We start from the raw sequence: 55,972 nt of genomic DNA, 5'->3' as shown, positions 1-55,972 counted from the left end.
AGGCAGCGACTGCGTGGCGGAATGGCGAGGCAGACGCTGCTGGAGGGCGCGGTGTGTAAAGAAGGCGCTGGGTTTGCTTTCCTGAAGGATGCACCACGTACCAGGGTAGCCTCGCCGAGGCTCGGCAACCCTTCGCTATGATACGGAAGGCCCTTGGCCTTCAAGGCTGAGGTGTCAGTCTATTGCGCAAGTCTCAATAATCGGGGGCCACATCAGTCTATTGTGCAAAGCTCAATAATCGGGGGCCACATCAGTCTATTGTGCAAAGCTCAATAATCGGGTGCCACGTCAGTCTATGGTGCAAAGCTCAATCATTGAATCAAAGCGCGTGCGCTCATTCAGCAACGTGCTGGTAATGGGCAGCAAGGCTTTTGTGGAGTGTGTGATGGACGGCCCGCGTCCACCAGCGCTTTGGCCCCGCCCTGGGCGAAGCGCACCAACCACTTGTGCCCGCATTTGCGGCTGACGCAGAACTGCTCGTACAGCTTGCTGATGGTGAACCTGCCGCTGTTGGCGAGAGTGGCAAACTTCAGTCACTGTTCAGGTGTGGGGGTGGTATTCCATGGCCTAAGCTACCCGAAAGTGTAACCCATGTCCCCGGTCAATCTGTTACCGATGTACCCGGTTCATACCAGCATCTGGCTGAGAGGCCCGTCAGGTAGAGCGTCTTGAGCGTGGGCATCAGTTTCGGATGAGCGGTTCCGCCGATACATTTTGGCGGTTCAGTCCGTAGTTTGAAGCCTCGCCGCCACAATGAGTCCTCGCATCCGCCATCATCTCCTAACGCTGCTTTGCCTCGCGGCGAGCCTGGGAGCCAGGGGCGAAGAATTGCACGAGCGAATTGACGCACTGCTCGCCAAGGACTGGGCAGCCGCAAAGGTGACGCCAGCGGCGATGAGCAGCGATCCGGAGTTTGTTCGGCGGCTGCACCTGGACTTGAACGGAGTCATTCCCACGGCGACTGAGACGCGTGCGTTCCTGGAGGATACCCATCCTGACAAACGCGTGAGGCTGATCGACCAGCTGCTCGCACGGCCTGAGTATTCGCTGCACATGGCGCGGGTGTTTGATGTGATGCTGATCGAACGACGGCTGCCGGCGGTGAAGTCCTATGATATCTCTGCGGCGGCGTGGAGGACCTATCTGGCGGAGGCGTTCGCAGCGAACAAACCCTGGAATGCGCTGGTGCGCGAGGTGCTGGCGAGCGATGGCAGCGATGAACTGCAACCGGCGGCGGTGAAGTTCTACGTGGCGCGTGATGCGGATCCGCATCAACTCACGCGCGATGTGGGGCGGGTGTTTCTCGGAGCGGATCTTCAGTGCGCGCAGTGCCATGATGATCCGCGCTTCCCGGACTACAAACAGGCGGATTACTTCGGCATTTACGCCTTTCTAAGCCGTATGTCGTTTCATCGCGACGCCAAGCTGAACCGTTCCTTCATCAGCGAGAAGGCGGTGGGCGACGTGAGCTTCACCTCCGTGTTCACCACCGAGCAAGGCAAGACGAACCCGCGTCTGCCCGGTGGCGAGATGATCGCAGATCCCATGCTGGAGAAGGGCAAGGAGTATGTCAGCGCGCCGACCTCCACAGCGCGCGGTGTTCCGGTTTACAGCCGGCGCAAGCAACTGGCAGAGCAGATGCCCCGCACGGAAACGCCGGGGTTTGCGCGCAATCTGGGCAACCGGTTATGGGCGATGATGCTGGGCCGTGGGCTGGTGCATCCTTTGGATCTGCATCATGCGAAGAATCCGCCATCGCATCCGGCCGTGCTCTCAGCGCTTGAGAAGTGGCTGGTGGAGCATCGCTACGACATCAAAGGCTGCTTGCGCGAGATTGCGCTGAGCCGGTGCTATCAGTTGTCGAGTGAGCTGCCCGCTGGCTCTGAACCCATGGCGGATGCCTTTGCTGTTGCGCCGTTGAGAGGACTGACGCCGGAACAGATGCGCTGGTCCATGCTGCGTGCCTGTGGCAGGCTCGATGCGAGTTTCATGCGTGCGGAGGAGCAGTTGAAGAAGACCAAGCCCGCCGAGGTCGAAGCGAAGCTCAAGGACTGGCACTGGGTCAAAGAGAACTACGAAGCGCTGGAGAAGACAACGAGCACGCTGATCGCCGCTTTTACTCCACTGCCAGGCACCGATGACAGCAAGATCGATCCCGTGGTCGATCATGCGCTGTTCTTGCTGAACAACCCGAAGCTCGTGGATCTCATCAAAGCCGCGCCAGGCACGGCCTTTGATCGCTGGGCGGCCTTCACCGATCCCGCTGCGATGGCGGAGGATGTTTACCTCAGCATCTTCAACCGGCGACCAATTGCTGATGAAGCAGCCGAGGTGGCACGACTTGTGTCTGCTGCCAGGACAGCGAAGGACCGCGCTGAAGTCTTGCAGCCGCTGGTCTGGGGCTTGCTTTTGTCTGCAGAGTTTCGCTTCAACCACTGATCCCATGCAACCCAGCCTCACTCGCCGCCAAGCCATCGCTCGACTCGCAGGAGCTGCAGGAGCTGCAGCCTTCGCTCCATCAGCCATCGCGACCTCGGCGCATCGCAAGCAGTTGCTCGTGCTGTTTCTCTCCGGCGGTGCAAGTCAGCTGGAGACCTGGGACCCCAAACCCGGAACAAAATTTGGCGGACCGTTCCGAGCGATCAATACCTCCCTCGACGGCGTCCGTATCGGCGAACTGCTGCCGCGCACCGCGAAAATCATGCATCGGCTCGCGGTGGTGCGCAGCGTGAACTCGAATCTGCCGGATCATGAGAAGGGGCACTATGCGATCCAAGCCGGACGTCTTGCGCCTGGCTATCCCGTGCTCGGTTCGGCAGTGGCGAAACTGCTGGAGCAGCCCGGTGATGTCCTGCCCGGTTACATCACGCTGCGGCGCGCCGGACCCAAGGCCTACACGGACACAGGCGACGCGGGTTTCCTCGGAGCCAAGTATGAAGGCGTGCGCGTGATCGATGGCTTGCCGCCGGAGAATCTCATTGTGCCTGGAGGCATCAACGCAGCGGCGCTGGAATCACGTGACGCCGTGCGCCGCGCCGCCGATCAGCGCTTCCTGCGCAGTCACGCCAAAGCTCCAATCAACGGCTACAGCACGACCTTTGACCAAGCCCGGGCCCTCATGCAGAGACGTGAGATCTTTGACCTCAAAGCCGAGGCGCCCAAAGACATTGAGCGCTATGGCCGCCACGACTTCGGCAGGAACTGCATGCTCGCGCGCCGCCTGCTGGAGGCGGGTGTGCCTTGTGTGCGCGTGGTGCACTTCGACTGGGATGCGCACCAGGACAACTTCTACTGGCACCAGATGCGATGCGCGGAGTTTGACCGCACATTCGTCACCTTGCTCGATGACTTGGAACAGCGCGGCATGCTGGAGCACACGCTCGTGGTGGTCACTGGCGAGATGGGCCGCACGCCGCAGATCAACAACTTCGGTGGTCGAGATCACTGGGGCCGCGCCTGGTCCGTGGCGATGGCCGGCTGCGGCATCAAGCAAGGCATCGTGCATGGCGCGACGAACGATCTTGGCACTGAAGTGAAGGAACACGAGGTCGGCATCGGCGATCTGTTTCACACCTACCTCACTGCGCTCGGCATCGACTCCAGCGCGGACTACGATTTGAACGGCCAGACCAATCCCATCGCCGATCCCGCAGCCAAGCCGATCAAGGCTGTGCTAGCATAACCGCTCCCGCCAGTGCCCACCAATCCCGCCAAGACCAAGCTGATCATCGAGCATAAGCATGAGGTGCCGCTGATGAGCTGCGTCTTCTCACCCAATGGCAGGCATCTTCTGGCTGGCGGACGCGATGCCAGCATCGCCTGCATCGACGTTGCCAACGGAAAGAAAACAGCGCTCGCCGGACACGAAAGCTGGGTCGGCGACATGGCGCGCGCGGGCAATGATCTTGTGCTCACCAGCGACTACGTGGGCCACGTCATCGCCTGGGATTGCAGCGGTGATTTACCAAAGCTGCGTTGGAACATTGAAGCGCATCCCTGCACCATCCGCGCGCTCGCAGTGAGTGCTGATGGCAGGAGTTTCGCCACCGGGGACCGGGATGGTGCCCTGCGCCTCTGGCACTGCGCCGATGGCCAACTCCTGCGCGAACTGCCACGCAGCGAGCATCCCATCTATGGCATCGCCTTGCACCCTGACGGAAAGCGCATCGTCACCGCAGATCGGCAGCCGAAGAAGCCCACGATCAAAGTCTGCGACCTCGCCAGCGGCAGCGAACTCCTCAAGATCGAAGTGCCCGAACTGTCCGGCTACCGCAACGTCGAGGACATCGAGTGGGGCGGCATCCGCGGCCTCACGCTCACGCCTGAGGGGGCGCTCATCATCGCCTGTGGACGCGGCGGCTACGACGGCCCCGCCAGCCTGCTGCTTTATGACACCAACAGCGGCAAGCTCCACCGCAAGCTCGCCTCCACGATGAAGGGCTTCAGCTACACCGCCCGCTGCCACCGCGATGGCTTCATCATGGCCGCCAGCGGAGAGATTGCCAAAGGCGAGTTCCGCGCGTGGCATCGCGACGAGGACAAATCCCTCGCCGACACCGCCACCAGCGGCCCCTGCACCTGCCTCGACATTCACCCTGACCACAAGCGATTCGCCATCACGCAAGCCATTGGCAAAAGCTCGTATCCCGAGACAGGAGTGGTCGCCTTCTATGAGTGGGAGGGATGAATGAATGGCGAATTCAAATGCTTTGCATTCTCTGGCCCAGAATAACACCCTTTTCATGAATCGATCTCTTGCCCTCCTGGCCGGGCAAAGTCCCGGCGGGCAGCTCCTGCGGAGAGCTGGTTTGTTTTGCCGACATGCTGGGGACCGTGGCCTCGCTGCTGGGGGAAAAACTTCCGGACGATGCAGGTGAGGACAGCTTCGACATCTTGCCACTGCTCCTCGGCGAGAAGCCCGCGTTGCCCATTCGCAACGGCCTGGTGCATGTGAACTACGGCTCCTACACGGTCGCGATCCGCGTGGGCGATTGGAAACTCATCCTGCCCCAGCGGGTTTACCGAGTAAGCGATGGAACACTCGTGCCGGATCACCTCGTCGAGACTCAAGGCAAAGGACCGACCGAGAAGTTTCAGCTTTACGATCTCAGTGCCGATCCTGGTGAAACGACGAACCTCTTCACGCAAGAGAAAGCCAAGGCCAGGGAACTTTTCGACGCGCTTAAAGCCGACGTCGCACGTGGGAGGAGCCGACTGTGAAACGATGCGCTTTGTCTGCCGTTTTTTCGCACCGTGATTGCGGCCCCGGCTGCCTCCCCCCTCGCTATTTCGAAGTGATGCTTGGTGAAGCCCGTTTTGAAAGGCCCCACCCATTTCTCCCATTAAAAGGCGGCACTTTGCCCTTGATGCGGTTTTCAAAAGAAGGGTGCAAATTTTTGGCAAATGATGCGGACGTCATGTTTGCCACGGGCCGGGAGGTGGTTAGTAAGCGCCGGGGGACTGGATGCGGATGCGGGTGCTGCGGGGCATGGTTGACAAATAGACGGGAGCAGGCAGCCTTGTTAATTCTTTGCTCCCTGCCCCCGGTTTTTAGCGTTGTTATCCCAAATGAAAATTTAAGTATATGAACATGCAATCGGAGGCAACTTGCGAACCACAAGTCCAATGGCGATTTACGGTATACTATGAGCCTGATTCATCTCGCCCATTAGAAGAAGGGAAAGCTTGTATCCGAGATTTTGAACTTTTTTCCTCAATTGCGCGCCTTCTTGGCGATCATTCCCCGCATCATATTCCGTCACAGCCATGCAGCGCTGCGTGCCGCGAATATGCCGACAGCACCCGACTATCGCAAACTTTGAATTTATTGGCAGGAATAGGACTTCATCCGGTTTTTTCCACACGCAGATCAAATGAGCGAAGCCCTAGAGAATTTAAAGTCCAACGAGTCTTTCCTCCTGCTACAACGGAAGAATTGGATGCCGCCCCATTTCTCTGCAAAGACCTTTGCATGGAAGGGGGGTGGGGGACCCATTTGGATGGAGATACGCTCCACGCGCGATGGGAAGAGGAAATCGGGCATCCTGAAGCCCCCATTGTAGATGTTCGTGGCAAGGTTCGAGACTACCCTACTGCGTGGACCTTGGAAGCACAAAGGTGGCTATGGGAGACAGACATGAGAGGAGGCAACTTTGCCCCCATCATCTGGGACTGCGATGATCCAAGGGTAAGGGCTCATTCGCATTACCTAAGATCTTCGGTGAACTTTCCGCATTCGCTCACGCCGCGTTGTGTTGGATCCGTTCTTGTTGACGATGCCTATCTAGCCACATTTGGAGAGCCTGATTCATTTGAATGGGATGATGATGGGCGCTCATTGGGTGATGTGCGCATGTTTTACCACCGGAGTGACATCGAACGAATGCGTGGAACTGACATTGCAAGGACGTTCGAAAGCTTTCCGACTGGCGGCGAATTCGGACGTCGAATGCCCGCTAAGATGATCTTCAGCCAGCGCTTCAGACGCTGGACAGATGACAGGGGCTTGGGCTTCAGATGGCAGCCGATTGTCGTTGTAGACTAAAATGAACCCATGCGCAAAGCAGTAACGAAGAACCTGCCAGATTCGGACCGGGTAGCGGACGTTGTAGCGGCGGGTGAGGGTGTTTTGGAGCCAGGCCATGCCTGCGACGAGGTTGGGCTCGGGGGTTTCGATGAAGAGGTGATAGTGGTCGCCCATGAGCGCCCATGCATGGACGTGCCAGCCGGTCATCTCGCAGGCCTAGGCGAGGGTGTGGAGGAAGAAGCGGCGGTCGTCGTCGTCAAAGAAGATGGCCTCCCAGCGGTTGCCACGGGCCATGACGTGGTAGTAGGCGCCGGGGGACTGGATGCGGATGCTGCGGGGCATGGTTGACAAATGGATTGGAGAAGAGCCATGTGGCACTGACCCCGGTCTTCTGTGTGTCGAGATGAGGTGAATTTTGAGGCAGCAGGGTGAGGCGGCATAGGCTCGGAACCAGGCGGCTGGCGGAGTGCTGCGGAATCAATTCCGCGTTCCCCAGTTTCCTTTTTGCCTTCGCAGGCTGATGAATGTACTCTGCGATGCGTGACGACTGCACCTTATCGAAGTGCTGGAGATTTTGTGGCGCTGGAGATTGGAGGAGCGCTGTGGTTTGATTGATGGTATTCGTATCAGGTTGTGGTTTCCCCTGCCCTGCTCCGGGGTATCGATTGGAGTTGTTGTCACATTTGCCAGTCACGAACGGTTTTTCTTATGAAAGCATTTTTTGTCCTGATGATTCTTGGCCTGGGGTGCGCGGCTTCGGCGGAGAAGCCTGATGCTGCCGCTGCTGCTGCCGCTGCGGCTGCTGCTGAGAGGGCGAGGAAGGAGGTGATTACGAATGAACCGGAGGAGGGCATTGTGATCGAAGAGCGGGAGCTGGGGATGTTTGAGAGGATTGACCCGGAAAAGACGCTTTTCACTCCGACCCGGGCGGTGCCGCTGGTGGAGAATCTGGGCTATGGGTGGCGGCTGAAAGTGGATACGGACCGCCCGAGCGTGGTGGTGAGGCATGAGGTGCACATGCCGGAAGCGCCTGAATCGTGGGTCGCGCTCTCGCCGGGATCGATTGTTTCCGAGGACCGGAAGTCGGTGTCTTCAACTGAAGAACTGAAGGTGAAACAGGGCAATCTGTTTCAATACTGGTATTTTACCAAGGGTGATCCCGAAGGGGTGTATGTGATGCGGGCGTTCATCAATGACCGGCTGGTGGGGGAGTTTATGTTCAAGGTGGAGCGGCCGTTCCCGGAGCGGGTGCAGGATTTTCTTGCGTCGGAATGGACGGAGCTTTCCATCTGCGCGGTGGTGGGGTCGGTTGATCATCGTGTGACCGGCACCTGTGTGAAACTGGAACGCGAGAGCGCGAAGGGGCCGGTGTCCTATTCGCTGCCGCTGGGCGAGGCTGCGCCGGCGAATGCCACGGTGAAGGAGGAGGACCTGGAAGAGCTGTACTCAGAGGCACGGGCTGCGGCGAAGGCGGCCTATGAACACCGGCACCCGCTGGAGGTGCTGCAGGACGTGCCGCTCGGGAGAGCCTGGGAGATGCTGAAGAGCGGAGCGATCAAGTTTGAGCGCACGGATGTGGAGGTGCTGATGATTCGCGGGAAGAACGCCAAGGGTGCGGTGGAGTTGATGGACTGCGGGCCGTTCGCGCGGCTGGACACGACGATCCAGAGACTGTTTCAAACGAAGGCGGTGGAGATGAACCGCGAGCAGCAGCAGAAGGTGCTGGGGGTGGATCTGCAAGCCTGGAAGCGGAGCTGACAGCCGACGGAAAACAGGGAACAAACGGAAACTCAGACAGAGCCCCAAACCTTGATGGTTTACGTTTAAAGTGGCTGGCGGTGAAACGCCGGAAAATGAGACCGGCAGGCAATGCGTAGCGCGACGAATGGGAGGTGTGGAATGAATGGCACCGGGACAAGGGGAGGCTTGGAGGGGTGCGGGACGTGGTGCGCAGGCGTGTGGCGGAGCGGTTTGCAGACGCTGCTGGTGAGCGGTGGATGCGACGGAGCGATGGGTTTGCTTCCCGCTTTGCTTGCGGTAAACCCAGGGTTGCCTCGCTGAGGCTCGGCTAACCCTGGGCTGTATGACGCAGCCCCTTCAGGGCTGAGACGAGTTTGAAGACGATGCTGGCAGAGGGAGGCTTTGTGGTTCTACGCGCAACACACCTAACGCATGACTGGGGCGCTGGGCAGAAAGGGAGCTTGGTGTTTCGAAGGGGGCGCTGCCGGAGCGGCATCGGAGTGCCGCGCACCCAGGGGGGAAATGTCTTTCCACATGGAAGAGTCCATTGGGGGCTGTTTGCGCGGAGGGGGGATTTATTCTTTTCGGGGTCGGGTGCGACTGGGGCGCTGGGAGGAGTGGGAGCTTGGTGTTTTTGGAGGGGGCGCTGCCGGAACGGCATCGGAGTGCCGCGCTCCCAGGGAGGAGCTGTCTTTCCACATGGAAGAGCCCATTGGGGGCTGTTTGCGCGAAGGGGGGATCTATTCTTTTCGGGGTCGGGTGAGACTGGGGCGCTGGGTGGGGTGGGAGCTTGGTGTTTTGGAGGGGGCGCTGCCGGAGCGGCATCGGAGTGCCCCATTCTTCGCTGAAGCTTCGAAGGGCAAGCTGCGCTCCCAGGGGCTCAGCAGGCGGCGAGGGCGAGGGCGCGGGTGAGGAGGTCGGTGTCGCAGAGGTAGATGCCGGCGGAGCCGAGGTCGTTGAGCTCGATGATCTTCCAGGTGCCGTGGTGAAGGCCGAGGTCCATGACGAAGCCTTTGTGCCAAGCGGGAGGGATGCCGCCGGAGAGGAGTTCCTCCGCGCGGATCCAGGCGGGGTGCGGCGGGGTGACGGCTTTGTAGGCGGGGAGGCCTTTCACTTTATACTGGGAGGCGGTGATGGCTTTTCCATGCAGGACGAAGAACCGGATTTCTTCGATGATCTGTTTGAAGGCGGACAGGCTGATCCGCTCTTCATCGGGGTTGGCGACGAAGGAGGTGGAGAGCTGGAGTTTCTCGATGTCTGCGGCGGATTCGAGGACGGTGCCGGTGAAGAGCTTTTCGGTATCGACGGGCTTGATGAAGACGGGGTAGCTGAGGGCTGCGGCGCGTGCTTTGAGTTCGCGGAGTTTGAGGATGCTGACGGTGGAGTTGAGCCAGTCTTCGGCATGGAAGCAGGGCGTCCCGGAGTCGGTGGAGCTGGAGGGGACCTGGGGGAAGACGGGCATGCCTTTCTCCCGGCAGACGGTGACGAAGCGCGTGGAGCCGAAGACGTAGTCTGGCTGGAAGCCGTCGAGGCCCACGATCTCGGTGGTGAAAGGGACGAGGGAGACTTCGGCGACTTGAGCGCCGGCATTTTTCAGTGACTTGAGAAACCGGTCGTAACCGTGCTCACCCCAGATGTTTTTCTGTGCCAGTACTTTCATGTATTCTCCTCCAACTCCGCGCTTCGGCCTTCTCGATTTAATTCTGCATGGTTGACCGTGGGTCAAGCTGTCCAACAAACTCCTTGTTGAGCCGTGCACGCGTCTGGCAAGGCGGTGACGCTTCCCAGTTCCACAGGAACTGCGCTACTTTGGGCTGCCGCCCTGGCGAAGCAAAGCAGATTTGTTCCTGCGGAACAAAGAACGCTCCGCTTCCCTCTGAATGTCCCAAATGTAGAACAGGTGTGTGTGTGAAAGTCTCCCAAGCAACTGGCCCGAGATTGTGGGAAGATGTTTTGACGGGGGAGGCGCGGGAAGGTGCGGAACGTTGTGCGGATGCGGAGTACTGCGGCATCGGAGTGCCGCGCTCCCAGGGGGGAGATGTCTTTCCACATGGAAGAACCCATTGGGGGCTGTTTGAGCGGCGAGGGGGCCTGCGGATTCCGGCTGAAGGTGGGGCTGCAATACTGGTGCTAGTGCGGGTGGACGGAGGGGCTGGAAAAAAGAGGAAAAAATGGGAGGTGACAGGTGATTGTTTGCTGCTTCGATGGGAGACTTGCTTATGACGGTACAAGATGCCCTGCTGATTCTCGATCTCTCCGCACCCATCACCCGGGAGATGCTGAGCAGTGCGTACGAGGAGGGGGTGGAGGTGTGGAATCCGAAAAATTTTGAGGGGCGGGTGTCGCTGCTGGCGAAGGCGGCGGCGAAGACGGAGCAGCTTTTCCTGGCGCATGATCTGCTCTCCCGGCAGCCGGATGATGCCTTCCCATTTCAAGGGAGCGTGAAGGCCCGGACAGGAGCGGCGGGATTGACGAGGCCCGGCGCTGCACCGACGGCGGTGGGTGATGTGACATCTCCGCCGCCTCCGCAGGCATTGCAGTCTCCGCAGTCTTTGCCGCCGCCGCATTCGCTGCCACCAGCGCAGTCTTTGCCACCGCCGCAGGCTTTGCCGCCGCCGCAGTCTTTGCCGCCGCAGTCTTTGCCGCCGCAGTCTTTGCCACCGGCGCCTTCTGTGGCGATGGAGCAGCCTGCGATGGCGCCGCCGCCGATGGGGATGGTGATGGAGCAGCCGGTGGAGAGTGCGCCGGAGGCGAGGCCGATGCCGCGTGCGATGAAGCCACGCCCGCGCCAGATGTCTGAAATGCCGCCGCAGGAGATGCCGCCGGTGACGGAGATGTCCATGCACGAAAGGGGGCGCGCGGATGTTGTGCCAGCTCCTGCGGCTGCGGAGATGGATGCTGCGGCTGCGGCTGGGACGATGAGTGGCGAGGTGCCGGCTGAGGCGTGGGCGAGTGCGACGCCGCCTTCGTCTTTGCCGATGCAGGCACCGATTTCTTCGGCAGCGGCTGGGGCATCGCCATCAGCAAGAGCGCAGGCGCTGCCTCCCCTGCCCGCGCCGCCGCCGCCGCGAACGCCACAGCCGGCGCAGCCTGAGGCGATGTTTTCCGCGCCTCAGCCTGAGGCTCCCGTTTTTGCGCCGATTCCTGGACATGCGCCGATGGAGACGCGGGAGGCGCTGGCTCCGCTGCCGCTGGAGGCGGTGCAGGGAAACCAGGCGCTGAAGAATGCGAACGCGAAGCCGCTGCCACCGCTCCCTCTGAATGGGACGCCGGGAAAAACTGCGGTGGAGCAGGTTGCGCAGACGCCGGGGCTGCCGGGCGGGAGGCCTGCGCCGTTTTTGTATCGCGCGGGGGCGTGGTTGTTTGATGTGATCATCTTCGCCCTGTTTGCGACGGTCATCGGGACGGGCAATGTGGCGGAGAATGGCGGGCCTGGAGGAGGGGTGAGTCTGGCGGGGGTTTTGAAGCTGCTGGCGCTGCTGGTTTTCTCGCTGCTGTACTATGTGCTGCTGGAGAGCTCCGCGACGCAGGGGACGCTGGGAAAGAAGGCCTGCGGGCTGGTGGTGACGGACATGCAGGGCCGAAGGATCAGCCTGGGACGCGCGACGGGGCGGTTCTTTGCGCGGCTGCTGTGCTGGCCGCTGACGCTGGGCATCGGGTATGTGATCGCGGCCTTCACAAAGCAGCGGCAGGGGCTGCATGACATGGTGGCGGGATGCCTGGTGCGGCGCGGGGCGCCGGAGTCGGCAGGGCTGCCCACTGGAGAGATGAAGAAGGAGCGCACGCCTGCGATCCTGATCATTCTGGGACTGGGCGTGACGGCGGCGGCGTGCATGGTGGGTTACACGTATTTTATCAGCCACTCGGAGGTCAGTCTGCCGGCCTCTGAGCCGAGCGTGACGGCGGCTCCGGCTTCTGCGCCGGGCGCGACGCCGGCACCGGTCGCGGCACCGCCGGCGGGCACAAACTCTGCTGCAATTCCAAACACGGGTACTGGTACTGGCGCTGGCATGCCGATGCCGCCTGCGACGGGGGCGACGGTGTGGAAGAAGGGGCTGCCAATGGCGGATGTGCAGGCGCTGGCGGCGCGCGGGGATGTGCAGGCGCAGATGGAGCTGGCGTTTGCGTGCGCGGCAGGCCGGGGTGTGCCGAAGAGCCTGACCACGGCGGCGGAGTGGATGCGCAAGGCGGCGGACACGGGCGATGGCTTTGCGCAGTATCACATGGGCTATGCGTATCGCATGGGAGAGGGTGTGCCGAAGGATGATGCGGAGGCGGCGCGCTGGTACCGCAAAGCAGCGGAGCAGGGAGTGGCGCTGGCGCAGGTGGATCTGGCGTGCGCGTATTTCGCGGGCGAGGGCGTGGCGAAGGATGATGCGGCGTCTGTGATGTGGATGCGCAAGGCGGCGGAGCAGAACAACAGGGAGGCGCTGGACAGCCTGGGGTCCGCTTATCAATACGGCGTGGGGGTGACGAAGGATCTGGAGGAGGCGGTGAAGTGGTACCGGAAGGCGGCGGCGCTGAACTACCCGCTGGGGCTTTTCCACCTGGGCGCGTGCTATGAGGACGGCCAGGGCGTGACGCGGGATCTGGCGGAGGCGCTGAAGTGGTACATCCTGACGGATGCGAACGGGGATCAGGGAATCATCGACGCGAGAAATGAGCTGGAAGGCCGGATGTCTCTGGAGGATCGGGCAGAGGCGGTGCGCAGGGCGAAGGAGGAGGCGGAGAGGCTGGAGAAGAAGTGAGGGCGGGGATGATTCATTCCTCACCTGCCTTAACAACCTGCCTCCCCTTCCCCATGCCATCTTTGTTTGAGGCTCCGACGGAACCGGTCAGACCATGGGATGCCATTTTCTGGTGGGAGAAGCGCCGCATTCCGTACAATCTCATCGTGGGCGGTGTGGGCGTGGTGTCGTTTATCCTTTTCATAACCTGCATTCATGCGGCGGATGGCATCGAGCCGGGCGAGGACGCGGTGGAACCGCTGGCGCTGGTGCTTGCGCCTTTTCTGATGAACCTCGCCTACACGGCGGGTTGGGTTGTCGACTTTCCTTTGCGCCTTGTCTTTCAGTCGCTCAGTCCGCGTATCACGGTGAACTTGTTTCGGCTGGGGCTGGGGATTTCGCTGCTTGTGGTCTGCTTTCCGTCCGTTTTCTGGGGCGGCTACTTGCTGCTGAAGATGGCGGGGGTGGTGGGGTGATGGAGGCGGGAGGGAATGATGGTCGGAGATGGCTGCTAAAAGATTCGCGCAGCCCGACTTTGAGGACGTTTGTGTGACGTGGGTGTTTCGGGGGCGCTCGCAGACGGACGGGCTGTCGCCACGGCCGTCCTACGGTCAGAGGTGCGGCGTTTTGTCGAGGTGGACAAGGGCAGGATGCAGCTTAGGATTATTCTTCTTTCGGGCCGAGCACTGAGGTCTGTGTCTGGTATCCAACCTTGAAATGATGACTCTATGAAACTGCGATTTTACTCCGTGGCTTTGATGATGGGGGTGGTGGCTGGTGTGGCGGTGGGGGCGGATGAGAAGGTGGTGGAGAAGCCTGTCGTCGTGAGCGGAGAGATTGTGAGGACGAAGGGAACGCCGATTGCGCAGCTGCCGGAAGGGATTCCGAGCACGGAGGGAAAGGTGACGCTGTTTGCCGACTATGCGCGGGCGAAGAAGGGGGAGCCGATTGATGTGTATCTGATCAATCGGAGCGAGAAGGACATCTCGCTGAACGCACAGGACGGAGATGTGTACCTGAAGCTGGAGAAGGAGAATGCGGATGGGACGTGGACGCGGGTGCAGCCGCATGTTTTCAGCTGGTGCGGAAACAGCTATGGTTGGATGGCCCTAGAGAAAAGCTGCTTCTACAGATTCAAGGGACACCAGCCGAAGGTGGGCAATGCGGCGAAGATCCGCTTTCGTTTGTACACGCAGCAATGGCTGAATCTGGCCACTGATGCAGGAGACGGGATGGTCTCTGACGAGGAGGCTCAGCTGGCGGCCTATGATGAACTGGCGGTCAGAACAGGGCCGTTTGAGGTGGTGCGGGACGTAGCCACTGGCACCAAGACGGTGGGCATGAACGAGTATTCCAAGGGAAGGATCCGGAGAGCTGCGATCCGATCATTGGGATCGGGCCGCTTTGACCCGGTGTATGTGCTGCCGGTGCTGGATGAGATCGAGCAGAAGTTTCCTGATGAAAAGTCTAGTGTGGATGGTGTCAGGCAAGTGCTCAGGGAGATGCAGGGTAACTGAGACGGAAGGCGGAGGCTTCACTTCTGAGATTCTATGTCCTCTCATGCGCCTTGAAATCTACGACCAGACACGCTGAAATGATGACTCTATGAAACTGCGATTTTATTCCGTGGCTTTGATGATGCTGATGAGTGTGCTGGCTGGCGGGGCGGCAGAGGCTGACGAGACGGCGGAGGCGAGGCCTGTGATCGTGAACGGTGAGCTTTGGATGCCGAAGGGGACGCCGATGGCGAAGCTGCCGGAGGGGATTGCGAGCACGGAGGGAAAGGTGACGCTGTTTGCCGACTATGCGCGGGCGAAGAAAGGAGAGCCGATTGATGTGTATCTGATCAACCGGAGCGAGAAGGATCTCGCGCTGACTGCGGAGGACGGAGATGTGTACCTGAAGCTGGAGGCGCGGGGTGCGGATGGAACGTGGAAGCGGGTGCAGCCGCATCTTTTCAGCCGGTGCGGAAACAGCTATCACATGAAGCCGGTGGTGCAGAAAGGGTGCTTTTATCTCATCAAAGGGCACCAGCCGAAGGCGGGCGATGCGGGGAGGATTCGCTTTCATTTGTACCTGCAGGAGGGGCTGGATCTGAGCACGGATACGGGGGACGGACTGGTCTCGGCGGAGGAGGCCCAAAAGGCGGCGCATGATGAACTGGTGATCCGCACGGCTTCCTTTGAGAAGGTGCGGGATCTGGCCACCGGTGCGCAGGTGGCGGAGGGGAGCGCGGACGAACAACGAGTCGCGCGGCTGCTTGCGATCCAGGAGCTTGGGCTGGGACGTTTCAAGGAGGAGCAGGTGCTGCCGCTGCTGGAGGAGATCGAGAAGAAGCATCCAGAGCAGAAGCCTGTGGTGGAGGCGGCGCGGGCTTTGCTGAAGGAGACGAAGGGGCGCTGAGCGAGTTGTGAGGCGGATGCGGTGCTGAGGAACTGGGACAACCTTGATCGACAGAACTTCTTTTGGCCTTTTTGGGTACCCACGCCATGCTCCCTGAACCCCTACTCTCCAAGCCATGATCCAAGAAGCCATGAAAGCAGTCGCTGAAGACCTGAATGCGATGCTGCGACGCAAACGAGGAGATTCGCGTGACCGGGTGATTCTCGGCGGACTGCCAAAACCGGGCGGCACAGGAGAGGATGAGGCGGGTGACTGCATCTGCCTCACGCTCACGCAGATCACGGAGGAGAAGAACGTCGCCAGCATGGCCGCGCCACGAGGTGCTCCCGAGTCTGGTCCACGCGTGAGCGCACCGGTGAGTCTGAACCTGCGGCTGCTCTTCTCGGCTCATTATGCGCGGTACGAGGTGGGCCTCGAAATGATTTCGGAGGTGATCGCCTACCTCCATGTGAAGCCGCTTTTCACGAGGGCGAATACTCCCACATTGCATTCCGGCCTGGACCGGCTGACCTTGGAGATGGTAAAAGTGACGTCCGAAGAGCAGAGCCAGCTATGGAGCATGCTGGGGAGAGATTACACTCCGTCCGCCATCTACTCGATGCGCATGCTGACCTTGGGAGGCGTCTAGAGGGCGGCCTTGGATCCAAGCGTCGTGCGGCCCCCAGCCTAGGATGAGCCGCAGGGGCATGAATGTGCCCCGGACCCGGACTACCTGCCGAAATTTTCGAGAGCATCTGACGCCAGCGCTCTGCAGCGTACGGGTTGTTTACCGATCAATTCTTGTGATTGATCTGCGCCCGCGTTCCAGGAATACCCTTTCGGCTGTGAAGGAGGGAGGATTGACAGAAGGGCGGCGGGTCGGGTATAAGGCCGAAATGCAGAACGGTGCGCGCGGTTCATATTCTGAAGAAGCCTCCGGGCAGATCGTGGCGCTGCTTTCGGCTGCTGATTTTCGGTCTGGAGGCGGAGCGAACCCGTATGTCGTGCTCGTGACGGGCTGTGTGCTGGCGGTGATGGGGATGGTGCTGGTGGAGAGCCTGAAAAAGCAGGATGATGGCGAGAGGGCTGTCACCCCGCGAGTGGTGGAGGATGCGGGCAGGTTTGTGCATGTCATGAAATACCATGCGCTGTATGCGCATCCGCTGTTTCGGTTCCGGCGCTTGAGGGAGTTCGCGAAGAGATACCTCAGATTTTACCCCGGGGATCGGCTTGGAATGCCTATGCCGGATGAGATGGAGACGCTGCCGACAGAAGAGCCGGTGCCTGGCAAGCTGCGGTACCCGGAGGGAAAATGGAGAGAGGGCGGGAAGGAATGACTTGGTTTCAGGCGGGAGGCATTCACGACCGAAGAGGCCACAGGTCATTATTTGCTCCCCGGTACATCTGCTCCACGGCACATCGGCTTTTGTCCGCTTTTGGCCGTGCTTCACTGTTCGTGCTGCCATTTTCCCCTGATGAAGAAGGACGAGTCGTGCTCGACACAGCGCCCGGCGCGTCTTAAACACTCTTTCCTACCATGGCATCCTCCCAGCAAACTCCCGGCGTGTACATCAATGAAGTGAATGCTTTTCCGAATGCGGTGGTGCCGGTGGCGACGGCGGTGCCGGTGTTCATCGGCTACACGATGCGGGCGGACTACAAGGGGAAGTCCTACCTGAATCAGGCCGTCGAGATCAATTCGATGCAGGACTTCATGAACTTTTATGGCGTCATGACGACGGCGACACCGCCGGGCCCGGCGCCTGAGATGCAGCAGTATGCTCCCATCTACCACATTCTGGCATCCCGGGGAGAAGGAGATGTGACGATCGGTGGCAAGCCTCTCGATCTGCTGCCCGATCCCTCGACCATCTATTACCTCTACAACAGCATCAAGCTGTTCTACCAAAACGGCGGCAGCACGGCCTTCATCGTCTCGGTGGGGCTGATTGGTCCGCCGCCTTCGCCGAGCAAGCCGATGGCGGCAGGCAGTCCGCTGGTGAACCCGCGGGTGTCCTACGACGATCTCTACAAAGGCCTGCAAGTGGCCGGCCAGGAGGCGTCCATCACCATGATCTCCATTCCGGATGCGGTGCTGCTCAAGCAGGCGGACTACGCCACGCTCATGCAGAACATCCTGAACCAATGCGGCATCGATTCACCGGACTGCTGCGCACCGGGGAGCCGTGTGGGGCTGCTGGATGTCTATGGCGGGGAGGCCCCCGATCCGGAACTTTGGAATCTGCCAGGCGGAGAGATCGAGACCTTCCGAACGGCCGTGGGGATGGATGATCTGCGCTACGGCATCGCCTATTTCCCTTTCCTGAAGACGACCATCGTGGAGGACGGAGACATCGATTTCATCACCCTGGGTGGCGGCAAGGAACTGGCGGCGGCGCTGCCGGATGCTGCTGTGGAGCCCGTCAAAACGATCCTGGATCAGATCCAGAATCCGCCGGCCACGAATCCGCCGACCCCGCTCCAGCTTGAGAACGCTCTCCTCGCTGCCAGCACCGCCTACAGCCAGTTGCATGATGCTGTGCTGGAGAAGATCAACACCCTGCCCCCCGGTGCGGCCATGGCGGGGCTCATCTCAAAGGTGGACAGCAGCATCGGTGTCTGGCGTGCACCGGCCAATTTTAGCCTCACGGCGGTGACGGACACCACGCTGAAGATCACAGACAACAGCCAGGCCATGCTCAATGTGGACGCCGTCAGCGGCAAATCCATCAACGCCATCCGCCTGAAGCCGGGATTTGGGGTGATGGTCTGGGGTGCGCGCACGCTGGACGGCAACAGCCAGGACTGGCGCTACATCAACGTCCGCCGCACGATGATCTTCATCGAGCAGTCGCTGAAACTGGCCATGCAGGCCTATGTCTTCCTGCCGAATGTGGACAGCACGTGGTCGCTGGTGCAAAGCATGGTCACGAGCTTTCTGACCTCGCTGTGGTCGCAGGGCTGCCTGGCCGGCTCCTCAGCCGCCGCCTCGTTCAAGGTCGCCATTGGACTCGGGCTGACGATGACGCCTGACGACATCTTGGCCGGCAAGATGAACCTGACGGTGTCCGTGGCGTTGTCTCATCCGGCGGAGTTTATCACGATCACCATCTCGCAGCAGGCGCAGAGCTAGGCCGCGCCGTCCCCTACCCTTTCAACAACCCTCACTCCAGAAAGAGACTTCTTTTATGCCCGACGACGGATCAGCCCAGAGCACGACGATATGGCCATTACCCGCCTTTCATTTTGAGGTCACCATCGGCACCACAGGCGATCTCAAAGGGGCTTTTTCGGAGGTGACCGGATTGAACTCCGAGACGCAGGTTATCGAGTACCGGCACGGCAACAGCCCCATCTACTCCCCCATCAAGATGCCCGGCATCACCAAGGTGGGGAATGTGACGCTGAAGCGTGGCATCTTCAAAAGCGACAACAGCTTCTGGGACTGGTACAGCTCCATCCAGCAAAACACGATCAAGCGGCAGAACGTGGTGATCGCGCTGCTGGATGAGAAGGGGGCGACGACGATGCAGTGGACGCTGAGCAATGCCTGGCCCACGAAATTCTCCGGCGCGGACCTGAAAACCGACGGCAGTGAGGTGGCCGTGCACACGATCGAGCTGGCGTTTGAGACCATGGCCATCACGAACAAGTAGATGGCGGGTGCGGGTGAGCGGCGAAAGGGGGAACGCGGACTCCACCTTAACCTATCGTGTTTGGCGCATAATTCATTTTTATCGCACTTGTCGCATATTTTATTTTTATGCGCCAGAATGCATATTGACGTTTTATCGCTTTTGAAGCATAATCGAGAGTATGAATGATCCAGCACGAGATCCCAGGCAATTGGGCGCACTCATCAGGCGTGCGCGCAAGAAGCAGGGGCTAAGCCAGCAGCAGCTCGGTGGGAAAACCGGACTGCGGCAGGAAACGATTTCCCTGATCGAAACGGGGAATCCGGCGAGCAGACTGGATACATTGCTGACGGTGCTCGCCGCGCTGGATCTGGAGTTTCTCATCGCGCCGCGCTCGAAGGACTGGAGCCAGAGCATGGTCAGGGAAATGATGGAGGACTTCTGATGGCACGCCCACGCCCCCATCCAGACCTGCGCGTGCTGCTGAACAATCGCCACGTGGGACTGCTCAGCAAGACGTCAGGCGGGGCGATCTCGTTTCGGTATGCGGCGAGCTGGCTGGAGCGGGAGCGAGCGATCCCGGTGTCCCTCTCTCTGCCGCTGCGGGAGGACGCGTATAGCGGCGCGGCGGTCACGGCGTTCTTTGAGAACCTGCTGCCAGACTCCGAGACGCTGCGGCGGCGTGTGGCGGAAAAGGTGGGCGCAGAGGGCACGGACTCCTACAGCCTGCTCTCCCGCATCGGGAGGGACTGCGTGGGCGCGCTGCAGTTTGTGCCGGAAGGCTATGATGTGGCAGGAGATACCACGCGAATCGATGGGCAGCCGGTCAGCGACCGGGAGATCGAGAAGATCCTCACGAACCTGTCCGAAGCACCGCTGGGGATGGATCAGGACCAGGACTTCCGCATCTCCGTGGCGGGCGCGCAGGAAAAGACGGCGCTGCTTTTTCACGAGGGCAAATGGTGGAAGCCGCATGGCACCACGCCGACCACGCACCTTTTTAAAAAGCAGCTCGGCAGACTGCCCAACGGGCTGGATCTCTCCAGCAGCGTGGAGAATGAATTTTACTGCCTGAAACTCGTGGCCGCGTTTGGCCTGCTGGCAAATGAGGTGAAGATGCAGCATTTTGGGAAGACGAAGGCGCTGGTGATCGAGCGATTTGACCGCATGCGGATGAAGGACGGGAGGCTGCTGCGCATCCCACAGGAGGACTGCTGCCAGGCGCTTTCGGTCGCGCCGACGCGCAAATATCAAACCGAAGGCGGGCCGGGCATGGTGGAGATCCTGACGTTGCTCAAGGGAAGCGACAGGCCGGCGGAGGATCAGAAGCATTTTCTGAAGGCGCAGGTGCTGTACTGGCTGCTGGGCGCGACGGACGGCCATGCGAAAAACTTCAGCGTTTTTCTAGGCCCTGGAGGACGCTTCAATCTGACTCCGGCCTATGATGTGCTGACGGCGCAGCCCTGCCTGCAGGCGCGGCAGCTTCACAAAAAGCAGATGCGGCTGGCGATGTTTGTGGGAGACAGCCGGCACTACCGGATGGACTACATTCAGGGGCGGCACTTCATCCAGACGACGGTGAGGGCCGGGCTGCCAGCGGCGCTGGCGGAGGAGGTGCTGGCGGATGTGGCAGGGCGTGCGGAGGCGGCGCTGAGTGCGGTGGAGAAGCAGATGCCGGCTGGATTTCCAGAGGAGATCCATGATGCGGTGCAGCGGGGGTTCAGGGAGCGGATGAGGAGGCTGTGATGCAGAGGTGGCTTAGACCAATTCTCAAAAATCTTGTCACATTGCCCGGACGGCGGAGCGGCCCCATTGGCTGGGTTGGTCGCTTGCTTGTTATCCTTCAATAGCAGGCGGCGCTCCCGCCTTGCCACTGGGGCCGCTGCGTTCGCCGGGTCAAAATGACAATCTTTTTGAGAACCGGTCTATGATACTGGGATGGTTTGACATGGGGGCTGTTATCCGGGGGTGGGAGAGGCCGAGCGCGGGGCTGCATCGACAATGGCGCTGCTCGAAGTGCTCGTGCTTGCTTCCTGCTGGGGCGATGAATCTGACTCGAGGTGTTTGCGACCTGCTGCGGGCTCGGAGGCCCGCGCTCCTGGGGCGTTGTGTTGGCGGGTTGGAAAAATTGAGGAGGAGCGTGGCCAAACCGGGCGGCATGGGGGCGGGGAGCGGCGAGTGGGTTATCAATTGGGGTTGACGGTACTTAGTGTGTAGTATTTACTACACACATGGCGACGGCGCTGACATTTGGGCAGTTTGTGCGTGAGGCGCGCTTGGCGAAGGCGGAGGGTGACCGTGCGTTTTCGCTGCGCAAGATTGCGGAGAAGGTGGGCATCGAGCCGTCTTACCTGAGCAAGGTGGAGCGGGATGAGGAGCCGCCGCCGGGCGAGGGTGTGATCCGCAAGCTGGCGCATGAACTGTCTGAGGACGCGGATGTGCTGCTGGCGATGGCGGGAAAGGTTTCCTCCGACCTGCAGGCGATCATCCGCAAGCGCCCGCGCCTGTTTGCCGACCTGATACGACAACTGAAAGCCATGCCAGACCATGCGGTGCTGCAGCTCGTGCGCGAGGTGCGGGACGGGCAGTGGTGAACTGGCGGGCTGCGGAACCGAGCAAGAATACCAAGCAAGAATACCAACAACGAACCCAAACAAAACGACCATGATTGAACTCAGAGATGATGAGCTGTGCTTTTCCTTTCCTGCCATCGAGGCAGAGATCTCTGCGCTGCGGAAAGACTACTATGACAAGAAACTGCCGAAGATGCTGGCGGAGGACCGTGAGAAGGTGATCGACCAGCTTGTTAAGAGGCTGCGGCGGTCGCAGGAAACAGTGCCAGACCGGGATAAGGTGCGCGACGAGGTGCTGAAGGTGACGGAGGAGCAGATCGCAGGCATGCTGCAAAATGCCTTGGCACCACAATGGGAGAAGAACACCGCGAAAATGGAGGTGGCGTTTAAGCGGACGCTGCGCATCCCGGACAATGACAAGACTTACCCGCTGCCGCCGGGGCTGGGGAGCTTTCCGCTGCGGCATTTGGAGGACTATGCGGAGGCTGCGCCACCGCAGTGGCTGGAGCGCGGCGGGGTGATCATGCCGATGTATCAGGCGGAGGCTTTGTGGATGAGTTTCTACAGGGGCACCTACCCCTGCGCGCTAAAGATTGCCGCCGGGAAGATCAATGCGGTGAGCGGTGAAAGCTGGCAGGCCGGGCTGAGCCGGAAGCCGCAGGACTATGTGGTGACGGGCAAGCAGCCGTGGCTGGATGGCTTTGCGGTGGAGAAAGGGGTGATACGCCAGTTTGTGGCGATGCCGCTGGGTGCGGGTTATTCAGTGGAGGAGCAGCTTTCCGGGGAGGCGGAATTTGGCGGGGTGCAACTGCAGGCCTACCCGATGAAGGCGCGGGCTTACTTTGACAAAGTGCAAATGCCAGACCTGCCGAAGTGTCTGGCGGATCTTCTGCAAGACCTGATCGAGTCAGATTTCAGCAGCATCTGTTTTTCGGGAGGGCTTGCGTGCGCAGGTGCCGGCATGGGCCTGGGGGCTGGCGGGCGGATGCGGCAGAAGATTTATAAGGACCCCTACAAGGCGGAGGACTGGGACATGGGGGCGTCCAGCCGCTGCTTTGTGCACCTGTGCAATGCGATGCTGTGGCGCGAACTGACGGGGGAGAACCCACCGCAACCGCCCGTGACGGCGCGGGAGTATGAAAAGGCGGGGCTGCCGTGGTTTGACTACTATGCGGCGGATTTGAAGGCGCTGAATGGATCGAAAAAACTGGCGGGGGTGCAGAGCGTGGGCGCGATCTCGAAGAGCAAGGGGGACCAGGCGATCCCGGCGAATGAGTCGGTGAAGGTGCCGAGGGTGGTGAAGTGCGGGCCGAGTGATCGCGTGGTGAAGGAGTGGGCGGGTGAGTGAGTGTAGCGCGGTGGCGGGGCGCTGGGTGTGGCGGAGTGGGGAGGGATCAGGATGATCCCTCTCCTGCCGGAGGCGCCATGCCAGCGCGAGAGCGTCCGGAGGATGGGGAACCATCCTTGATCCCCTGTTTTGGGAGGAGCGCGTTCGAAAACCTGTAGGAATGGGGCGGGCAAAAGCGCCTTTGGAGCGCGGACTTCAGTCCGCAGAGCTCCGCTGTCTCCAGCAGATCCGAGCGTTCTCTTTCAGGCTCACACCCGCACGCCGCTGCTGCTTCTCAGGCGTGCTCGTGTTTGCCACCTGCTGGGGGCCATTACCGGGCTGCACGTGTTTGCCACCTTCTGCGGGATAAATCCCGCGCTCCACGGACCGCGTGCGCGGCGGAAGGGCCACTGGTTTTCAAACGCGGTCCAGGCAAAGCGCAGCGCTGAGGGATCAGGATGATCCCTCTCCTGGGGGAGGCGCTTGGGTGGTTTGAGGATAAATGGAATGCGCGGGGCGGAAGTGTGTTTCAAAATGGGAGGATGAAGATGAACGATAACGTGGAGAAGACGGCGGAGGTGAATCCGTATGCGGCGCCGGAGAGTACGGCGGTGGGTGTGCTGACGGCGGAGGAGGGTGCGGGGGTGAAGAGGGGCTGGTGGCCGGGGGTGAGTTTGCTGGTCATTGCGCTGCTGGCGGGGGTGGGCTGGCGGATGGAGCTGGAGATGACGACGGGGTGGGCGAGCATGGACTGGATCGGGCGGTTTCACTGGGCGGTGCCGGCGGGGGTGGTGGCGTTTATTGTGTGGGTGCTGGGTGTGACGCGGGTGGAGAGGCCGCGGGCGTTTGCGGCGGCGCTGGTGGGTTATGGTGTGATCGGCCATGTCGTGGTTCAGCGGCTGCTGGTGTCCGCCTTTGGCCGGGCGATCGTGCTGAGTGATGAATACGAGGGGGCGATAATGAGGGAGATCATGCTGTACAAGCTGCTGAACTTTCTGCTGCTGGCGCTGGTGCCGCTGCTGTTTGGGATTTTGTGCCGTGGCTTCGGGGTGCGGGTGAGGCTGTGGAGCGTGCTGGGCTATGCCATCCTTTTCATGCTGAGCTGGCCGCTGGCGGAGTGGGTGGTCGGCGTGGTGGAGAACCACAGCGGGGACGTCGGATTCATCCACGCGCTGAAGAGCGGGTATGTGATTCCGCTGCTGGTGCTGTGCCTGGGATGGCCGGTGCTGAGGGCGAGGGGAAAGTGAGGGGTGCGCAGGTGCTTATTGAGGATTGCGCAATAGACTGACACGCATGGAGCGCACGTGCATGCAGGAGCCGGGGCGTTGCGTGCGGCGGAGACACATGCTGCCTGCTTCGGCGTGGCGGGAGGACGCTGCTGGGGGACGCGGTGTGTGAAGAAGGCGCTGGCTTTGCTGCCCTGCTGCTGGGACTGAACCCAGGGCGGCGCTCGCCAAGGCTCGCTGGCCCTGGGCTACGCTAGGCCGCACCTTCGGTGCTAAATCATGGAGGCAAAGCCGACGATAACATGACTTAATCGAGTGCCACGTCAGTCTATTGTGCAACTCTCAATAGGTGCGCAGCGGGGTGATGACGCAGGCGCTTCCGAGCAACTCGCTGCGGAATCGGCAAAGGGGGACATGCCGGGTGTGGCTCGGTATTCCGATACCGAGTCGGTGCCGTCGCGGTATCGGAATACCGCGCTACATCTCCCATGCCACCGCTGGCGGCAGTTTCATGGGGATGTGAGGCCCGAGAGTGAATCTCCTTTTCACAATCACACCGCCTTGATTTCCAGGGTGGCTCCCCTGCCCTTTTGCCGTGAGGTGCTGCGCTGTGCAGGCGAAGGGAGGACTGTGAATGGTGGCTTGCGAGGGCGGCGGGCTTCTCTATCGCTGTGGTTTCTCCCTGGCACTGCCTTTTTCCTGAATCTCTGCTGCATCCTATTCCCTGCATGAAGACACCCCATGCCCGCGCTTTTTCTTTTGGCTTTGCCTGCCTGCTGTTTGTGGCTGGTGCCGCAGGTGGTGTGATGGCGGCGGCGGATGCAGAGGTGAAGGCGAAGGCGGATGAGCCTGCGAAGGTGAAGGCGGATGCGGGGGTGAAGGCGGAAGCGAAGGTGAATGCGAAGGCCGGGGTGGGTGTAAATGCGAAGGCGGATGCTAGGGTGAAGGCGGCGCAGGATCTGGTGAGGGCGCGCACGGAGGCGGTGGGAGCGGAGGATGCGGAGACGCTGCGGGCGCGCCTGCTGCTGGCGGAGGCGCTGTGGGAGCAGGGCAGGACGGAGGAGGCTGAGGGCATGTTGCATGAGCTGCTGCCGCTGCTGACGAAGGTGCTGGGGGCGGAGGCGCCGGAGACGCTGCGCTGTGAGTCGCGCGATCTTTTTGCGCGGACAACGCGGGCGCCTGACGCGGAGATCGAGAAGGCGTATCGGCGGCTGATCGCGGTGATGGTGCGTGTGCTGGGGCCGCAGGACATGAACACGCTGAAGGCGCGCCGGGGTCTGGCGAGTGCGCAGCTGGCGCTGGGAAAGGCGGCGTATGCGGAGAGGGAGGCCCGCAAGGTGCTGGAACTTCTGCTGCGCACGGTGGGTGATAGTGATCCGGAGTTTCTGGACTGCCAGGTGGACATCGTGCTGGCGCTGAGTGCGCTGGGCAGGAAGGAGGCGGCGGAGACGCTGTGCAGTGGCGTGGTATCCAAACAGAAGCGTCTTTTCGCCGAGGACCACCCGCAGTTGCTGCGGTCTCGCGGAGCTTTGTGCGGGCTCTTGTTTGACCTGAAAAAGCTGGCGGAGGCGGAGACGCTGCTGCGGGGTCTGGTGCCTGATGTGGTGCGGGTGCGCGGAGCGGAGCATGCGGAGACGCTGCACTACCTGAGCGATCTATGCCGGGTGCTGGCCGCCGCTGGAAAATTGGGAGAGGCGGAGAAGGAGTATCGCAGCCTGATCCCGGTGAAGGAGCGCGTGCTGGGAGCCGAGAGTGCGGAGACGCTGGACACGCGCCGGGAGTTTGCGCAGGTGCTGTCCGCCAAGGGGGGCAAGGAGGAGGCGGTGAAGGAGTATCGCGCGCTGCTGCCGGCGCACGAGAAGACCTTTGGCGTGGAGGATGCGCGCACGCTGCATATCTGCTTCAGCCTGGCCTCGACGCTGTGGGAGCTGCAACGGGTGGCGGAGGCGCTGCCCTATGCGCAGCGCGCGCTGGAGGGCCGGACGAAGGCGCTGGGAAAGGAGCATGAGGAGACGCTGATGGCGCAGAGGCTGGTGGAGGGGCTGAAGGGGTAGGTGGATGAAGTTTAAAGTTGAAGGTTTAAAGTTTAAGGTTGGGAGGGCTGTGGGCGAATCGGGAGTGAGGGGGATGAAGGAGGGACGTGAAGGTGGCGGGAGATGAGGGGGTGAAGTTTAAAGTTGGAGGTTTAAAGTTTAAAGTTGGGAGGGCTGTGGGCGAATCGGGAGTGAGGGGGATGAAGGAGGGACGTGAAGGTGGCGGAAGATGAGGGGATGAAGTTTAAAGTTGAAGGTTTAAAGTTTAAAGTTGGGAGGGCGGTGGACGAATCGGGAGTGAGGGGGATGAAGGAGGGACGTGAAGGTGGCGGGAGATGAGGGGGTGACGTTTAAAGTTGGAGGTTTAAAGTTTAAAGTTGGGAGGGCGGTGGGCGAATCGGGAGTGAGGGGGATGAAGGAGGGACGTGAAAGTGGCGGAAGATGAGGGGGTGAGGTGCGTTTGGGGAGTCGAAGTGTTTGACGCGTGGTGGATGCGTGCACACCCGTCTTGCGTGGACGATCGGCTGCGGACTGAAGTCCGCGCTTCTGGGGCGCTTTTCTTCTGCGGGAGGACGCTGCTGGGGGACGCGGGGTGTGAAGAAGGCGCTGGGTTTGCTGCGCTGCTGCTGGGACTGAACCCAGGCCTACGCTAGGCCGCACCTTTGGTGCAAAATCCTGGAGGCAAAGCCGACGATAACATGACTTAATCGGGTGCCACGGCAGTCTATTGTGCAAAGCTCAATAGAAGAATGATCGCATTCGAGAACGGGAGTAACGGAGACGGGACAGGAGCATGGACGAGCCGAGTGATTCAATGACGAATGCGGAAGCAGGAGGAGGGTCGCTGCGGCTCAGCGTGGGAGCGGGGGGATGAGGGAGTCGAGCAGCTTTTGACGGTCGTGGTGAGTGAGGAGTTTCTGCCAGAGGATCCGCAGAAAGGCGGTGAATTCCGGGGGCAATGGGTGGCGCGGATCCATGAGTTCCAGGCGCCTGCCCTGGGGTGATACATAGGTAAAGCTGGGGAATGCTCCACCGCCTCTTCCGAAGGGGAAAAAGACCGGCTCAGGTGGAAAGTGGTCCGCTCCAGCGCGTTCGCAGAGCTTTCCGTAGGCTTCGAGAATGCGGAGGCTCTCTTGGGCGGGAAGGCTTCCGGAGCGGGGTCCTTGGTGGCCCTCGAGGAGCCTGAAGTCGCCATCGCTGTTCAGCGTGCCGGAGATCCAGTCGGCCTTGCCCGGGTGCTGCTCGATGGTGAAGCTCAGGCTGGCTCCGGAGACCGGGGAATCTGCGCGGAGGCCGGCGTGGCAGGAGACGCGGCTGACCAGCAGGAGGAAGGCGGTGGTGAGAAAGGCTAGGAGCTGGTATTTCAGGCCATGCATGGCAGGTGGCGAAAGCGGAATGCGGCGGCGAGAAGAGTTTTTCGAGGTGCGGAGCGGACAGAGGGAGGTGTTTTGCGGCGGTTCAACGCTTGGCGGGGGCGAAGGGGTCGTTCAAGGGCTTCAGGCCGGGCTGGGAGAGGCGGGTGAGGAGTTTTTGCCAGAGGATTCGCAGGAAGGCGGTGAGCTCCGGGGGTGGGAGCTTCGCGGGGCCGATCAACTGGAGGAGCTCTCCCTGGGGAGTCATGTGCACGAACATTGGATTGATGATCCGGCCACCGACAAATAGCGGTGCTGGCTGGAAGATGCCCCTTCCCACGCGGTCGATGACCTTGCCGCATTCTTCGATGATGCGACCGGCCTCCTGCGCCGGGATTTTTCCGGAGTGGGAGATTCCTTTGAGCGGTCTGACACCGAAGTCACCCTCGAGGTTCAGCGTGCACACAACCCAGTCACCTTTGCCCGGGTTCTCCTCGAGAGTGAAAATGAGGAGGCCATCGGGGAGAGCGAGATTCTGGAACGGGGCCGGACCAGCGCGGGCCTGGCCGCCGTCCAGAAGGACGGAGGCGAGGATGAGGAAGGCTAGGAGCTGGTATTTCAGACCATGCATGGGGAGGCAGTGGGCGGGTCAGGGCTTGGCCGGGGCTGCGAAGGGGTCGTTCAGGGGCTGCAGGCCGGGCTGGGTGTGGAGTTTCTGCCAGAGGAGCCGCAGAAAGGCGGTGAGCTCCGGGGGTGGGGGCTTCTCGGGGCCGCTCAAGAGGAGGAGCTCTCCCTGGGGAGTCATGTGTATGAACAAGGGATTGCCGAGTGCGCCACCGGCGAAAAGGAGACGGTCGGGCGGGAAGAGGTCCTTTCCCGCGCGGTCGCAGATCTTGCCGCATTCTTCGATGATGCGACCTGCCTCCTTCTCAGTCAGCTGCCCCTCGGAGCTGGTTCCATCTGCCAAGGTCTGGAGACCAAAATTTCCATCGAGCCTCAGCGAGCATGTTACCCAGTCGCCCTTGCCTGGGTGCTGCTCGACGGTGAAGAGGAGGAGGCCATTGGGGATTTTAAAGCCTCCGTCCGCGGCGGCCTGAGTGGCACCGAGAAACATGACGACAGCCATGGTGAGAACGGCTAGGAGCTGGTATTTAGGACCATGCATGGCGGAATGGCTTGCTTGCTTCCTGTTTCTCGAGGGCTGAGAGTCTGGCGCCTGTGAAGAGGCCGGAGGTCCGCCCGCACCCATGGGATGGTGGCAGGACGGAGGCGCGGTGGCAAGGATAAATGGAGGGGGCCGTGCGGTGCTTTACGCGTCTGCCGAAGGAGTCTTGGGGATGGATGTGGCGTGCCGCAGTGCGAGCGGGTGCTGGACCATCTCTCAATAATTATACTTTGGTAAGTTCTAATATGGGCCTGGTCAGACCTGATTCTTCCAGAATGTTTGACCACGGATAACACGGATTGACACGGATGCCTGAGGCTGAGGGTGGAAATCTCCTGATGACTTTTATGAACGTCCTGAAGAGTTACCAAAGTAGAACTAAGGGCCTGCTGTCTGCGCGGGTGTGGGTGCTGGGGATTTGCTGCCGGGGCGGGTGCGGGGGCCGTTGAGGATGCGGCCGAGCCAGGTGTAGCGGACGCAGAGGTCGTAGAGGAGGAGCAGGACGGCGAGATTGATGAGGACATTGAGGGTGAACTTGATCCAGCAGTTGACGTCCCAGGGCAGCATGAGGACCTGCAGCCAGAGCACGAGGGGAAAGTGCGCGATGTAGCACCAGTAGGAGGCATCGGCGAGGTAGCGCACGCGCGGGGTGTGGCTGCCGGCATGGCGCAAAAACCAGCCGATGAGGGCGAAGGCGGCGGCCCAGGCATACAGGGCGGAGGCGGCGATGACGAGGGTTTTGAGCCAGAGCGGATGGGTGCCTTCTGGCGAGTGATAAATCATGTAGCCGATGCCGAAGACGGGAAAGGACAGCACGGCGATGAGGAGGTAGCTGGCGTAGTTTTGCGCGAGGGTGGCGAGATGCTGGGAGCGGCAGTGGAGCCACCAGCCGAGGAGGTAGAAGTGGCCGTAATAGAGCACGGCGCGCAGCGGCGGGGTCAAATTGTGACCTTTGTTGTGCACGAGGCCGACATTGTGATGCGCCCACATGAGGAGCATGCCGATGGGGACGAGGGCGAGGATGCGCCAGGGGCGCGCGAGGAGCCAGTCGCACGCGGCATCGAGGGGACGTGCGAGACGCGCGAGGGGGGAGCGGGGCGTGGCTGCGGCCGTGGCAGAGGCAGAGGCAGAGGCAGAGGCAGAGGCAGAAGCCCAGAGGATGAGGGCGTTGAGGGCGCAGAGGATGAGGAGCATCTCGAGAAACCAGAAGTGCTCGCTGCGGGTGAAGAGGGTGGTCCATTCGCCGGGGGCGAGGGTCTGCTGCGTGGCCCAGAGGCGGATCCAGCCGGAGAGTGGCACGAGGGTGAGGGTGCCGAGCAGGAAGGGCAGCCCGATGCGGAGGGCGCGCTGCCGGATGAAGGCGCCCAGGCCGGAGCGCAGCCAGAGGAGTCGCGCAAAGAAGCCGGCAAGGATGAAGAAGAGGTGGCTGCGAAAGCCATTGGTGATGCCCACCATGATGTTGAAGCCAAAGCTGCGGCTCACATCATACACCGGCCAGAAGTCGATGGAGACGACATAGGAGAGCGCCGCATGCTGCGTGATGCCGGTGAGCATGACGATGGCGCGCAAGTTGTCCAGGGCATGGAGGCGGTGGCCGGGGGAGGAGGCGGGGGCAGTTTCGGTAGCGGTCGCCATCGCGCGCGAAGGCGCGCCCGTGCTATCGGTGCCGGGGGCAATGGTGAAGCTGGCCGGAAGATGGGACTCTGAGGAATGAGGGGCGCGCATGCAGGGGCACGCGGGTTTTGCATCTCACTTCTCTGCGATGAGGCAGTCGCGGGAAACGGGGGAAACGCTGCGTGCGGCGAGAGGATGCCAGCCGTGCTGGGTGGTGACAAATGGAATGGTGGGGTATGTTCACGATCCAAGGCGTGTTCACGGATACGTGAACAGGGGTGTTTTAGTGAACGCTGAGGCCGAAAACAGCACTCAAGCTGGGGCGAATCGAGACAGCATTTTTGTTTTCTCCTAAGGCGGCCTGGATGCGCCGGAGGAGAAGCTGGATACGAGCATGGGAGGAGGATCAGCTGCCGGAGAAGCCTGTGTTTGTGGAGGTGAAGAGGGTGTGAGGACAGGTTTGCAATAATTTGAACACAGCCCCTTTCCAATTAAATGCGAAGTAGTTACCTCTGCGGAGGGGCAACTCATTCATAGTTCGAATACTTGATTCCGCTATTCGCAGCATTGCTCAAAAACAACATAATTTTACAGCCTTTCGATAGTCAAATGAGTAAACTTGAATATTAGCTAACAATATGAATGACAAAATAAGAACCTTACTAAACAGCAACATTCAAGCCATGATGGATAAGGCGAAAAATGCATCCATGTTCGACCACCCAGGAATGATCGGCGAATTGAGAGAAATGGTATTAAGTGATCTAGTGCGCCCACTATTGAATATGCGATATTCAGCTGGAACCGGAAAAATTACCGACCATGAAGGCACCTTATCTAGCCAAATAGATGTATGCGTATGCAGCACATTACTGCTGCCTCCTTTTTTTATCTCTGCACAAGAAAGATTGGGACTTTATCCGATCGAATCAGTCCTTACCTGTTTTGAAGTAAAAAGCAATTTAACTCTCTCAGGAATTCGCGACGCCTATACAAAGTTCCAAGGGATTGAAAATAGTTTAAAATTTTCTCCCGCCATTCACACAGAAAATGACCACCCACTGCCACACCGCTTTGCTAAGCCTGAACATTCTCTATTTGCCTTCGGCATCGATAAAAAAAACTATAAAATATCGAGCATACTTGAAATGTATAAAAAGATTGATCCCTGCTGGAATGATAAACCATTAATATCAAGTTTTTGCGTCGCAGGTAAGGGCTGCCTCATCCATACAACCAAAGGATGGCTCCACATGGCTTATGACGCACAAAACACCTTCCACGAAGAAATCATTTTTTATCTATGTGCGACAATTCAGGCACTTCCCTTTAAAGAACAAAGCCGCTATATACCAAGAATTGGGTACTATTTAACGGAACCTTCAAAATCATCCCGCTTTGAGGATGGAAAAGCGCTAAAAGAGTCTTGGAAAAATGTCCGCTGGGTTATTTCAAACACCAATATAGATTAATATATTCTAACAGCGCACAATTTCGCACTTTAAACTAAGGCCTCTAAGGCCAAGAGATTATCGAAATGCTTGCGGACATTTTTTCGGATCACAACACACTCTTCAGGAGTGATGATAATTTCCTTCGACTCTTTAGTCTTGGTTTTAATCTTCTTGTGTCCCGTCGCAGAAATTTCGGCCATCTGATGAGCTAGAGCATTTCTAATCTCAATAATTTCTTTGGGAAACACGTCGAGAATCTTTTTGCAAGCTTGAAGCTTCGGAAGCGTTGCACTTTTCGACATACCGCTATTCAGAAGAGTTATTTGATCTTTTAAGATACCGCTCAAAACCCTGTGCTTTTTACCAAAATCAAACATACCCTCCTCGATAAGCACGCGATCCCTAAATAAAACTTCCATATCTTTAAAGCACTTAGCAAGCACACGGCCCATGATACCCTCAAGCTCGATAGCATCTGCAACAATCCAGCCACGCAATGTTGCAAGGTCTGATGCTCGCCGAATTTTCACTCCAATCAAGTCTTTGATGCGGTCCTTTGCATCGCCCCTGGCTACAAAAAACACCCCGTCGGGCGGAATGTCAAACATGTTATTGGGAACCGCACCAGTAGTATAAAAAATGATATCTTCAAAAAAACCTTTGTCGCGAATTTCAGAAATAATAGCATCTCCTGTCTTCCCACCCTTTAGCTTGTAATCGAGAACGATTAATTCAACTTCATGCCTAGAAAGGTCACTATATACGCCAGCTTCACCAGAGCGCCAATGAATTAACAATCCAAGACCGTGGTCCTCCATCCACTTGTTCAATTGAGGCCTGAGAGATTCGACGAAATCCTTATTATCATCGACCCACAAAATTGAGAAATCTATTTTCATCGCTTATGAAATGTTAATATAAACTCTGCGCCTTTCTTCTGACCTGCGTTCGCCTTGATCTCACCATCCATCTCAGACAATATTTCCTTAACATGATGCAGCCCTAGCCCGGAGCCATCAGTTGTTGAAAACCCAACATCAAATAGATGCGGCATATTTCGCTTGGGAATACCCACCCCATCGTCACAAAATCTAATGACTAGTTTTTCGTTTGTGGCTTCTACGACCGCCACATCGATCCCTGATACTTTATGCTGTGTCTTTCGAGCATTACTGATCAGATTATCGAATATAATGCTAACACTGATGGGCGCAAAGGTGGTAGGAAACTTGGCTTTTGAGGCTTGGTGAAACCGAATGGGAATTGTCTTATTTTGCGGTCCAAGCACATATCCGTGGTATATATTCAATAGGTATTCGCGTATGAACTCTACCAAATCACCTGGAACTTCCTCTTGCGCAGCGACATGATTTGCTTGCGTAGCAAAGCGAGTTATCGCATTAATTCGTTTTGCTCGATAACTAATTCTCTCCAGATAAACCTTCATCTGCTCGGGCCGAGGAGTCGAATTCTCTTTGAGAAGGTCTAGCAAGTTGAAAACGTATTGCTCAATTGTCTGAGCATCCTGACCAATACTATGGTGAAGTGATAGGACATGCTCAAGATCCTTTGAAAGCATCGATTTAAGGAACACGTTTTGCGTATCAAGCTGCGATTCTCGGTATTTCGCCTCCTGAGCGTCCAAAACGGCACGTCGCGCGGCTTCTTCAGCCTCCATGGCCTTTGCTTGCGATTCTTTGGCTTTTTCTTCGGCTTTTTTCGCGCGTTCTCGCTCCCTAGCTTCTCCAATTTCGGCTTCCTCCTTGGCCTTAGACAGACGCTTGAGTTGCTTTTCGGCCTTCGACACCTCCTTAGCCAACTTTGGAGAATTTTGCTGCGCCGCCATTCTTTTGAGATTTCCCAAAAGTGCCGAAACACTTTCAGCAGAACGATTTTCGAGAATGTTCAAAAAATCAGCATCGTATTCAACGAGTAGAACATCTTTCGAACGCGTTAGCTTGGTTATTATTTCGAAGATTGCCTGCTTAACCTCTGCCTTGGACATAGTCGTAGCATCAGGTAATTCCCCTTTTTCTGTCCCAAATTTGGCAAGATCAATTGCAAAAGTCTCCAATCGCTTCAAAGCGACTTCGATCATCAATTCTTTGAGGTCGGTGAACGCCTTGTTTTCAATTAAGCCTCCATCACGACTCGATGTTTCTTGAAAGGCTGAGTTGGCGCCGTTTACTTCTATACGTCCAGATAAATCACGCGTTCCAAGCGTCCTGAAAAATCCTTGTTGATGGCGTTTATCGATTCCTAGTTCATCGTCACCAGGATCACCAAATGGATGAATTCTAAATCCATTTTTATAGAGAAAAACGGAACCGTAATCATGGACGCGCATTCCCATACGCCTAGTGAATGCATTTTTTGAAGCTTGATTGAGGGCGAAAAGTGTTATTTTCACTCCATCTAGCTGGACTGAGTACGGACTCTTTTCGATCAATTCGTAGACGCGTCTTCCTCTATCGGTCAGACAAGTTCGTATTTCCGAACCGTCAGCAATAACCTCTACAAAAATCTGGGCTGTTCTCAGTTCGAGGCTTTCGAATACAAAGTTCCTGATTGGACCATTTACCAGCTGCCAAGCCTGTACCTCCTCCTGTCTTTCCTCCGCCGCTTCCCTGATCCGTTCGTCCTCAATTCTCTCGTCTGGACAATTGAGGTTAATCTGAAAATTCTCTGCATCGTTTTCCTGATTTGGGTTTACCAGCCTTTCCAACGAACGGCGAAGCCTCAGAATTTTTTCACGTCCCCAATCGCTACTTCTCAGCCCTGTAATTTCCAAAACGGTTCCATGGCGCACGTCGTATGGTATGGCATCCTCCGAGGTGTATCGGGCAGGAATTTTTTGGAACTCTTTTTCAGCATCAACTTCAAACTTATTCCAGTCAACTTCGAGAACGTGCCATGCACCTTTCTGCCCTTTCTTCTTGGAATACATTTTCAGACCTGCCCCCAGCCGGTCACAAGAGAAACGTCCAATTCCTTTGGCTCCGGCGAAGATACGCCCACCTGCAATTTTGTCTCGATAGTCCTGCTGCTTCTTTTTAGCTGAATATGCTACGAACAACCACTTTCCAATAATGTCCTCTTTATCCATTCCATCGCCATTGTCTTGTATAACAATCTTCGCCCCGTTCGTGCCCAGCGACTCAATTGAAATGTTTACTCGCTTAGCATTTGCATCGAAGGAGTTCTTAACCAATTCAAACATCGCTATGAAGTCATCAGTGATGAGTTCTTTTCCGATGATAGTCTTCAGTGCAGAACTGATTTTAAATTGAACATTCGACATGGCTTAAAATCTCCTTAAGGGCGAGCCCAGCTTTCTCCGCGAAGAGCGGTGGAACGGCATTTCCGACTTGGGTGTAGCGCGGGGTCTGTAACAAGCGCTGCTTGCCCCCGGTGGTGTAAGGCCCCTTGAACTCGAACCAATCAGGGAAGGTTTGGAGGCGGGCACATTCGCGGACGGTCATAACGCGTGGTTCGGAGTAATGAACGAAGTCATCAGGAATGGTCGTGACAGTTGGTGCAGACCTGTCGCCATCAAGCACGGTCACGCTACGCTTTTTCAGACCAAACTCTTCGCGCTCTTCACCAAGAATGCAGCGGTTGCGGGGTGCGCTTGCGAGGAGCTTTGAGAATACAGCAGCTACATCTTTGGTGTGGTTGACGAATCGGTGGCTGTCAGGCGTGTGTAATGTCTCATCGCTCCGCAAATGTTTCTGCAGCCCAGTCCTTCTGCGTGAGGTGACACCAGACTGGAACCCCTTTGAGTCGGGACAAGGCGTGCAGCCATGGCTCCGAAGCAAATCTGACAAGGCCGATTTAACATCATTCTTTCGTGGAATTCCTCGCTTCAACAAATGGGCAGCACGCCCTCTTTTAAGCGCCTTGAAAGCTGCCTCGGCCAAATTCTCAAGAGTGGCTATGACGATGTATCTCTGACGACGCTGAGGAACCCCATAGTCTGACATGTCAATGAGTTCACCTTTGGCGTCCTTATAGCCAAGCTCTTGGAGCTTTTGTATCACTAGCTGCGAGTAGGCCAAGCCCTCTTGTGCGTTGGCCTTGAATTTCATTGTGAAGCCTCGGACGTTTTCAAACAGTATGGCCCGCGGCTGCACAAGCTCGACCAAGCTCAGGTAAGAGTGGACAAGGTTGTTTCGCTCATCGCCCTCGCGTCTCATGCCCGCAGTGGAGAATCCTTGGCAAGGAGGTCCGCCAACGACCAGATCAACGGTTCCTTTAAGTTTTGCCAATTTGTCTGCTTTTTGCTGAAGCAGTTCTTTGATGTCCCAGTTCGTTTGGGGCAGCCATTCGGGCCAATCGAAGTGCTTCTTTTTGTCCACCAAATTGGCCTTGAGTGTGGTGAATGCCGAGATGTTTTTCTCAACGGCAAAAAGGCCCTGCCAACCAGCTTGATGCAATCCGGTGCTAAGGCCGCCGCAGCCCGCAAAAAGGTCGATATATTTAAGGTTAGCTGTCATTTTTTACAGCCAAAATCGCACCAGATATGGGAAAGTCCAGGGAGAGAAGTTGTAGAGTGGCGGGTGTGCATAGCGCACGGTGGACCATGCGGAATTTTGCCGATGAAAGCGCGGAGTGTTACCTATGGCAAGACTTTCTGCGTTGAAAATGAAAAAAGATAATACATGGGCGCTTGGATCCTGATTGAAAAAGTGCCCCCTTCCCCCGAAAAATCCCGGATCGGCGGCTTGTCATTGGCGGTTCGTTTGCTCTTGTAGGTGGGTTGCTGAGTTTGTTGCGGGGGGGCTTTTTTGAAAACTCGTATGAATCGTGTGCTCAATTCGAACGTGCGTCTGGGGATGGTGATCGGGGCCGGGGTGCTGCTGCTGGCGGGGTGGATGGTGTGGCAGGCGGAGAGGGCGCGCAGGGCGGAGGCGCGGGCGCTGCAGGAGATGCGGGTGAGGCTGAGTCGGGCGCAGAAGAGCGGGGTGGATCTGATGGCGAAGGCGGAGCAGGAGATGCTGATGGAGGAGCTGAAGGGGCGCGTGGAAACGCTGCGGGGACTGGCGACGGATCTGCGGCTGCTGATGGACGAGCGGGACAAGGTGGCGGCGAAACAGGAGGGGAAGCTACAGGAGCAGGCGCGGGAGCTGGCGGCGATGAAGGAGAAGCTGCGGGAGGCGAGCCGGGCGGATTACGCGATGGCGGTGCGCTGCATGGAGGCGGAGGTGGAGTCGGAGCGGGACTGGGCGAAGGGGGTGGCGCTGCTGGCGCGGTCGCTGGAGTGGTGGCCGGAGAATCCGCAGGCGGCGACGCGGCTGTATGCGACGCTTTCTTTGCACGCGGGGGAGAATGCGGGCTGGCCGCAGCGGGTGCTGCACCTGGACGGGCATGTGTTTGACGCGGTGTATTCCGCGGATGGATCGCGCTTTTTGACGCGCGGCGCGGACAAGTCTGTGCGGGTGTGGGATGCGGCGACGGGCGCGCCGGTGGGAAAGCCGGTGATGCTGACGGGCGCGGTGCGCACGGCGGAATTTAGCCCGGATGGCAAACGCTTCGTGACGGTGAATGATTACGACGAGGGGAATGCGGTGCGGCTGTGGGATGCGGCGACGGGGGCGGCGGTGGGCAAGCCGATGACGCACGAGGAAGGGGTGGATGCGGCGCACTTCAATCACGATGGGTCGCGTCTGGTGAGTGTGTGCGGGTTTGGCAGGTGTGCGCAGGTGTGGGATGCGGCGACGCAGCAGCCGCTGGGCGCGCCGATGGTGCATGCGGCCTCGGTGAACAGCGCGGTCTTCAGCCCGGACGGGTCGCTGGTGGTGACGGCGAGCAATGACAAGACGGTGCAGATTTGGGATGCGGTGAGCGGTCGGCCGCGGGGTGAGCCGCTGCGCCTGAACCATGAGGTGATGGACGCGCAGTTCAGCCCGGATGGAAAGCAGGTGCTGACGATCCTGTGGGGCGGGCCGACGCAGATGTGGGACGTGGCGACGGGCCAGCCGCTCGGGGAGCCGCTGCGCCATGGCATCCGCGTGCGGGAGGCGGTGTATGCGCCCACGGGGGCGTGGGTGGCGACGCTCGGGGAGGATGATTGCGTGATGCTGTGGAATGCGGAAACCGGAGCGCCCGCGGGGCCGCCGCTGCGGCATGAGGGGGGCGTGGAGCAGGTGAGGTTCAGCCGGGACTGCACGCGCGTGGTGACGGTGGGCATGGGTCGCACGGTGCGGGTGTGGGACGTGGAGACGGGCAAGGTGCTGGGCGTGCCGCTGCAGCATGAGGGACCGGTTTCCAGCGCGGAGTTCAGCCCGGACGGCAGGAGCATCCTGACTGCATGCGGAGATGGCACGGTGATGCTGTGGGACGCGCCGACGCGCCAGCCGCTGGGCGAGCCGCTGAGGCATGGGCTGCCGGTTTTGACGGCGGTGTTCTCACGCGATGGCAGGCGTGTGGTGACGGGCAGCGATGATGGCACGGCGCAGGTGTGGGATGTGACGACGGGGCTGCCGGTGGGTGCGGCGATGTATCACGGAGAGGAACGGGTGGTGTGGGGTGTGGAGTTCAGCGCAGACGGCCGCCGTGTGCTGACGACGAGCACGGGCGCTCGGGCGCAGGTGTGGGATGCTGTGACGGGCCTGCCGCAGACGGTGCCACTGCTGCACGAGCGCAAGAGCGAGGGGCCGCTGAATGTGGCGCACCTGAGCGCGGACGGCAGCCGCGTGCTGACGGTGTGCGAGGGAAATATGCTGCTGTGGGACACGGGCACGGCAAGGCCCATCGGGGGGCTGATGAATCATGGCGATGGGAAGCCGGGGGATCTCAACGCGCTGGACGGGAAGGACGGGGTGAGCGGCGCGGTTTCCACGGCGGAGTTCAGCCGGGATGGCAAACGCGTTTTGACCACAGGCGCGGATGGCTCGGCGCTGCTGTGGGACGCGGCCACGGGGAAGCGGCTGGACGCTGCCGCGATGACGCACGAGGCGGAGGTGGCGGGGGCGCATTTCAGCGCGGTCGGCTGGAAAATCGTGACGGTGGGGGAGGATGGAACGGTGAAGCTCTGGGCGGCGGCCACGGGCATGCCGCTGGGTGCGGAACTGCGGGAGGCCAAGGGTGTGCGCCATGCGGAGTTCAGCCCGGATGGCACGCGCGTGGTGACGGTGGCTGAAGGTGACGCGGCGCAGGTGTGGGACGTGGCCACGGGTGCGGCGCTGGGCGCGCCGATGCCGCACACGAGATATCTGGCGAGCGCGGTCTTCAGCCCGGACGGCAGGCTCGTGGTGACGACGAGCGATGATGAGAGGACGCGGGTGTGGGACGCGGCCACGGGCCTGATGCTGGGCGAGCCGCTGCATCACGAGGAGCGCGGCAAGCACGAGGATCACGAAGGGAACTCGGACTTCATCCCGGAGGCGCAGGTGAGCGCGGATGGCACGCGGGTGGTGACCTCGAGCATCGACAACACCGCGCGCCTGTGGTACCTGCCGCCCTCCCCTGCCCTGCTGGTGCCGTTGCCGGAATGGGTGCGCGCCCGCGCCTACGCGGTAGCGGGCCTGGAGCCTGCGACGAATGGGGAGCTGCGCGAGATGCCTCCTGAGAAGCGGCGGAGTGTGCTGATGGCGGCGCTGCCGAAGTCAGAGGTGACGAAGAACGCCGCGGCGAAGGTGAATGCGGTGGCTGCTGCGAAGGTGAGTGAAAACGCTGCGGCGAAGGTGAATGAGGTGGCTGGGGAGCTGCAGGACAGTCCGTGGTCGTGGCTGGCGCTGTGGCTGGCGCAGCCGGTGTACGAGCGGGGGCTGACGCCGGAGTCGCGCTTCACGCGCCGGCAGATCGCGGAACGTGAGCGGGATGCGAATGAGTGGAGCCCGACGGAGAACAAGCGTGTGCCGAATTCCGCCTCCATGGAGGCGCTGGCCTTCTCGCTGTGGTATGATCCCTCCACCCCGCTGACCCACGTGCTGCTGGCCGGCGCACTGAAGCGCGAGACCTCCTGGATGCTGAAGGAGGACCTTCCCCCCGCCCTGCCCCAGACCACCGCCCACCTCCGCCGCCACGGATTGCAGATCCTACCATGCGATGCTGCCTTGTGGTCGAGAATGGTGGAGATTTTGAAGGAGCAGGGGGAGGAGGGGATTGTGGGGGAGATGAAGGAGGAATGACAAATGCGGAGCAAGTTGCCGCAAAGAGGCGCAAGAGGACGCAAAAAGTCGGAGGATGGGTTTGGTGAGCGTTGGCGAGCTGCCGATGGGCAGGGTAAAATCTCCCCTGCGCTTTCACTCTTTCATTGCGGCCCCACGTGACTCGTTCATGATCGCGCCGCATGTCATCCGCATCCAATCCTGAAGGCCTGGCCATCGCGCGCGAGTTGATCGCACGAGAGGCGGAGGAACGGACGGGGTTTCTGGATCTGGGCGGGCTGGGGTTGAGGGAGATGCCGGAGGGGCTGCGAGAGCTGAAGCATTTGCGGAGACTTATTTTGGGGTGGAGCTGGTGGGACATCAAACCAAAGCAATGGCACCGAGTGGCGAACAATTTGGAATTCAACCATTTGCGGAATGGGTGGGATGGCCTGGCAGAGCTTACACATCTGAACGAGCTCAATTGCAGCCACACAAGCCTCAAGGACCTGGAGCTTCTGACCAAGCTCACCGCACTGACCACGCTGAACTGCGCCCACAACGAGATCCGCAGCCTGCAGCCGCTGACCAAGCTCACCGCACTGACCACGCTGGACTGCTCCTGCAACGACATCCGCAGCCTGCGCCCTCTAACGAAGCTGCCTGCACTGACCACTCTGGACTGCACCAACTTCAGCGTTACCGACATCGGCCCGCTGGCTGAGACTCCCGCGCTGACCACTCTGCATTTCTCCTGCCTTCATCTGAGCGATTACGGGCAACTGGCCGAGCTTACCGGCCTGACAGAGCTGGATTGCTCCATACCTCAGCTAAGAGATTTGCAACCGCTGGCCAAACTTACCGCGCTGGAAACGCTGACACTCCGCCACACCGAGGTCAGCGACCTGGAACCGCTGGCACAGCTTCCTGTGCTGAACACGCTGGATATCTCCGGCTCCAAAGTCTGCAATCTGGAGCCTCTGGCAGAGATCGCCACGCTGACTTCGCTGAGTTTTTTAAATACCAAAGTCAACGACATGAAGCCCCTGGCACGGCTCTCCAGGCTAAGTGACCTGCAATGCTCAAGCACCTTGGTGACCGATCTTCAGCCGCTGGCAAACCTGACCACGCTGACCTGGCTGGACTGCTGCCACACCAAGGTTAGCGATCTCCAGCCGCTTGCAGGCCTGGCTGCGCTGGCTTGGCTGAACTGCTCCAACACTCTGGTAAGCGATCTGCAGCCTCTGACAAATCTCACCGCGCTGACCACGCTGGATTGCAGAAACACCGCAGTCAGGTCCCTGCCCGAAGCCTTGGTATGGTTGCCCCATTTGACGAGCCTGACGGCGTTCGGCCTCAGCATCGACCGAGTACCTGCGGAAGTTTTGTCTGCGGGTATCAACTGTCTCGAACCACTGCGCAGTTATTTCAGAAGCAAAAGTAGCGGGAGGGACGAACGTGCACCGATGGTGTGAAATGGTATGAATCCATCTCTTTTTATGTGACCATGAAACAAAAAAGATCTCTTCCGGTTTGGAGGTTTGAAGTTCAACACCTGAATACACCTCAAGCACCGTCCTATTTGAGCGATGGCGCGCGCCTGCGGGATGCAAGGCTGTATCTGGACATTGCCAATGCTCTCGATCCGTCGGCGAAGGTGGGAGATTTGGGTTCAAACCCGTATGCCCAAATCAGAGTTGAATTGGAGGAGGGGGATCCTCGGCTGGTGGAAATATTGACCCTGCTCAAGGCTGCTGGATGGTGGCCGCACTTTGGCTGGCAGGCTGATGTGGAGGCTCAAAAATTTGCGGTTCAACGGCTTTGGAAGCCATCGGCCAAAGTCATTAACTCGGCACCTTTTCTGTGGGGATTTCCGTTCGCGATCGTTGCGAATTCCTATGGCTGGGAGCAGGGGCAGTTGCGGCTTGGCGCAACAGACAATGCGCTGAAGAACAAGTATGGATTTGGCGACGCCTATTGTGGTCTCTATGTGGTCAGTGAAGAGTTTCGGCAAGCTTATGAAGCGGCCAAGCTCAAGGGGGCCGTCTTTCATCCTGTGGTGTGGAATAATCCGCAGCCTCGGCATCGCCTTCCTTATTGGCTTGGTTCGACGGTCGAGTTGCCCGAGCCGCTTACGAAGCTCTATCCGACAAAGGATCTGGACGGCAACAGGATGTGGGGGTGGGACGACAACGGATTCGCTCCTCCGGTGCGGCGGTTTCGCAGGAGTGAAATCGCGAAGCTGGGAGAGTTCGATGTGGCCGCCATACCCAGGGTGGGCCAGTATGTGGACAATCGACTAATCCCCGAGCTAGTGTTCAGTCAGCGTTTTCGAGAATTCGTGACAAGAGGCGGCTGGAAAATGCGCTGGCAGCCCGGTGGATTCGAGGACGAGGACACGAATGTGATGGCGGGCAGTAATCCATGAGGTGGCCGCAAAGAGGCGCAAGAGGACGCAAAAAGTGGGAGGATGTTCGGTGAGGTTGGGATTTGAGGGAGTCGTGTGCCGAAGAGGAGGGATCCTCTGCCCTCTTGCCCGCTCTTCCCTTTTCACTCTTTGATTGCGACGGCAGGTGGCTCGGTCATGCTCATAAGGCATGGCATCTGCATCCAATTCTGAAGGGCTGGCGATCGTGCGCGAGTTGAGCGCGCGGAAGACTCTGGGCACGGACCTAGGCGAGCTGCGGGTGAGAGTGCCGGCGGGGGCCGCGGATCTTGCCAGGACGGAGGGCTTGATCGGGGTGAGGTTTCCGTGGTTCCTGCGCGCGTTGTTTCTGGAGGTGGGGAATGGCGGATTCGGTCCGGGCTATGGCGTGATGGGCATCTGCCTGGCGGGCGCAGATGCGCGGCCGGGGATCAGCCTGGAGGAGACGCATCTGGAACACTCAGCATGGTGTGCTGAATGCGGCTTTGACTGGCCGAAGGATCTGGTGCCGCTGATCGACCATGGATGTGGCATTTACACGTGCCTGGACTGTGCGGATGAGGAGCTGAACCTGCATGAGTATGATCCGAACTTCGAGTTGGAGGAAACAGATCCTCAATGGCTGAAGCAGGCGCTGCGGCCACTGGGGAAAACGCTGGAAGGGCTGCTGGGGGAGTGGCTGGCGAGGGTGAAAGCAAGCTGTGGCCGAGGCTGAGGGGCGGAATGGCGACAGGGGAAACGCGGGGAGGAGTTTTGTGATGCTGCGCAGGCTTTTTGTTGTGGCTTTTTTCGCGGAGATTGACTTAGATGGGATGGGTCAAGGATGTATCCGGGCCTCTGGAATGGCGTGTTTTTTATTTCTTCTTTTTCTATGAAAATGAGTCGTGTGCTTTGGCTGGGTGTGGTGCTGTGGGTGGCGGGGTGCGGGAGGTCGGAAAAGGAGGAGACGGCTCCTGCTCCGGCTCCGGCGGTGGTGAGTGCTGATGCGGCGGCGGACGGAGCGGCACGGCATGAGGACGCTAATGCGGCCCCGCCTGCCAGGCCGGTGACGGCGGCGGAGAGTGCTGCTGCCGCTGCTGCGGCCCATGCGCCCATGACTGAAACGGCGCCGCAGCCGAAGCCGAAAGCGGGACCGGAGCTGGTGCTGACGCCGGAGCTGGAGAGTGCGGTGGTGGTAGTACGGGTGGCGGTGCCAGGGACGATGATGCGGGAGCACACGGGGGTGATCCTGCAGCGCACGGTGTTTGCACCTGCGGTGACGCCGGAGTCGAAGCGGCGGTATGTGGCAACGGTGATACCGGGATTTGATGAGGCGGCGCTGGGGGCCAAGGACTGCCGGATTGCGGTGCTGCGGGAGAAGGTGGACAAGGACACGAACGGCTTACATCTGGAGTCTGATCCGGCCAAGGTGGTGAGCTTTGACGCTGCCACCCATTTGGCGGTGCTGATGTTTTTTGAGGAGTTTGCCTATGGGATGGAGGAAGGGGCGCTGGAGGTGGCTGACTCGGCTGCGATGACGGCCGCCAATGGAACAGCGGAACCGGTATGGCTGCTGGAGGGGATGGTGAATCAGGATAGCATCCAGGATGATAATCTTCAAAAGTACGAGGGCACGCAGGCGGACATGTATGGCATGTCGGTGACCGGGCTGGTGGATGTGTTCCTGCTGCGGGCAGAGCTAACGGAGGGCGAGCTGCGGCTGGCTCCTGGCCAGAAGCCGGTGCGGGGGCCGCTGTCGAATTCCCAGTGCCGGACGCACGTGTCTGTGGTGATGGGGCGGGACGGCAGGCTGCTGGGACTGGCACGACCGCTGGCGGCGCCGGGGCTGCAGGCGTTTGACCGGCTGAAGGTGCCGAACGTGGTGGCGAATGAAATGAGCTTTGCGATCGAGAGCGTGGAGTTTCCGGAAAGGGACGGCTTGTACCAGAACCGCGGGCTGATCCCGATGAAGGTGAAGGGTGTGCTGAAGGATCCGCTGAAGGAGTTCAGCATGTCGAAGGTGGCGGTGCGGACTCTGGCGAGGCCGGAGGATTTCACACCGGCGGCGGATCTGGGTGCGAACCACCCGGCGATGGAGCGTGACGGGGAACTGTCCGAAGGCTTTCTACAGCCGGACGGGACCTTCTCGGTCACGCTGGAGATTCCACCAGGAAAGGATATTTTCTACCATGCGGTGCAGCTTGAGCTGCGGCGGCTGAATGGTGAGGTGGCCTTTCGTACGGCGCCTTTCATGGTGGCGACGAAGGTGCGAGGAGCAAGTCTGTACTCTACTCTGGCCGGGGTTCCCGGGGCGGCTGCGGTGGCAGGTGCACCTGCGCCGGGTGGGGAACCAGGCATGCCGCCAGGGGTGGTACCGGTGCCTGCTGGCGGGGCGGCAACGGCTGCGGCGGTGATGGGCGGGCCGGTGGAGCTGACGACGGAGAGCAACATCGTGATGGGGGTGCCGATCTGCGAGGGGCGGGAGGTGCTGCTGCGGCTGGAGGGCGCGCCGCACTGGAAGCGGCTCTCCCTGTCGGAGCGGAAATGGCTGCCGCTGCCAGTGGCACAGGAGGAGCTGAGCTACTGCATGCTGGCGGGAAACAAGGATGCGATCTTTGTGCTGGACCCGGGCCGCGGGGAGCTGCGCCGCTACGCTGCGGGTTCGCTGGCGCTGGAGAAGACGGCGCGGATGCCGCCTAGCATGACCTACTATAACGTGGCAGCGGGCTGCCTGACGGATGACGGGCCGGTGGCGGTGCTGGGGAACCTGGGCGCGCTGGCCTTCGATGCGCGGGAGCTGACGCCGGAGCTCTCTCCGAGTCTGTGGGGTGAGCACGATGCGAGGCTGGACGTGAAGTATGTGTACCAGGCTGCGGGAGACGGGAGCGTGGTGTGGGGGCGGGATCCGAAGGAGCGGGGCTTCCTCCACACGCGCTTTAGATACAAGGGGGTGCTGAGGGGCTTTGGCAAGGAATTAGAGCCCGAGCCGGTGGTGGCGCAGATGGTCGGAGCGCGACCGACGGCGGGGCCGGGTGTGGTGTGGACACGCCGGGAGGGGGACTCGGAGGTGGCTGCGCCGCTGACGGCGAGCGCGTGCTACTACAAGGTGAGCGAGGCGGAGATGTCGAAGCAGGGCGCGCTGATGACGCAGGCGCGGTGCAGCTTTTACAGCTTCTATTCGGATGAGCCTTGGGCGGTGGTGGATGTGCCTGAGGCGCGCGATGTGCCGCTGGGGAAGTGGGGGACGTTTGACCAGCGGGTGTGGCTGGATCCTCAGAGCCTGACGTTTGCGCTGTGGCATGCGGACAGGACGATCACGCTGCGTACGCTGGACAAAGCGGCGCTGCCGCGGCCGGCGCTGCCGGTGCTGCTGAACTACCCGGACTGCCATGTGACTGTGGCGGGGGGCTTTCGCTTCAAGCCGCTGGTGCTGGGAGGAAACGGGGTGGTGACGGTGGAGGATGGGCCGGCGGGGCTGAGAGCAGGGCCTGATGGCACGCTGGAGTGGCAGCCGCCGGCGGAGATGTCCGGGCGGCATGCGTACCTTTTCCTGCGGCTGGCAGACAGCATGCCGGGGCAGGGCGCGCAGGTGAGGATGGAGCTGCGCGTGGACGGCCGACCGCCTGCGGTGGCTGTGTCTGCGAGCCTGAAGCGGGCGACGGCGGAGGTGGCGGCGGCGGAGGCTGGCAGCGGCAGGGTGGGTGTGCCGGTGGTGCCGCTGACTTCCCACTTTTACACGAGCGACATTCCCATCCAGGAGGTGCTGCCGGGGCTGAACGACTACATGGGGCTGCTGCTGCATGACAGGACGCTGCGGCTGATTTCCCTGAAGGACTGGAAGGAGGCGGGGAGCCGCGCGCTGCACACGAACGCGGCGGCCTTTATGGCGGGGGATGTGGTGTTCACGTACAACAACATCACTCGTGAACTGACGCGCCACTCGCTGCCAGATTTTGCGGTGACGCACCAGCATACGCTGCCGAAGGGCGCGCGGCTGAAGGGGGTGGCCGTGGGAGCAAAGACGGCGGGGCCGGTGACGCTGGTGCTGGAGACGGAGGTGCCAAGGCCGGCACGCGGGAGAATCCCAGCCGGGACTGAGATGGAAACCTCTGTCCTGATCCTGGACAAGGAGACGCTGGATGCCACGCGCTGGGCGCAGTACAAGCCGGTGTTTGACCCGGCGAAAAGGGACTTGTTTAATCCGCAGCCGCATCTGGCCTGGTTTTCCCACGAAAAGGATCTGCCTGTAAAGGTGCCCGCCTCGGCGGACGGAAGGCTCGTCCACTTTCCTAAAGGGGTGCTCATGATTACGCCAGGGCTGACGGTGGACTTTTTCTTTCAGACCAATATCATGAACCAATTCGGCTTTCGTGACAGGCAGCTGCCGAGTGCCACGCCGACGGGGGACCGGGTGTTTAACGATGGAGAGATGTGCCTGGGTGGCGATCTGCCGAGGCTCAAGATCGGCAGCGGCGCGGAGGCGACGCTGAGCAGCTGCGGGGACTACGTGGCATGTCTGAAGTCTGACAATGACGGACTGGACCTATGGCAGGTCCGCCTCTACTCGGCGAATGACGGGCACCCGCTGCTGGGCCTGGCGGGAGTGGAACTGCTGGAGCTGTACGATGGGGAGGCTGACTACAAACGCCAGCGGCTGACGGCGATGGGGGAAAAGAAACTGCTGACGGTGCTGAGCCGCGGGGGCTTCCAGCTGCAGGGGATAGACGTGGATGTGGCGGCGGCGTGCCAGGTGGTGGCGCCGGCGGCTGCGTATGTGACCTCCCACCCCTTCCCCATCGTGGCGGAGGGGCGTACGCTGGACTACCAGATAACGGTGAACCAGCCGAAGGCGGTGAGCCGGTACGAGCTGCGGGATCCGCCGCCGGGGGCGCGCATCACGCCAGAGGGGCACCTGACCTATCAAACGCCGGGCCAGCTGAAGGAATCAAAACAGGAGACGATCTCCATCTTGATCCATTTTAAAAGCGGGGACGTGGGGCTGCACCAGTTCCCGGTGTATGTCATCGCGCTAGGTGCGAAGGCGAAGGGAAAGTGAGGAATGAGGAAACCCAGATGACGAATGACGCAACGATAGCCGAACGATACAAGGCCGAAGAGTGGCGATGTGCATTCAGATCGAATGAGACGATTGTTTGCGCTCGGGGCCTGCTTCCAAGAACTGTCCTGAGATCCACCATTTCTTCACGAACGCGCTTAGCCACCCCTCCCAAACTCCAACGCCTGAGCCGCCTATGACTCCCCTGCCCCGCTGCTTTCCTGTTTCTGCTTTGCGTGCCTGCCGTGTGCTGGGGGTGCTTTCGCTGCTGTGGGTGGCGGGGTGTGGGCGGAAGGATGGGGTGGTGCCGGTGGTGGAGGCTGCCAAGGAGGAGAGCGGCGGCGCAATGCCGCTGCCCGGGGGAAATGGTGCGGAGATGAAGGGGGGCGAGGCAACGCAGCAGGAGTCCACCGCCATGCCGAAGGCTAAGGAGCAGCCGGCCGCAGCGCCGCTGGTGCTGTCTCAGGAGCTCGAAAACGCGGCGGTGGTGGTGCGGGTGACGGTGGCGCAGACGCTGTCGCGTGAGCAAACGGGAGTGCTGCTGCGACCGGAGAGCTTTGTGCAGAGTCCTGTGCCTGGGGAGAGCCACAGACGGCTGGTGGCGGTGCTGCTGCCGGCCTACGATGAGGCGGCGCTGAGAGATCCCGGGTGCGTGATCCATGTGCTGAGGCGGAAGCTGGATGATGATGGCAGGCCCTTTGTGATGAGGTACCCCGGCGCTGTGGCGCATTTTGATGCGAAGTCGCACGCGGCGGTGGTGCAGTTTTCGGAGGAGTTTGCCTACCGGCTGGACGGGGGCGTCTCTCAGGGACCGGATGCAGGCGCGGCCGGACTGTACCTGCTGGCAGCGGGGTACGAGATGCCACCGACGGGGCAGCCAAAGCCGAGGCTGCCCGTGCTGAACAGGAGGATGGGGGCGAAGACTGAGCCGTCTGGCGCGGCCACGGAGGGCACGGTGGGGGTGACGCTGCTGCCAGTGCGCCTGCAGGAGGGCACGCTGCGCCTGGAGCCTGAGACCCTGGCTGCTGTGCCACGGGTGCGCGTGGCGGTGGTGCTGGACTCCGAAGGACGGCTGGCTGGCCATGCGAGCCGCAAAACGATCGCTGAGGAAAGCTGGACGCTGCAGGCGGCGGTGGTGCCGCCGACGGTGGAGGAGCAGCACCTGCTGTATGTGCCGGAGAGTGTGGATACAGGCGTGGTGCAGAAAGGCACGTCTGGCCCGGGCCAGTACCTGGTGAAGGTGAAGGGGCTGCTCAAAGATCCGATGAGGGAGCTAGGCAGCATGCGCGTGGCGGTGCAAACCCTGCCCACGCGGAGGTTTCCGCTGGCGGCGGATGTGCGCAAAAACCAGCCACCCATCTCCCACAGCGAGTCTTTTCTCCACGTAGCCGCTGAGAAGGACGGGAGCTTCCACTTCATGCTGCGCCTGCCAGAGAACGCGAAAAACGTGTACCAGTTGGTGCAGCTACAGCTGATGAGGAGGGGCAGCTCATCGAATGATGAGCCAGCCTTCCATGCCGCTCCGTTCATGGTGGTGACTGCGACGGACGAGGCGGGATCCCGCCCGGAGGTGCTGGGGCTGGGAGGTCTGGCCGGGGCGGCGGGCGGGGTGGCGGCAAACACGCCCGGTGCGACCCCATTGAACACGACTGCACCAAACTCGACTGCACCTGGTAAGGCGGTGAGCGCTGAGGCTGCGGCGGCGGTCGGTGGCAAACCTGCGCCGCTGGTGCCGACGACGAAGAAGATGCTGACCACGGAGAGCCGCATCGTGTATGGGGTGCCGATCTGCGAGGGGCGGGAAATGCTCCTCCGGCTGGAGGGCGCGCCGCACTGGAAGCGGCTCTCGCTGGCCGAGGGAAAATGGCTGCCGCTGCCGGGTGCTGCGGAGGACCTGGCACTGTGCCACCTGGCCGGAAACAAGGAGGCGCTCTTTGTGCTGCACCCCGGACTGCGGGAGATCCGCCGCCACCATGCGGGGACGCTGGCGCTGGAAAAAATGGAGCGTCTGCCGGATGGCATGTCCTACCAGGGCGTGGCAGCGGGCTGCCTGACGGCGGCAGGACCGGTGGCGGTGATGACGGATGCCGGACCGCTGGCCTGCGATCCGCACGAACTGCGGGTGCAGCCCACGCCAAACCTGGAGAAAGACCCCGCCGGGAAGCTGCCGCCTGAGTACACCCTGCATTCTGCCGGAGACGGAGGCGCGGTGTGGGCCTTCCTCCACGGCAAAAACGTGAACGAAGACCGCGAACGCACCTGGCGCTATGATGATGCGGTGGTGGGGTACAGCCAGGTGCTCTCGACCTACCTGCACGGGCACCCGATGGGCCGGCTGCCCACCATGACGGCAACCGCCCCGTGGGACCGCCAGGTCCCCGGGACGGATGTGTGCGGCTGCCTGAGCAACAGCCCGAATTTTTTCCTCATTTCAGGAAACGGAGGCGAGTACGGCCCACGCCCAAAGGGCGCGCCACGCTGCACACTCTACTCCCGCTACGTGGATGATCCTTGGGCTGTGGTGGAGCTGCCCGAGGCTGGCGATGTGCCGCGGGAGGAGTGGCGGACCTTCGAACACCGGGTGTGGATGGACACCGCCAGCCTGACCCTGGCCGTGTGGCATGCGCCGCGGGGCATCTCCCTGCATACGCTGGAAAAAGCGGCGCTGCCACCGCCGGCGGCACCGGTGCTGCTGAACTACCCGGACTGCCATGTGCCGCGTGGAGGCAGCTTCAGCTTTACCCCGCAGGTGCTGGGCGGCGGCACCGTGGAGGCTGCCGTCTCCACGCCGCCGGAAGGACTGACCGAGGGCGCTGGCGGCACGCTGCACTGGCAGGTGCCACAGGACATGCTGCCGGAGTATGTGTGCTTTGGCCTGAAGCTGACGAGGCAGGGGCAGGGCTCGTGCGAGGTGCCGGTGCAGCTCCGCCTGGGCGGACAGAAGCCGCTGGTGGCCGTGTCTCCGAGCCTGAGCGGGCCCGCTGCAGAGAAGGCTGTGGCGGACCTGGGCCGCAATCAAAAGCCCGGCATGCCGATGGTGCCGCTGAGCTTCCGCCACCACTTCAGCAGCAGCCCCATCGAGCGCGTGATGCCGGGCCTGAATGATTACGTGGCGCTACGCCTGAGGAATCGCGCACTGGTGCTGCTCACGGTGAAGGACTGGCAGGTGGCAGGCAGTTGCATGCTGGCGGAGAAAGACTGCACCTTCATGGCGGGAGATGCGGTCTTCATTTACAATACGGAGACGCGCCTGCTCTCGCGGTATGCGGTGCCCGGATTCGCCGTGACTCACCGCATGCCCATGCCGGGCAAGGCGCGGCTCTTTGGCCTGGGCACTGGAGTGACGCCCGCCGGCCCGCTGACGCTGCTGCAGGTAGAGAAGGTGCCGATCAACAAACCAGGCTATCCCGCCGACATGATGACCGACAGGATCAGTGTGAAGGTGCTGGAGAAGCAGACGATGTCCCTGGGAAGATGGGCACCCTACAACTGCAACCTGCAAGAGCAATGGCGGCCGGAATCCATCATCGGCAGCCTGCTGCCGATGGATGCGCCGGCGCAGATCCCCTGCTCCAATGACGGCCGCCTGCTGAACTTCCCCCACGGGCTGGTCCTGATATCCCCGGGCGTGACGGTGGACTTTAACTACTACCGCAGCCCGCATGAGGTGGCGAACTGGGCCTCCTGGAATGTGCACCTCGGACTGGGCTCCGAGCCCGGTGCGGCCACCACCGCCTCGCCCATGGGCGGGCGAATGTTCATGTCCGGCCACATTTTCTTCAACAACTACCCCGCCTTTAAAGTCGCGGAGTGGACGACTCCCTCCGCGATGAGCACGTGCGGCAACTACATCGCGTGCGTGAAAACGACGACTGCCTCGCGCACGGTGCCGGAGACGGGGCAGGAGATCACGCTGTACTCCGCAGCAGACGGACGGCCGCTGCTGAATCTGGCAGGCCTAGATCTGCTGCGGCTGCGCGATGACATCAACGTCCTCGACCCCAGCGAATATGAAAAGTGCCCGCTGGTGACGGCGATGGGAGACAAAAACCTGCTGGTGCTGCTGAGCCGCGGGGGCACGGTAGCGGAGGCGGTGAACCTGGACTTTGAGCGCGTGTGCCGCATGGTGAATCCGGCCACGGCATGCACCACCTCGCACCCTGCTCCTGTGGTGGCGGAGGGGCGCACGCTGGAGTATCAGGTGACGGTGAACAATCCGGACGCCGTGAGCGGCTATGAACTGCAGGACACCACGCCGGGAGCCGCCATCACCCCCCAGGGACTGCTGACGTTTCAGGCGCCGGATGGTCTGGAAGAGTCCCAGCAGATCAAGATCTCCATCCGCATCCGCTTCACAAACGGCGAGACCGCCGTGCAGACTTTTCCCATCTACGTCATCGCTCTCAAGGCCGAAGCGGCTGCTGCGAGGAAAGCGCAGCAGGAGAGGGATGCTGCGATGGGGATCAAGAAGGCGTGATGGGGGCGTTTCATGATTGGCACCTCCATTACGCACTTGTTCCTCTTCCCTTTTTTTCTCCAGCCCTGCCTCCGCAGTCCCGATCCGCTTTGATGCCGCCATTGAGCGGGCGGTGCGGAACTGCGGGCGAAGTGCCTGGAGCGGAGTGCTTTTCCTTTTTTCCTCCCCTGCCCCCTTTTTTTCCTACGCTGCGGAGCGGAGCACGAAGGATTCGGTGACCTGCCAGTTTTTTGGGCCGGCGTAGATGACTTTTCCTTCGATGTCTGAGTTGTGCATGAGACGGACCTGCACGGCACGCATCTCGGGGGACTTGGGGTGGGGTTCGCCAACGGTGGGGTGGGTCTTGAGGACGAGGGGTTCGAAGGAGGGTTTCATGCGCTTTCCTATCGCATGAACCTGACTCCCGCGCTACCCGAGCGGGGTATCGGGGGTTCCCTGAACGGGGCGTAGGTGGGATGGGGCGGGAAAATGGCGGGATGAATGAATGTGGGATGAAGATTGCGCGTGAAAAGAGTGCTCGGCGCGTCCACTACGCGGCGGAGGCTGAATGTGGGATGCGGGGCAGCGGGGTTTTTTAGTGAGTTTATTAGGCTCTTCTACACAGCCATATGGGAACTTTGTTGATTTTTATTGACTTGGAAATGCAAATTCGAAATTCTCGCCGGGAACAGATCCTTTTTCTTATGCCTAATCCAACCATCAATAATACTCCGACGGATTCGAGAAGTGAAAAGAACATCAAGACTCTGCTGCCTCAGGTGCAGATGCTGGCCCGCTCTCTGGTGCATGCGGCGGCGGACTTGGGGATCACGATCAAGGTGATCTCCGGGTACCGCACCTATGCGCAGCAGGATGCGCTCTTCATGCAGGGGCGCGAGCCTCTGAGCGTGGTGAACAAGGCGCGCAAGGCGGCGGGCATGGATGAGATCTCCGCGGCGGACAACAAGAAGAAGGTCACGCCGTGCAAGGGCGGGGAGTCGAACCACAACTTTCAGCTGGCCTTTGACGTGGGGGTTTTCAAGGGGACGAGTTATCTGGACGAATCGCCGGCCTATGCGGCGGCGGCGGTGCTGGGAAAACAGCTCGGGCTGACCTGGGGCGGCGATTTTCACAGCAATGTGGACAAGCCGCACTACGAACTGAGGCCGCACTGGGCGGTAGGCATGTCTGAGAGCAGCATGCTGGCGGAACTGCGCAAGCGTGTGGCGGCGAAGAAGGATCTCTTCGCCTGAGGGCTGCGCATTCCCCTCCCCTGCTCCGCGATGATGAGCATGCGGCGATGATGAGCATGCCATGATCGTGAGCACGCCATGCTCATGACCTTGCGATGGGCATTAGCACGCCGTGCTCATGACTTTGCGATGGGCATGAGCTTGCGATGGGCATGAGCATGAATTTGCGATGGTCTTGAGAATGATGCGGGCTTGAGGTTGCGAATGTCTTGAGAAAAACACGAACACGACTAAGATCACGATCATGAGCGTGCCACGCCAGCCAGGCATCGAGCAGAGCCCGCACGGCAGCTCGTACACGACTTATGATTTTGCTCATGGGGCGGATCGCGAGCGGGCGGTGGCGGAGGTGCTGGCGGTGACGGCAAATGGCTCGTTCATTTCGCGCTCGCTGCTGGCGATCACGAACCGGGGGCTGTCGAAAAAATTTGAGACGATCACGGGGGAGGATGGGCTGACGTTTGGCATCAAAGATTTTACCAGCGGGGCGGTGCTGCCGCTGCTGCAGGTGATCCACCAGCAGGATGCGGGGGCGGTGGCGCGGGCTTTCGGGGCGGAGTTTGCGGCGAAGGTGCTGGATGCGCACTGGCTGAAGGCGCACACGAGCAAGTCGAACGACCAGGGGCTGATCGCCAGCCGGGAGTTTCGCGTGGGGCTGGATGTGCTGCTGTCTGAGCGTGCGTGGCATGGGGCGCAGCTGAGGCGCTACCGGGAGGAGTCTGTGACGCCGTCTGTGGCGGAGTTTGAGAGGCAGCAGTTCAGGCTGGAGTTCAGCCTGGCGGCGATGATCGGTGTGGCGAATTCCTTTGGCGCGGGCAGCACGACGGCGGGCAATGGCATGATCGGCCGGCTGCACGCGGCGAAGCTGGCGGTGGGTGGCGTGGATGATGAGGCGAAGATCATGCGCGCCTTTGTGCGGGCCTATGCGCTGCGGGATGCAAACGCGTCCCAGAAGGCGGCGACGGAGTCTCTGATCAAATTCGGCTTCGGTGAGGCGGCGGGATCGCTGCCGAAGCAGGACGCGCTCTCCCACAGCGGGCGCAGGGTGCTGCTGCTGTTTGAGATTTTTCCGTGGCAGGCGCAGCGGGAGTTTTCGAGTGTGGGCGACTTCGTGCTGGCTGCGGATGAGGGGGCGCAGTAGGTGGATGTGGCGTGCGGGAGATGGCGCAGTGTGGCAGGGCGTGAGCGCCAACTGGCTGGCGGTGCCGGGCGTGAATGGAGGTGGCGCCGGGCGTGGGAGATCAGGCCGGTTTTGGTCTAGACCAACTCTCAAAAATCTTGTCACATTGCCCGGGCGGCGGAGCGGCCCCATTGGCTGCGTTAGTCGCTTGCCTGTTATTCTTCAATAGCAGACGGCGCTCCCGCCTTGCCACTGGGGCCGCTGCGCTCGCCGGTTCAATAGGACAATCTTTTCGCGAACTGGTCTAATGCGCGGACTTGAGGCCGCAGCAGCCTTCGTTCATCCAGGCTTCGGAATGTTTCTTCGGCAGCGAGGTTTCCAATGTGCTTTCCTGCCCGCCCCACGCTGCGTGGGTGACTTTTCGCTCGGCGCATTCGGCTGGCTGCGGAATCGATTCCGCGCTTCTGGAGGTTTTGGGGATGAGAGATCGCATGGGTGATGAATGCGTTCTACTGAGCATCATCCATGCCAGCTGGGAGCGGTGCTTGGTGAAGGGAGGTTCACAGACGGGGCCGTCATGGCCCGCATGAGCGTTGAGTCCATCGGGTGGGATCTCTGTCTGTGGGGCGGGGCTTGCGCGATGGGGATGGGGTGGCAGTGTGGCGGGAGATGAAGATATGGCTCATGAATGCAGTGCTGGCCCTGTCGGTGCTTTGCACGCTGGCGGGGTCGTGGTGGCTGTGGGTGGTGCTGGGGCATGAAGAGCGCACGGTGGGCCGGCTGGTAGATGCGGGGGCGGTGGCGCGGGTGAATCACTGCCGGCTGCTGGGATCGACAGGGTACATGCGGGAAAATGATCACGTGTTTGAATGTGCTCTGGAGGATGTGCGGGCGGCGAACGCAGGCGGCATGGAATGGGGACGGATGGACCTTGCCGACGAACATGATGAGCAGCTTTTTTTGAGGGCCCGCAGGCTGATGGATCGGCACGTGCAGCCACCGGTGGCGTGGGACCAAGCGGAGGTCTGGTATGGAGACCCGCAAGGGCTGCTGGGGATGGCCTTTCGCGTGAATGCCGGAGGCCGGTGCTACGTGGTGCTGGAGGTGTTTTGAGTCCCGGGGGCTGGCGCCATTTACGCGAGGCACCGTGTTACAACTCGTCATCCAGATAAAGGCGCAGTTTGGGATTGGCTGCGGCGGCGGATTTGCGCAGGGCTTGCAGCTCGGCTTCGGTGGCTGCCATTTCGCGGATGTAGAGATTGGTGAACGCGGGGAGCTGGAGGAGGCCGGAGTCGCGCACGCCAGCGGTGGTGGTGGTGATGTCGTGCAGCCAGAGCTTGTTTAATCCGGGACACTGATGCGCGAGGTGGCGCAGGCCTGCATCGGAGAGGGGATTGCTGATAATCTCCATGGTGGTGAGATGCGGAGAAGAGGGGAAGGTTTCGCCGGTGATGAAGCTGTCTTTAAACCAGCCGGTGTGGAGATCGGCACCGGCAAAGCCTGCGAGGTGGGAGTCATCCATGGCGCTGTAGATGACCAGCAGGTCCTGCACGCTGCGGCGGTCCTGCCAGAGGGAGAGGCAGCCGTCCAGCCAGGCGCGGGAGTTCCGCCGGAAGGTCACATGGCGCACGCTGGCGTAATGCTGCAGGGCGGCGCCGGTGGCGGCGGGGGTGACTTTGCTCTCGTCCAGCTCCATCAGATAGATTTTCTCCGGGCTGCGCCAAAACCAGGCCTGGTCTGCGTGGGACCAGCGGTCCACGATGCCGCTTTCTACCATGAACTGGTAGTGGTGCCAGCGAGTGCGCAGCCAGAGAGCGGAGATGGAGAGCAGGAGCAGGA

General features: G+C 60.4%; 47 protein-coding genes. 31 read left to right on the top strand and 16 right to left on the bottom strand.

The features are described from left to right. Positions 1 to 338: 338 nt before the first annotated feature. Positions 339 to 485: a leucine zipper domain-containing protein gene (locus tag ACILSR_RS31175; protein WP_395753736.1), complete on the bottom strand. Its 147-nt coding sequence runs from the start codon at positions 483 to 485 to the stop codon at positions 339 to 341. Between the two features lie 268 nt (positions 486 to 753). Between ACILSR_RS31175 and ACILSR_RS31170 the strand changes: the two genes are divergently transcribed. The 4 genes from ACILSR_RS31170 to ACILSR_RS31155 all read left to right on the top strand — a co-directional run bounded on the left by ACILSR_RS31170 (position 754) and on the right by ACILSR_RS31155 (position 5,220). Further along, positions 754 to 2,439: a DUF1549 domain-containing protein gene (locus ACILSR_RS31170; RefSeq protein ID WP_395753735.1), complete on the top strand. Its 1,686-nt coding sequence runs from the start codon at positions 754 to 756 to the stop codon at positions 2,437 to 2,439. Positions 2,440 to 2,443: 4 nt separating this feature from the next. Continuing rightward, positions 2,444 to 3,682 carry a DUF1501 domain-containing protein gene (locus ACILSR_RS31165; RefSeq protein ID WP_395753734.1) on the top strand — a complete coding sequence of 413 codons (1,239 nt, stop codon included), beginning with the start codon at positions 2,444 to 2,446 and terminating at the stop codon, positions 3,680 to 3,682. Between the two features lie 12 nt (positions 3,683 to 3,694). Next, positions 3,695 to 4,687, top strand: coding sequence for a WD40 repeat domain-containing protein (locus tag ACILSR_RS31160; protein WP_395753733.1), 993 nt, complete (start codon positions 3,695 to 3,697; stop codon positions 4,685 to 4,687). A 68-nt stretch (positions 4,688 to 4,755) separates the two neighbouring features. Beyond that, positions 4,756 to 5,220, top strand: a complete 465-nt coding sequence (locus ACILSR_RS31155; RefSeq protein WP_395753732.1) for a hypothetical protein — start codon at positions 4,756 to 4,758, stop codon at positions 5,218 to 5,220. A 1,114-nt stretch (positions 5,221 to 6,334) separates the two neighbouring features. Here the strand turns inward: ACILSR_RS31155 and ACILSR_RS31150 are convergent. Then, on the bottom strand, positions 6,335 to 6,733 hold the full coding sequence (locus tag ACILSR_RS31150; protein ID WP_395753731.1) for a hypothetical protein: 399 nt from the start codon (positions 6,731 to 6,733) through the stop codon (positions 6,335 to 6,337). 9 nt (positions 6,734 to 6,742) lie between these two features. After that, complete coding sequence (locus tag ACILSR_RS31145; RefSeq protein ID WP_395753730.1) at positions 6,743 to 6,868, bottom strand: hypothetical protein; 126 nt, start codon at positions 6,866 to 6,868, stop codon at positions 6,743 to 6,745. A gap of 366 nt (positions 6,869 to 7,234) precedes the next feature. Here ACILSR_RS31145 and ACILSR_RS31140 point away from each other — a divergent pair, with 366 nt between their 5' ends. Then, the gene (locus tag ACILSR_RS31140) at positions 7,235 to 8,284 is read left to right on the top strand and encodes a hypothetical protein (RefSeq protein WP_395753729.1); all 1,050 of its coding nucleotides are present in this window, start codon (positions 7,235 to 7,237) and stop codon (positions 8,282 to 8,284) included. A gap of 862 nt (positions 8,285 to 9,146) precedes the next feature. On the opposite strand, the gene ACILSR_RS31135 is transcribed toward ACILSR_RS31140, so the two are convergent. Together ACILSR_RS31135 and ACILSR_RS31130 are read right to left on the bottom strand one after the other, a co-directional pair. Further along, positions 9,147 to 9,926: an ATP-grasp domain-containing protein gene (locus ACILSR_RS31135; RefSeq protein WP_395753728.1), complete on the bottom strand. Its 780-nt coding sequence runs from the start codon at positions 9,924 to 9,926 to the stop codon at positions 9,147 to 9,149. Positions 9,927 to 10,697: 771 nt separating this feature from the next. Continuing rightward, entirely contained in the window at positions 10,698 to 11,108 is a 411-nt protein-coding gene (locus ACILSR_RS31130) for a hypothetical protein (protein WP_395753727.1), read from the bottom strand. Between the two features lie 102 nt (positions 11,109 to 11,210). On the opposite strand from ACILSR_RS31130, the gene ACILSR_RS31125 reads away from it, so the two are divergent. The 13 genes from ACILSR_RS31125 (at position 11,211) to ACILSR_RS31065 (ending at position 22,931) form a co-directional block, all read left to right on the top strand. Continuing rightward, complete coding sequence (locus tag ACILSR_RS31125; protein ID WP_395753726.1) at positions 11,211 to 11,360, top strand: hypothetical protein; 150 nt, start codon at positions 11,211 to 11,213, stop codon at positions 11,358 to 11,360. A gap of 4 nt (positions 11,361 to 11,364) precedes the next feature. Further along, positions 11,365 to 13,014, top strand: a complete 1,650-nt coding sequence (locus ACILSR_RS31120; RefSeq protein WP_395753725.1) for an RDD family protein — start codon at positions 11,365 to 11,367, stop codon at positions 13,012 to 13,014. Positions 13,015 to 13,067: 53 nt separating this feature from the next. Next, positions 13,068 to 13,469 carry a hypothetical protein gene (locus ACILSR_RS31115; protein WP_395753724.1) on the top strand — a complete coding sequence of 134 codons (402 nt, stop codon included), beginning with the start codon at positions 13,068 to 13,070 and terminating at the stop codon, positions 13,467 to 13,469. A 252-nt stretch (positions 13,470 to 13,721) separates the two neighbouring features. After that, positions 13,722 to 14,510, top strand: a complete 789-nt coding sequence (locus tag ACILSR_RS31110) for a hypothetical protein (RefSeq protein ID WP_395753723.1) — start codon at positions 13,722 to 13,724, stop codon at positions 14,508 to 14,510. Positions 14,511 to 14,598: 88 nt separating this feature from the next. Next, positions 14,599 to 15,396 carry a hypothetical protein gene (locus tag ACILSR_RS31105; RefSeq protein WP_395753722.1) on the top strand — a complete coding sequence of 266 codons (798 nt, stop codon included), beginning with the start codon at positions 14,599 to 14,601 and terminating at the stop codon, positions 15,394 to 15,396. 115 nt (positions 15,397 to 15,511) lie between these two features. Continuing rightward, complete coding sequence (locus ACILSR_RS31100) at positions 15,512 to 16,024, top strand: DUF4255 domain-containing protein (RefSeq protein WP_395753721.1); 513 nt, start codon at positions 15,512 to 15,514, stop codon at positions 16,022 to 16,024. A 247-nt stretch (positions 16,025 to 16,271) separates the two neighbouring features. Next, the gene (locus ACILSR_RS31095; RefSeq protein ID WP_395753720.1) at positions 16,272 to 16,712 is read left to right on the top strand and encodes a hypothetical protein; all 441 of its coding nucleotides are present in this window, start codon (positions 16,272 to 16,274) and stop codon (positions 16,710 to 16,712) included. Positions 16,713 to 16,912: 200 nt separating this feature from the next. Then, complete coding sequence (locus tag ACILSR_RS31090) at positions 16,913 to 18,508, top strand: phage tail sheath family protein (RefSeq protein WP_395753719.1); 1,596 nt, start codon at positions 16,913 to 16,915, stop codon at positions 18,506 to 18,508. A 55-nt stretch (positions 18,509 to 18,563) separates the two neighbouring features. Beyond that, the gene (locus ACILSR_RS31085; protein WP_395753718.1) at positions 18,564 to 19,031 is read left to right on the top strand and encodes a phage tail protein; all 468 of its coding nucleotides are present in this window, start codon (positions 18,564 to 18,566) and stop codon (positions 19,029 to 19,031) included. Between the two features lie 160 nt (positions 19,032 to 19,191). Continuing rightward, positions 19,192 to 19,455 carry a helix-turn-helix domain-containing protein gene (locus ACILSR_RS31080; RefSeq protein WP_395753717.1) on the top strand — a complete coding sequence of 88 codons (264 nt, stop codon included), beginning with the start codon at positions 19,192 to 19,194 and terminating at the stop codon, positions 19,453 to 19,455. After that, positions 19,455 to 20,756, top strand: coding sequence for a type II toxin-antitoxin system HipA family toxin (locus ACILSR_RS31075; protein WP_395753716.1), 1,302 nt, complete (start codon positions 19,455 to 19,457; stop codon positions 20,754 to 20,756). Before ACILSR_RS31080 ends, ACILSR_RS31075 begins: the two co-directional genes overlap by 1 nt. A gap of 485 nt (positions 20,757 to 21,241) precedes the next feature. Further along, positions 21,242 to 21,604 carry a helix-turn-helix transcriptional regulator gene (locus ACILSR_RS31070; protein WP_395753715.1) on the top strand — a complete coding sequence of 121 codons (363 nt, stop codon included), beginning with the start codon at positions 21,242 to 21,244 and terminating at the stop codon, positions 21,602 to 21,604. A gap of 70 nt (positions 21,605 to 21,674) precedes the next feature. Next, positions 21,675 to 22,931 (top strand): hypothetical protein, encoded by a 1,257-nt coding sequence (locus ACILSR_RS31065; RefSeq protein WP_395753714.1) that lies wholly within the window; start codon positions 21,675 to 21,677, stop codon positions 22,929 to 22,931. A 248-nt stretch (positions 22,932 to 23,179) separates the two neighbouring features. Here ACILSR_RS31065 and ACILSR_RS31060 read toward each other — a convergent pair whose 3' ends face one another. Then, positions 23,180 to 23,443: a hypothetical protein gene (locus ACILSR_RS31060; RefSeq protein WP_395753713.1), complete on the bottom strand. Its 264-nt coding sequence runs from the start codon at positions 23,441 to 23,443 to the stop codon at positions 23,180 to 23,182. 9 nt (positions 23,444 to 23,452) lie between these two features. Between ACILSR_RS31060 and ACILSR_RS31055 the strand changes: the two genes are divergently transcribed. The 3 genes from ACILSR_RS31055 (at position 23,453) to ACILSR_RS31045 (ending at position 26,805) form a co-directional block, all read left to right on the top strand. Then, complete coding sequence (locus ACILSR_RS31055) at positions 23,453 to 24,157, top strand: hypothetical protein (RefSeq protein WP_395753712.1); 705 nt, start codon at positions 23,453 to 23,455, stop codon at positions 24,155 to 24,157. Between the two features lie 707 nt (positions 24,158 to 24,864). Continuing rightward, on the top strand, positions 24,865 to 26,190 hold the full coding sequence (locus ACILSR_RS31050; protein WP_395753711.1) for a tetratricopeptide repeat protein: 1,326 nt from the start codon (positions 24,865 to 24,867) through the stop codon (positions 26,188 to 26,190). A 474-nt stretch (positions 26,191 to 26,664) separates the two neighbouring features. Further along, the gene (locus tag ACILSR_RS31045) at positions 26,665 to 26,805 is read left to right on the top strand and encodes a hypothetical protein (RefSeq protein WP_395753710.1); all 141 of its coding nucleotides are present in this window, start codon (positions 26,665 to 26,667) and stop codon (positions 26,803 to 26,805) included. A 215-nt stretch (positions 26,806 to 27,020) separates the two neighbouring features. Here ACILSR_RS31045 and ACILSR_RS31040 read toward each other — a convergent pair whose 3' ends face one another. The 4 genes from ACILSR_RS31040 to ACILSR_RS31025 form a co-directional block, all read right to left on the bottom strand. Beyond that, on the bottom strand, positions 27,021 to 27,545 hold the full coding sequence (locus tag ACILSR_RS31040; RefSeq protein ID WP_395753709.1) for a hypothetical protein: 525 nt from the start codon (positions 27,543 to 27,545) through the stop codon (positions 27,021 to 27,023). A gap of 82 nt (positions 27,546 to 27,627) precedes the next feature. Then, the gene (locus ACILSR_RS31035) at positions 27,628 to 28,152 is read right to left on the bottom strand and encodes a hypothetical protein (RefSeq protein WP_395753708.1); all 525 of its coding nucleotides are present in this window, start codon (positions 28,150 to 28,152) and stop codon (positions 27,628 to 27,630) included. An 18-nt stretch (positions 28,153 to 28,170) separates the two neighbouring features. After that, positions 28,171 to 28,686 (bottom strand): hypothetical protein, encoded by a 516-nt coding sequence (locus tag ACILSR_RS31030; protein WP_395753707.1) that lies wholly within the window; start codon positions 28,684 to 28,686, stop codon positions 28,171 to 28,173. A gap of 378 nt (positions 28,687 to 29,064) precedes the next feature. Then, on the bottom strand, positions 29,065 to 30,411 hold the full coding sequence (locus ACILSR_RS31025; RefSeq protein ID WP_395753706.1) for an acyltransferase family protein: 1,347 nt from the start codon (positions 30,409 to 30,411) through the stop codon (positions 29,065 to 29,067). Between the two features lie 527 nt (positions 30,412 to 30,938). Here ACILSR_RS31025 and ACILSR_RS31020 point away from each other — a divergent pair. Then, positions 30,939 to 31,772: a DUF6602 domain-containing protein gene (locus ACILSR_RS31020; RefSeq protein ID WP_395753705.1), complete on the top strand. Its 834-nt coding sequence runs from the start codon at positions 30,939 to 30,941 to the stop codon at positions 31,770 to 31,772. 29 nt (positions 31,773 to 31,801) lie between these two features. On the opposite strand, the gene ACILSR_RS31015 is transcribed toward ACILSR_RS31020, so the two are convergent. From ACILSR_RS31015 to ACILSR_RS31005, 3 genes are read right to left on the bottom strand one after another with little or no spacing between them, the layout of a single operon-like run. Next, entirely contained in the window at positions 31,802 to 32,653 is an 852-nt protein-coding gene (locus ACILSR_RS31015) for a hypothetical protein (protein WP_395753704.1), read from the bottom strand. Further along, positions 32,650 to 35,055, bottom strand: coding sequence for an ATP-binding protein (locus ACILSR_RS31010; RefSeq protein WP_395753703.1), 2,406 nt, complete (start codon positions 35,053 to 35,055; stop codon positions 32,650 to 32,652). The genes ACILSR_RS31015 and ACILSR_RS31010 overlap by 4 nt, the downstream gene beginning before the upstream one ends. Continuing rightward, positions 35,036 to 36,250 (bottom strand): DNA cytosine methyltransferase, encoded by a 1,215-nt coding sequence (locus tag ACILSR_RS31005; protein WP_395753702.1) that lies wholly within the window; start codon positions 36,248 to 36,250, stop codon positions 35,036 to 35,038. Before ACILSR_RS31005 ends, ACILSR_RS31010 begins: the two co-directional genes overlap by 20 nt. 303 nt (positions 36,251 to 36,553) lie before the next feature. Between ACILSR_RS31005 and ACILSR_RS31000 the strand changes: the two genes are divergently transcribed. The 6 genes from ACILSR_RS31000 to ACILSR_RS30975 all read left to right on the top strand — a co-directional run bounded on the left by ACILSR_RS31000 (position 36,554) and on the right by ACILSR_RS30975 (position 51,781). Next, positions 36,554 to 39,886, top strand: coding sequence for a hypothetical protein (locus ACILSR_RS31000; protein WP_395753701.1), 3,333 nt, complete (start codon positions 36,554 to 36,556; stop codon positions 39,884 to 39,886). A gap of 161 nt (positions 39,887 to 40,047) precedes the next feature. Then, complete coding sequence (locus ACILSR_RS30995) at positions 40,048 to 41,319, top strand: leucine-rich repeat domain-containing protein (protein ID WP_395753700.1); 1,272 nt, start codon at positions 40,048 to 40,050, stop codon at positions 41,317 to 41,319. 32 nt (positions 41,320 to 41,351) lie between these two features. Further along, complete coding sequence (locus tag ACILSR_RS30990) at positions 41,352 to 42,272, top strand: hypothetical protein (protein ID WP_395753699.1); 921 nt, start codon at positions 41,352 to 41,354, stop codon at positions 42,270 to 42,272. Positions 42,273 to 42,441: 169 nt separating this feature from the next. Continuing rightward, positions 42,442 to 42,984, top strand: coding sequence for an SMI1/KNR4 family protein (locus tag ACILSR_RS30985; RefSeq protein WP_395753698.1), 543 nt, complete (start codon positions 42,442 to 42,444; stop codon positions 42,982 to 42,984). Positions 42,985 to 43,146: 162 nt separating this feature from the next. Next, complete coding sequence (locus tag ACILSR_RS30980; protein ID WP_395753697.1) at positions 43,147 to 47,304, top strand: hypothetical protein; 4,158 nt, start codon at positions 43,147 to 43,149, stop codon at positions 47,302 to 47,304. Between the two features lie 196 nt (positions 47,305 to 47,500). After that, on the top strand, positions 47,501 to 51,781 hold the full coding sequence (locus tag ACILSR_RS30975) for a hypothetical protein (protein WP_395753696.1): 4,281 nt from the start codon (positions 47,501 to 47,503) through the stop codon (positions 51,779 to 51,781). A 183-nt stretch (positions 51,782 to 51,964) separates the two neighbouring features. Here the strand turns inward: ACILSR_RS30975 and ACILSR_RS30970 are convergent, their stop codons facing one another. Next, positions 51,965 to 52,156: a hypothetical protein gene (locus ACILSR_RS30970; protein ID WP_395753695.1), complete on the bottom strand. Its 192-nt coding sequence runs from the start codon at positions 52,154 to 52,156 to the stop codon at positions 51,965 to 51,967. A gap of 308 nt (positions 52,157 to 52,464) precedes the next feature. On the opposite strand from ACILSR_RS30970, the gene ACILSR_RS30965 reads away from it, so the two are divergent. Together ACILSR_RS30965 and ACILSR_RS30960 are read left to right on the top strand one after the other, a co-directional pair. Further along, positions 52,465 to 53,013: a M15 family metallopeptidase gene (locus ACILSR_RS30965; protein WP_395753694.1), complete on the top strand. Its 549-nt coding sequence runs from the start codon at positions 52,465 to 52,467 to the stop codon at positions 53,011 to 53,013. A gap of 244 nt (positions 53,014 to 53,257) precedes the next feature. Next, positions 53,258 to 54,154, top strand: coding sequence for a hypothetical protein (locus ACILSR_RS30960; RefSeq protein ID WP_395753693.1), 897 nt, complete (start codon positions 53,258 to 53,260; stop codon positions 54,152 to 54,154). 283 nt (positions 54,155 to 54,437) lie between these two features. Here ACILSR_RS30960 and ACILSR_RS30955 read toward each other — a convergent pair whose 3' ends face one another. After that, the gene (locus tag ACILSR_RS30955) at positions 54,438 to 54,626 is read right to left on the bottom strand and encodes a hypothetical protein (RefSeq protein WP_395753692.1); all 189 of its coding nucleotides are present in this window, start codon (positions 54,624 to 54,626) and stop codon (positions 54,438 to 54,440) included. Positions 54,627 to 54,817: 191 nt separating this feature from the next. On the opposite strand from ACILSR_RS30955, the gene ACILSR_RS30950 reads away from it, so the two are divergent. After that, complete coding sequence (locus ACILSR_RS30950) at positions 54,818 to 55,246, top strand: hypothetical protein (protein WP_395753691.1); 429 nt, start codon at positions 54,818 to 54,820, stop codon at positions 55,244 to 55,246. A 37-nt stretch (positions 55,247 to 55,283) separates the two neighbouring features. Here ACILSR_RS30950 and ACILSR_RS30945 read toward each other — a convergent pair. After that, positions 55,284 to 55,972, bottom strand: a 689-nt coding sequence (locus tag ACILSR_RS30945) for a hypothetical protein (protein WP_395753690.1), incomplete at its 5' end; no start/stop codon positions are given.

It is taken from the genome of Prosthecobacter sp. (genome assembly GCF_044222565.1).
GTDB lineage: Bacteria > Verrucomicrobiota > Verrucomicrobiia > Verrucomicrobiales > Verrucomicrobiaceae > Prosthecobacter.
Note: the sequence above shows the minus strand (reverse complement) of the source record. Positions and strands in the feature narration are given on the sequence as shown.

Coding starts and splice junctions, on each gene's coding strand:
- ACILSR_RS31170 (WP_395753735.1), top strand. CDS start 754: ATGAGTCCTCGCATCCGCCATCATCTCCTAACGCTGCTTTGCCTCGCG.
- ACILSR_RS31165 (WP_395753734.1), top strand. CDS start 2,444: ATGCAACCCAGCCTCACTCGCCGCCAAGCCATCGCTCGACTCGCAGGA.
- ACILSR_RS31150 (WP_395753731.1), bottom strand. CDS start 6,733: ATGACCGGCTGGCACGTCCATGCATGGGCGCTCATGGGCGACCACTAT.
- ACILSR_RS31145 (WP_395753730.1), bottom strand. CDS start 6,868: ATGCCCCGCAGCATCCGCATCCAGTCCCCCGGCGCCTACTACCACGTC.
- ACILSR_RS31140 (WP_395753729.1), top strand. CDS start 7,235: ATGAAAGCATTTTTTGTCCTGATGATTCTTGGCCTGGGGTGCGCGGCT.
- ACILSR_RS31135 (WP_395753728.1), bottom strand. CDS start 9,926: ATGAAAGTACTGGCACAGAAAAACATCTGGGGTGAGCACGGTTACGAC.
- ACILSR_RS31130 (WP_395753727.1), bottom strand. CDS start 11,108: ATGGACATCTCCGTCACCGGCGGCATCTCCTGCGGCGGCATTTCAGAC.
- ACILSR_RS31120 (WP_395753725.1), top strand. CDS start 11,365: ATGTTTTCCGCGCCTCAGCCTGAGGCTCCCGTTTTTGCGCCGATTCCT.
- ACILSR_RS31115 (WP_395753724.1), top strand. CDS start 13,068: ATGCCATCTTTGTTTGAGGCTCCGACGGAACCGGTCAGACCATGGGAT.
- ACILSR_RS31110 (WP_395753723.1), top strand. CDS start 13,722: ATGAAACTGCGATTTTACTCCGTGGCTTTGATGATGGGGGTGGTGGCT.
- ACILSR_RS31105 (WP_395753722.1), top strand. CDS start 14,599: ATGAAACTGCGATTTTATTCCGTGGCTTTGATGATGCTGATGAGTGTG.
- ACILSR_RS31100 (WP_395753721.1), top strand. CDS start 15,512: ATGATCCAAGAAGCCATGAAAGCAGTCGCTGAAGACCTGAATGCGATG.
- ACILSR_RS31095 (WP_395753720.1), top strand. CDS start 16,272: ATGCAGAACGGTGCGCGCGGTTCATATTCTGAAGAAGCCTCCGGGCAG.
- ACILSR_RS31090 (WP_395753719.1), top strand. CDS start 16,913: ATGGCATCCTCCCAGCAAACTCCCGGCGTGTACATCAATGAAGTGAAT.
- ACILSR_RS31085 (WP_395753718.1), top strand. CDS start 18,564: ATGCCCGACGACGGATCAGCCCAGAGCACGACGATATGGCCATTACCC.
- ACILSR_RS31080 (WP_395753717.1), top strand. CDS start 19,192: ATGAATGATCCAGCACGAGATCCCAGGCAATTGGGCGCACTCATCAGG.
- ACILSR_RS31075 (WP_395753716.1), top strand. CDS start 19,455: ATGGCACGCCCACGCCCCCATCCAGACCTGCGCGTGCTGCTGAACAAT.
- ACILSR_RS31070 (WP_395753715.1), top strand. CDS start 21,242: ATGGCGACGGCGCTGACATTTGGGCAGTTTGTGCGTGAGGCGCGCTTG.
- ACILSR_RS31065 (WP_395753714.1), top strand. CDS start 21,675: ATGATTGAACTCAGAGATGATGAGCTGTGCTTTTCCTTTCCTGCCATC.
- ACILSR_RS31055 (WP_395753712.1), top strand. CDS start 23,453: ATGAAGATGAACGATAACGTGGAGAAGACGGCGGAGGTGAATCCGTAT.
- ACILSR_RS31050 (WP_395753711.1), top strand. CDS start 24,865: ATGAAGACACCCCATGCCCGCGCTTTTTCTTTTGGCTTTGCCTGCCTG.
- ACILSR_RS31040 (WP_395753709.1), bottom strand. CDS start 27,545: ATGCATGGCCTGAAATACCAGCTCCTAGCCTTTCTCACCACCGCCTTC.
- ACILSR_RS31035 (WP_395753708.1), bottom strand. CDS start 28,152: ATGCATGGTCTGAAATACCAGCTCCTAGCCTTCCTCATCCTCGCCTCC.
- ACILSR_RS31030 (WP_395753707.1), bottom strand. CDS start 28,686: ATGCATGGTCCTAAATACCAGCTCCTAGCCGTTCTCACCATGGCTGTC.
- ACILSR_RS31025 (WP_395753706.1), bottom strand. CDS start 30,411: ATGCGCGCCCCTCATTCCTCAGAGTCCCATCTTCCGGCCAGCTTCACC.
- ACILSR_RS31020 (WP_395753705.1), top strand. CDS start 30,939: ATGAATGACAAAATAAGAACCTTACTAAACAGCAACATTCAAGCCATG.
- ACILSR_RS31015 (WP_395753704.1), bottom strand. CDS start 32,653: ATGAAAATAGATTTCTCAATTTTGTGGGTCGATGATAATAAGGATTTC.
- ACILSR_RS31010 (WP_395753703.1), bottom strand. CDS start 35,055: ATGTCGAATGTTCAATTTAAAATCAGTTCTGCACTGAAGACTATCATC.
- ACILSR_RS31005 (WP_395753702.1), bottom strand. CDS start 36,250: ATGACAGCTAACCTTAAATATATCGACCTTTTTGCGGGCTGCGGCGGC.
- ACILSR_RS31000 (WP_395753701.1), top strand. CDS start 36,554: ATGAATCGTGTGCTCAATTCGAACGTGCGTCTGGGGATGGTGATCGGG.
- ACILSR_RS30995 (WP_395753700.1), top strand. CDS start 40,048: ATGTCATCCGCATCCAATCCTGAAGGCCTGGCCATCGCGCGCGAGTTG.
- ACILSR_RS30990 (WP_395753699.1), top strand. CDS start 41,352: ATGAAACAAAAAAGATCTCTTCCGGTTTGGAGGTTTGAAGTTCAACAC.
- ACILSR_RS30985 (WP_395753698.1), top strand. CDS start 42,442: ATGGCATCTGCATCCAATTCTGAAGGGCTGGCGATCGTGCGCGAGTTG.
- ACILSR_RS30980 (WP_395753697.1), top strand. CDS start 43,147: ATGAGTCGTGTGCTTTGGCTGGGTGTGGTGCTGTGGGTGGCGGGGTGC.
- ACILSR_RS30975 (WP_395753696.1), top strand. CDS start 47,501: ATGACTCCCCTGCCCCGCTGCTTTCCTGTTTCTGCTTTGCGTGCCTGC.
- ACILSR_RS30970 (WP_395753695.1), bottom strand. CDS start 52,156: ATGAAACCCTCCTTCGAACCCCTCGTCCTCAAGACCCACCCCACCGTT.
- ACILSR_RS30965 (WP_395753694.1), top strand. CDS start 52,465: ATGCCTAATCCAACCATCAATAATACTCCGACGGATTCGAGAAGTGAA.
- ACILSR_RS30960 (WP_395753693.1), top strand. CDS start 53,258: ATGAGCGTGCCACGCCAGCCAGGCATCGAGCAGAGCCCGCACGGCAGC.
- ACILSR_RS30955 (WP_395753692.1), bottom strand. CDS start 54,626: ATGCGATCTCTCATCCCCAAAACCTCCAGAAGCGCGGAATCGATTCCG.
- ACILSR_RS30950 (WP_395753691.1), top strand. CDS start 54,818: ATGAATGCAGTGCTGGCCCTGTCGGTGCTTTGCACGCTGGCGGGGTCG.